Below are 57671 nucleotides of genomic sequence, written 5' to 3' on the forward strand. Positions count from 1 at the left end.
GGCCGTCGAGCTTGCAATCGCCGAAGGGATCGACGGCGGGAGTAGGAATGCCCGCGTAGACCACGACCGGCGTGGCGTAGGCTCCGCAATTGATGACTTCCTGTCCGGCGGACGGGCCGTCATCGGTGTGTTTCATGCCGGCGATCTTCAGCTCGGCGTTGAGGGGGCTGCCTTCCGGATTCCACGCGAGGCTGACGCGACCGAGGAAATTCTTGTCGCCGGGCCGATCTGTCTCTGGCGCCTGCGGCAGATTGTTGGGACCGGCAAACGGTGAGCTGTTCAGTTGCCCCGCCGTGTTTCTCAACCAGCCATCCATCTCGCTGTAGCGCAGAGCGACGCGTCCTGACAGCGTGTCCGTGATTGGACCGGAGACCACGCCCTCGGTGATGTATTCGTCGGCTTCGAACTCATAGCCCGCGCGAACGTAGCCCTCGAAGCTGCTGGTGGGCGATGCCGAGGTCATGTTGATCACGCCCGCCGGACTGTTCTTACCGAAGAACAATGCCTGCGGGCCTTTCATCACTTCGACCTGTTTCAGATCCAGCATGCCGAAATCGATGATGCGGGCACGACCGGTCTGCACGCCGTCGACGTTGACCGCAACGGCCTGGTCGAAGCCGGCGTTCGACGGCGAGGAACCGATACCACGCAGCACGATGACGCCACCGCCGCCGCTCGAGGAGCGATCGATTGCCAATGACGGCACCTGCCGCGCTAGATCACGCGCATCTCTCGAACCGAACGTCGTCAGCTGTTCGGCAGTGATCGCCGATACCGCGACGGGTGCTTCGAGCAGACTTTCCTCCCGCTGACGCGCGGTCACGATGACCTCTTCCAGCGGCGCGTCGGCCGATGCGCCTTCGGCCGCCAGCGGTGCAGAGACCGGCGCCAATCCCAGCGCGCACGCCACGGCCGATGTGAGCAACGCCCCGGCCCGTTTGGATCTGAATTTGTTCTTGATGTTCACGATTACCCCCCAATTCCAGCTGACTTATGTATTGCCTAGAGCAGTCATCAGTCCGGTACACGCGCGATCGATGATTCCCTGCGACGATGGAATCGCGCGCCTGAGCATCGCGATGCCGTGGATGTGACCGGGAGCCTCGATGAAATGCACATCGACGCCCGCCTTCGCGCAGCTCGCGGCGTAGCTGCGACCTTCGTCCCTGAGCGGATCCAAGCCGCAAGTGAGCAGCACCAGTGGTGGCAGGCGCTCGAACGATTCGGCGCGCAATGGCGAACAGCGCCAGTCGCGCCTCTGCGCTCGATCGGGCACGTAGCTGTCGATGAAACATTCCATATCGGCCGCTTCTAGCAGATAGCCGGCGGCGCACTCCGAATACGATCCGCCACGCCCGGCGACATCGACCACTGGGTACAGCAACAACTGAGCACGCACGCCGCCATCGCTTCGAAGCTCATGCGCGACGGCGGCAGCAAGCCCGCCTCCTGCGCTGTCGCCGGCGACGATGACGCCGCGTGTGCCAGCAGCCGCGAGCACGAGCTGCGTCGCAGCCAGCGCATCTTCGTAAGCAGCTGGGAATGTGGCTTCGGGCGCGAGTCGATAGTCGACGCTGACCAGTCGCAGCTTCGTGCCCGCGGCAATGGATCGACACAGGCTGTCGTAGCTATCGAGGTCGCCCGTAGTCCAGCCACCGCCATGAAAGTAAACGATGGTCGGACCCGACTTGGCGATCCCCGGAGGAACATAGACGCGAGCCGACAACTGGCGAGTGCCACCGATGTCGAGGACGATGTCCTCGCTCTCGACTGAAGGATCGGCAGGCAAGTCGACCGCCGCAGCCAATGCGCGTACGGCGGCGCGCGCGTCGACGACAGACAGCGAACGAAACGGCGGCTGCCCCGCGATATTGTCGAGGAACACACGCACATCCGCCGCGGGTACTTTCGAGTGAGTCACGGCAGCCTCAAGGATTGCCGAGGGCGACGTAAACGGCTTTCGACTCCAGAAAAGCCTTGAAACCTTCGTCGCCCATCTCGCGACCGATGCCAGATTCCTTGTAGCCGCCGAATGGCATGGACGGATGCGTCACGCCGTAGCAATTGATCCAGACATTGCCGGCGCGCAACCGGTTCGCGAGTGTGTGCGCTTTGTCGAGACTGCTGGTGAAGATGCCGGCGCCGAGGCCGTAGTTCGTGTCGTTCGCCAGTGCGACCACTTCGTCGAAATCGTCGAACGGTGTCGCGACGACCACCGGCCCGAAAATCTCCTCTCGCGCCATGCGCGCGCCGGCGGTGAGATTCGTGAAGACCGTCGGCTCGATGAAGAAACCATCGCCGCCGACGCTTTTGCCGCCCGCGACGACCTTGCCGCCCTCGTGTTCACCCAGCGCGATGTAGTCAGCGACGCGCTTCAGCTGCTTGCCGGAAATCAGCGGCCCGATCTGATTCTCCGCGTCCAGCCCCGAGCCCACCTTCAGCGACTTCGCAAAGTTCGCGACGCCTTCGACGACGCGATCGAAGGAACGACGCTGTACGTACAGACGCGAACCCGCGAAACATACCTGGCCGGAGTTCGCGAAGATCGCCATCGCGGCTCCCGGAATCGCGCGATCCATGTCCGCATCGTCGAAGACGACGCACGGCGATTTGCCGCCGAGCTCCAGCGTCACGCGCTTGATGCTATCGGCCGCGGACTTCAGGACATGTTTGCCAGTCGCTGTAGATCCCGTGAATGAAATCTTGTCGACACCAGGATGAGCCACCAGTGCGGCACCGGCATCGCCGTGGCCAGGAACGACGTTGAGCACGCCCGGTGGGAACCCTGCTTGCAACGCAAGCTCGCCCAGCCGTAGAGCAGTGAGTGGCGTATCTTCGGCCGGCTTGACGATACAAGCACAACCGGCCGCGAGTGCCGGTGCCACTTTGATCATGAAGGTGGCGATCGGGCCGTTCCAGGGAATGATCAGGCCGACCACACCTACGGGTTCGAGCGCCGAATAGGAATGAAATCGTGCGCCGTCTCCCGAAGTTACCGCCGATGTGTTCTGACCGATGACACGGCCGGTCATCCCGGCAAAGTGCCGAAGCCACGCCGCGGAAGCACCGACGCCCCACTGCGCGAAGCCTTTCGGCATGCCGTTGTCGAGCACCTCCAGCTCAACCAGCTCTTCGATGTTCTGTTCGAGCAGATCGGCATATCGCAACATGAGCCGCGCCCGCGCGGCCGCCGACATGCCACGCCATTCAGCGCTCTCGAATGCATGCCGGGCAACGCCGACGGCGCGATCGATATCTTCGCTGCCCGCCTTGGCTACGCTGGCGATGACCTGACCGGTCGCGGGATTGCGTGTTTCGAAACGATTACCGGCAGTGGCTCGGGAAGGTGCGTCGCCAATGAGCAAGCCATGCTCGCGCTCCAGGAAGCGGCGTGCCGCCGACGACTGCAGCAATGAATCGACTGCTCGCGTGCTCATCATTCCCCCTGCCTCGATCATCGTCTTGCCGATGGCAAATCAACGACTCTGCATTCCCTGTCCCGTCTCGTCCGATCTGCGCGGACGATGACGTGCTCCATTCGTCATCTTTTCGACGAGTCAATTTCTAACTCATCTGCATCCGCCGGGTCAAGAAAAGTATAACGCGATGCAATTTTTAACGACGTCGCCATCGATGCGACGGAACGGGGATTTCGCGGTGAAACCGGAATGTTTCGAGAAACGCGGGCAGCTGTCGTGCCGGCGTGGCTGCCGGCTATCTTTCGATAGGTGCGTCGGGTCGGGAGAAGTGCCTTCGGTCATCGACGAACTTGTCTGTCGTCGCCAGGGAAACCGGCTGAACGATAGTCCGTCCATTCATGAGATATTCCTCGCCACAGCTCCTTGTCACCGCAGGCCACTGACCTTGCGGTGACTTCGTAACGCCCGGGCCAGAAGAGTTTACTGATCGCAACTTTGGTCGGCGGCTCCTCATCTGAGCTTCCGAGAACAGCGAATCGGGCTAGCGTCGCTCGAAACGCAGCCCCCGCAGACCGATCATTTGCAGCTCCACCCAGTTCGCGGGTCCAGTCACGGGGACTGCGATCGCGCCCCGGCCGGCGGTGAATTCTCCTTCCCGGCCCGGCAGCAGCGGTAACTTCATGCCCATCAACTCCGTCGAAAGCTTGCCGTTCTCGAAGCCGACTCGCAGCTGCGCACCGTTCTCGTCATTGCGGTAGTCGCCCGCGTAGCGCGCCAGATCGGTCGGTTGCCATTGGGTCGTCAGTTCGTAATGATCCAGGTCGCCCGCATACTCCATCGATGCCCGTCCAGGACCGAACGAGAGATAGATCGGCCACGACTGCAACGGCTCGGTGCGATAGACCTTCGGTGCGAACGGCTCCGGCGTCAGAAGACTGCCGCGATATCGCAGCCGCAAGGCGCCGGCGCCGTCACGTTCGAGCTGCAGATACTCGCCATACGCAACGTTTCGATACAGGCCGGGCTGAGCCGCCGCAATCTCGACTCGCGACGGTGCGGATTGCAATGTCACGATCTCCGCCGCCGCCGCCCGTGGCAGCATCGACGCTCCCAGATATGCATCGGCCACTGCTTCAGCGCGCACTCCCGCGCCAGCATCGCTGCGATTACAAAGCACAGTGACCGCGAAGCGCTGCTTGGGAAATACCAGGAACGCGTGCCGGAAGCCGTTCATCGAACCGCCATGCCGTAGCACTGGAAGGCCGCGATACGTCGAGTTGGTCAGGCCGGCACCATACGAGGTCGGTGTTCCGTTGGCGAGTACTCCGACCTCGCTCATGCGTTCGATGAGCGCCTTGCCGCCCACCTTGCCGGACCAGAAGTTTCCAGCCCACTTCGACAGGTCAGTGAGCGTGGTTCTGATGTCACCCGCGCCGATGAAGGAAACGAACGCCATCTGGCCCGCCACCGTGACCTTGCCGCCGGCAACCATGTAGCTGTTTGCGAGCCGCTCACGAGGCACCTCTGGACGCTCGCCGACGCTGGTGTCCTTCATGCCCAGCGGACGAAACACCCGCGCGGCGACGAATTCGCCGAATCGTTGCCCGCTCGCCTTCTCCACCGCCCGCGACAGCAAAAAATACCCCGTATTGCTGTACATGTACTCGGTGCCAGGCGCGGTCTCCGCCGCCTGCTGACGCGCCAGTAATTCGATCGTGCGAGCTTCATCCAACTTGGTGGTCACGGGCGGATTCTGGATCCGCGACAGCGCGACGTAATCGCGCAACCCGCCGGTGTGATGTAACAAGTGACGAATCGTGACGGGCTGAGCGTACTCACCCAAGTCGGGCACGAACTTTCGGATCGAGTCATCGAGTGACAGGCGTCGTTCGCGCTCCAATAGCAGAACTGCGAACGCTGTGAACTGCTTGGAGAGAGACGCGGCGTCGAAGACTGTGTCCGCACCGATGCGCCGGCCGCTCTCGACATCGGCCAGACCGAAGCCGTCGATGAAAGATTGTTTGCCGTCCTGCCAGGTTCCCACCGCGCAGCCCGGTGCCGATGCGCCATCCAGATCCGCGAACGGCGCGGCGGCGTCGAGGGCAGCCGGCGTCGCACCGTGCAGGATGCGATCATCCGGAAGAGCGACCGACTGATAACCCGCGTCGGCGCGAATCTGCTCCGCAGTGAACGGAAAGCGATACAGCTGACCGCGGGAGAACAACTCGACCTGCGGCGAATAAAACGGCGACGCTGGATCCACGGATTGGTCGTAAGCAAGGACGCCATCCACCAGCGGCCCGTGTTCGTCGAAGGTCACGATCTGCAGATAGCTGGTGCCATGAACGATGTCATAGCCGTCCTTGTTGAGCGGCGCGGTGCGAATGGCGTTCAGCACGCCGAGCCCGCCATCGCCGCCGGGTATGGGAATCTTGCGTCCGTTGCGAGTCACGGTCTGCAATTGACTCAGCGACGCATCCAGCGCGATGCCTTTGTCCGTAAGCGACGCCACCGCGCCTCCCAGCGCCGTCAGCAGTTGTTTCGCGACTTCCGCATTCCCAATGTTCAGCTGACGCGGCGTGTTCACCGGATCGGCGGCATCGAATGGCACGGCATACAAGCCAGGAATCTTCTCCGCCTTGGACCAGAACTCACGGAACAGCGCGACGCCGCGGCTCTCCGGATCGTCCTTGCGATTCCACGCCGAAAGCACGCCACACGCCGGCGCGAGATCGACGGCCTGGTCAGCCACGGTCGCAGTGGACGTTTGTTTGCACAGTTTGAGCAGATCATCCAGCGCCAGCAGGGCCGCATAATTGCGGTTGGAGAACAGCATCGCCTTGACGGCGTCGCGCGAGAGCTTGCTACCCGCCAGACCATCAGTTCCAGCAAGGCGGCGCTCGATGTCGAACAATTGCATGCGATTGCGGAAGCCCTGCTCGATCGCGCCCGGCCCGTTCATCGGCGACCGCCCTTGCAAGCGCGTCTTCGCGTTCACCAGCCAATAACTGTCGTTGGCATTGGCGAGGTAATCGACGCGAGTGGTTGTCGGCAGCTGCGAGGCCGCGATGATGCCTCGTCCCGGCACTTTGGGTTGCCGCGTCCAGTTGCATCGCTCGCGAGCGCCATCGAGCACGAATATTCCTTCCGAATCAGCCAGCGCTGCCGCGGCTGCCGAAGGCTTGCAGTCCGCGAGCATCGCGGCCGACACGTTGGGCTGACGCGAGTAGTCCGCATACAACGCGTCGCCGTTGCGATCGACGGCCAGCGTATTGACCCAGGGCAACGCGGCCTTCGCACCGGCAGCCGCTTTGAGCTCCGGGACATTGCGCGCCTTGGCCATGTTGAGCCAGGTGTCGAGCGCGTCGGTGTTCTGGCGATTGACGTCGCCCAGCGCGTACGCGGTCGCCGCCGTCCACTTCAAACCGTTCGACGGCACGATCAACACCGGACCGAACACAGTTTCGTAGAACGTATGCTGGCGCGAACCCGTCTTGCCGTCCTCGCCCTGCACTTCTGCAGAGACGGTGACCGGCGTCATCGCAACCCAATTGCCGTCGACGCGATAGCGCAGCGGATCGCTGGGATCCAGCGTGAGCTCGAACAACGTGAAGCGCTTGGCGTAGGAAACCGTGTGCGTCCAGGCCACATCCTTGTTGAAGCCCATGCCCACGACCGGCAGCGGCGGAATGGTCGAGCCCATGATGTCGACCTCGCCGGGAATGGTCAGGTGAATCTGGTAGAAGCGGTTCTCACCCTTCCAGGGAAAGTGCGGGTTGCCCAACAGCAGACCGCGGCCGTTGTCGGTGACCTCGCGGCCGAAGGCCCAACCGTTGCTGCCGAGTTGCGGCACCTCCATCTCGGCAAGCGAGGGCACGATGAACTGCCCAACGATTGCGGGCTTGTTCGGAGGCGCGGCGGCGACCAGCGCATCGGCCAGGCCGTAAGCGCTGGTGAGCACGACCTTCTCTGAAATGACCCGATACATATCATCGAGCGTCATCGGTCGCACCCAGGCGGCGTCACGGCAATCAGCCGGCCGCTGCGCCGGCGGCGTGACGGCAAGATAGCGGTTGTAGCCAGCCACGTATCCGCGCAACAGGTCCTTTACCGAAGGAGACATCCTGTCGAACTGCGCCCGGGCGGCATCGTCGATGCGATAGTAATAACGTGAGTAGAAGTCTTTCCGCAGGTTCCCTCCGCCCTGCCCCGCGCCGAAATACTTCGCCTGCTCGCCATTGACGGTGACCAGGTACCTCGCGAGCAAACATACGTTGTCAGTCGCGTGCGCGAATCCGAATCCATAGCCGAGCCCCGCATAGTCGGGGGACTTCACATGCACGACGCCGTACTGAGTGCGCGACAGCTCGACGCTCGGCGCGGCTGCCAAGCCCGAGCCGCAATACAGGACCGTGGCGAGCAAGGCCCGCGCTTTCCAGCAATTCCCCAACATCCACCGACTCCCCTTGAACCTACTGCATGACGGCGCGGCCGCGATGGCGCACGAAGCGACCTGGCCTGGCGCCGGTGTGCTCGCCGTCCGCAAGCACCTGCACCCCATTGACGAAGACGTGGCGCATGCCGATTGCGTATCGATGCGGATCCGCGAACGTCGAACGATCGGCGATGGCCGCTGGCTCGAAGATCACCACGTCGGCGTAGCGCCCGACTTCGATCCGGCCACGATCTTCGATACCCAGCGTCTGCGCCGGCAGCGACGACAGGCGTCGCACGGCTTCTTCGAGCGACACGACCTTGTCCTCGCGAACGTACTTTCCCAGCACACGAGCGAAGGTTCCGTAAGCGCGGGGATGCTCAGGCCCTTGCGACACCGCCGTTTCGACGGTCGGCGAACCCGCGTCCGAACCGAAACTCATCCAAGGCAACGAGATCGCGCGCCGGATGTTCTCTTCCGACATCAGGAAATACGCGACCTGCAGGCGACTGCCATCCTCGATCACCAGATCGATCACCGTATCTTCCACAGACGTGCCGCGCTCGCGAGCCACCGCACCCAGCGTCTTGCCGACGATGGACTGCAGGCCGGGAGACTTCACACCGAGGATCAGCACATTCTCCGGCGAGCCCACATTGCGCAGTCGATTCGACCAGGTGGGTGTCGACGGCGCCTTCATCTCCTCCAGCAGTCGTGCGCGAACCGCCGGATCTTTCAATCGAGCGACCCAGGCATCGAGCCCACCGTCCTGCACCCAGGGCGGCATGGTCACATCGAGACCCGTGGCTGAGGCCGTGTACGGATACATGTCCGCAGTGATGCGCACTCCGGCCTTACGTGCGGCCTCGATCCTGTCGATGACGATGTCGAGCTTGTTCCAGTTCGGCGCGCCGAGTGCTTTCAGATGATAGATCTCGGCGGGAACTCTTGCCGAGCGAGCGATCTCGATGACCTCCTCGACCGACTCCACCAAGCGGTCGCCCTCATCGCGAATGTGAGAAATGTAGATGCCACCGAACTCCGCCGCGGCCTTGGACAGCGCGATCAGCTCATCGGTATTGGCGAACGTCGCGGGTGCATACGCAAGCGCAGAACTGACGCCGAACGCGCCCTCTTGCATGGCATCTCTCACCAACTGCTGCATGGCCTGCAGTTCTGTGGGAACAGCCGCGCGATTCGCAGCGCCAATGACATGCAGGCGCACCGTGGTTGCCCCGACGAAGGACGCGACGTTCGGTGACACGCCGCGCTTCTCCAGCAATTCCAGATATTGACCGAGTGTCGTCCAGCTCAGGTCGACGCCAAGCTTGCGCATGCGCGGACCGAACTGCTGCTTCATCGCGTCGTTCAGCGGTCCCATGGTCATGCCTTCGCCGAGCAGTTCCAGCGTCACGCCCTGACGGATGTCGCTTTGACTGTTGCCGTCGACCAGCAGCGAGTCGGTCGCCCAGCTGAGCATGTTGATGAAGCCCGGCGCGACCGCCAGCCCGGCCGCGTTCACCGTTTGCTTCGCCGTCTTGTCGCGCAACTTTCCGATAGCAACGATCCGGTCGCCGCGCAGCCCGACATCGATCTTGCGACCGGGAGCACCGCTGCCGTCGTAGACGGTGCCGCCGCGAATGAGCACATCGAAATCTTCAGCTGCGGCGATCGATGCGGCGAGCATCAGCCACGCCGCCGCCAACGTCCGGAGCATCGATCTCATCATCGCGAGCCGTTCAGCGAACGAACGGCGCCACGCGTTCGAACACGGTTCCCCGCATCCCACCGCCGACGATGCGGAAGCCGGTCGGCTTGCCCGAAGGCTCGCGCACGAATTCGATGGAGCCCATCGGAATGTCGTCGGTGTCGTACCGATCGGCGGTCACGGGGCTGAGGCGGATCGGTTTGGTCGACCAGATGGAGCGCGCGGTGAGCTGTCCGTCCTGAACGGTAAAGGTGTAAGTGATATCGACCTCACCGGTGCGATAGTCGCCCGTCAGCAATTGCAGATCCGCAAGCGTCGGCGAGACCGGAGGGATGCGTTCGTATCGATCGCCGGTATCCTCGCCCAGCGCGCCGACCAGACGGAAGCCGGTCACGGCACCGCGCTTGTCGCGATCGATCTTGAAATAGCGCAGTTCAGTGCCGAGGGTGCGTGAGAACACATCGTCCTTGCGCAGCTGAACGTCCGAGCTCGGCCAGCCAGTCGACAGCCACTGCAACTTGCCGTCCTTCTCGACGATGTCGGCGGCCCACAGATAGGGATTGAGATAGTGACCGACCAGTGCCTGCCGCTGCTTGGCCGTGGATTGAATGACCGGCGCGCCGCCGTCAACGATGGAGCGCGGTCCGGGCGCCGCACCGAGATAAAGCTCGACGATCTTGCGGGCAATGTCACCCAGATTGCGCTGTGAGTTGGCCAGCAACACCACGCCGAATCGTTCCTTCGGCAGGTATACCAGCGTGCTGCGGTAGGTGTAGTCGGAGCCATCGTGCGTGATGGCGGGATGGCCGGCGAAATCCTGGTTGAACAGACCGAACGCATAATTGATCGGCTTGCCGTCGCGGAGCTTGCCCGGCGTGAACACTCGTTCGATGAAAGCGGCATCGCCGACGCGAGGCTGATCGAAGTTGGCGAGCCACTTCATCATGTCAGTGACGCTCGAATGCAAACCCGTCGGACCGACCAGTTCCGAGCCCAGCACCGCGCGTCCCCAACCTTTGCCGCGTGGAGTGAAACCATCCGCCAGCTCCGGAATGATCTCGCTCGCATCGTCACGAAACAGCGTCTGCTTCATCCCCAGCGGCTCGAAGATGCGAGCGTCCGTGAACTGCCGCAGCGTCTGACCGCTCGCCGCCTGCACGATGGCCGCGAGCAACGTGTAGCCAGTGTTGTTGTAGCTGAAACGTGTCCCAGGCGGAGAAACCAATCCGCGCTGCCTCGCGATCAACGACAACGCCTGCTGCTGTTTGAGATTGTCGTTACGGTAGCGCTGGGCCATCCAGAACATCATGTTCTGTTCCTTCAGCCCGCTCAGGTGATGAACCAGATCGCCGACAGTGATCGGCGCGCCGAAATCCGGCATCTGCGGCAGGTAGGTACGGATGTCGTCGTCCAGTTTCACCTTGCCATCGCGCACCAGCAGCGCGATGGCGAATGCCGTGAACTCTTTCGACACGCTCGCCACATGAAACACGGTATGTTCCGTGATGGGAGCGTCGCGCCCGGGTATCGCGTTACCGTACCCATGGGCGTAGATCGTTTTTCCTTCGTGATAGATGCCGACGGCGATGCCCGGCCCATCGGCCGTGACCTCGCCGAACAACGCATCGACCGCGCGCTGCTTGCTCTCGTCCTGAGCGGACGCGGATACGGCGAACGACAACCAGCACACCGCCAACAGCAGCGCACGCATCGACAACTTTCTCATGAACTGCTGCTCCGACCGTTACCAGCGATACCGCAACGTCGCGAGCACTGTGCGTCCATAACCGTAGAACACCGTGCCGTTGTAGAAGCCGGGCGTGAAATATTCCTTGTCGAGCAGGTTCGACACGTTCACCGACAGCGCATACCCCCTCCAGGTATAATGCCCGGCCAGATCCACCAGCGTGTAGCCGTCGACACGAACGGAGTTGTCGGTGTTGTAGGTATCGGTCAAGTAACGCGCGCCAGCGCCGAGGTCCAGCGTGTGATCGGCACCGAGCGCGAAGGTGTAATCAGCCCACAGAGAAATGTTGTGCTCGGGAATGCCGAGCTGCTTCAAACCCACCGTGGAAATGCCATTGGCGGCCGGATTCGCCTTGGTGGTCTCGGCGTCGGTGTATGCATAGGCGGCGATCAGGTTGAGGGCTTCGGTCACTTTGGTACGTCCCTCGAGCTCGACGCCGCGGGAACGAACCTCACCCTGCTGCACGAAAAAGCCGGCATGAGCGGGATCGGGCGTCGAAACATTCGTCTGGGTCAGCTCGTACACCGCGAGTGTCAGCAGCGAGCCGGGATCGATCTGGTACTTCACACCGACTTCGATCTGTTTGCCTTCGGTGGGCTCGAACGGCCGGCCGCCGAAGCTGGTGCCGGGCAGCGGCTGAAAGGAGGTCGAATAGCTCGCATAAGGCGCCAAGCCAAGGGCGGTTTCATAGATGGCACCGACGCGGCCAGTGATCTTGTCGTCCTCCACGACCTGACGCACGTTCAGATTGCGAACCAGATTCTCGGTCCGAACTTCGTCGCGGCGCAGGCCGCCGGTGATCGACAGGCCCTGCCATTTCACCTGGTCCTGCAGATAGATGCCGGTCTGGTCCAGGCTGGAGGTTTGATTGATCGCGAGCGTCGGCGCCCAAACGATGGGCATGTCGTACACGGGAGCGAACACATCGATGGCAGCGATGGTGCCGTTGCGCTGGACATTGTTACGACGATGCCACGCGTAGTCGATGCCGACCAGCACGGTGTTCTCGATCGCATCGCCATGCAACGACCAGGCGAGATTCGCGTCCGTGGTGAGTTGCTTCGAGTCGGCCACTCGATCCACGCCGAGCCGCGATTGCAACCGGTTGTTGGTGAGATTGCCGCTGGCAGTGGGTGACACGGCCTTCAGCCGGGTATCCGATTCGGAATAGCGCAACACCTGGTTGAAGCGCAGGCTGTCGGTGAAGCGGTGCTTGAATTCATAGGCCGCGGCCTCGCCTTCCACTTCGAACAGATTCCAGCTCGGATCGCCCAGAAAACGATTCGCTGGAATCTGGCCGTTGGGATTGGGTCGCACCGTGCCAACGACCGGAAAGCTCTGCTCGCCACCGCTGCCTTCGGTTTTCAAATATTGCGTGAGCAGCGTGAGCTCGGTGCGCTCCGACGGCGCCCAGGTCAGCGCCGGCGCGGCGTAGATGCGATTGTCTTCGACGTAGTCGAACTGCGTGTCGGACTCGCGGCCGAGCGCGGTCATGCGATAGCGCCACTCGGCATCAGCATCGATGGGCCCGCTGAAATCCGCGGCGCCCTGCAGACGATCGTGCGAGCCGCCCTGCACGACTAGCTCGCGCAGCGTCGTCTTGGTCGGACGCTTGGTGATCGCGTTGACCAGACCGCCGGGCGCGCCCTGTCCATACAGCACCGACGACGGTCCCTTCAGCAGCTCGATGCGTTCCAGGCCGTAGGTTTCCAGATCGCCGTCCAGGCCGTTGAACTGCTGTCGCAACCCGTCGCGAAACACGCTGCCCGCGGTGTTGTTGGAACGAAAGCCGCGCAGGTAGAAATCCTGCATGCCTTGTCCGCCGGGATAGTCACGAAACTTGATGCCGGAGCTATAGCTCAACGCCCCGTTCAAATCCTGCACGCCGCGCAGTTCCATTTCTTCCCGCGTCACCACCGACAGCGACTGTGACGTTTCCGTCACGCTCGCTTCAGTCTTGGTGGCGGTCACCACGATGAACTCGAGCATCTCTTCGGTATTCGCCGCGGCCGTCGGAGTGTTGACTGCCTCGGGCCGTCGCAGGCTGACGGTGTTCGGGCCGGCGGGATGAACGTTCAATCGCGTTCCCTGCAACAGCGCATCGAGCGCCGCGGCCACCGACATCTGACCTTGCACGCCCTGGGTCTGCAGCCCACGGACCAGCCCTGCCGACGCCATCACCTGAACGCCAGACTGCTGTGAGAACTCGATCAGTGCTGTCGCGAGCGACTGCGCACCGATGCGCAGCTCGACGATCCGCCCCAGAGCATCGGTCTCAGTCGCCGCCGCCGCGGCGGAAACAGTCCCAGGGGTCCCCGAAAAAACACAGGCCAGAACGGCCATGCCTTGCCACGCCCGAACCATCGCGCTCTCTCCCCGTTTGTTGTCTGCCAGGACCGGGCAATGCCCGGTCTTTGACAGTGAAACGAGTGAGCCGCGCCAGGTGGCACTACGATTTTTTTATCGTTTACGGATCAACCTGAATTCGCTCTCGCCGTTGGGCTGCAACTGAACGGGAAACTCGCCGGGCAGCGCCCGCAGCCATTCGTCTACCGACACCGCGAACACCGTGCCGGTGAACGCCAGCCCATCGGCCGCTCCTTGCTCCACGACCACGCGCCGGTGCGAATATCGATTGATGTCGGCCAGCACTGCGGCGAGCGGTTCATCGATGTATTCCAACCGGCCTTCCCGCCACGCCAGTGCGCGTGCCGGGTTGGTCGCGCGCACCGATGCCGCCGTGTTTTCGTCCGTCCAGCGGGCTTCGTTACCTGCGCTCACGCGCATCGAATCGGCGGCGATTTTCGGCAGCGGCTCGGCGGCGCGATAAATCTCGACCGTGCCTTCGTCGACCGTGACGATGACGCGATCGCCGGCACTGCGCACGTTGAACGCGGTACCCACGGCACGCACGCGACGATCGCCGACGCTGACGATGAACGGCCGCTGCGGATTCGGTTGCACGTCAAAGTACGCTTCGCCGCCGGGGCGCAGCTCGAGCAAACGTTGCTGCTCGGTGTAGCGCACGTCGACCGCCGACTTCGCGGCCAACTCGACCGTCGAACCATCGGGCAACGTCTTGCGCGAGACCGACACTGCGGCATCCGCGACGAGCCGTTCCGGCTGACGCGCCAGATACAACGACACGGCGATGCCGACCGCCGCCAGCGATGCCGCCAGTGCCATCATCCAGTGACGCCGAACCGGAGGCGATGCAACTTCGGGTTTACGTAGCGCCTGCAGTCGTGATGGCGCATCCGGCGCCTCCGCCAGCGCACCCACTCCCTGCCAGAAACTCTGTGCATCCTCGAACGCCTGGCGATGGCGCTCATCGCTTTCGCACCACGCCAGCCAGGCCGCGAGATCCTGTTCGCTGAGCGAGTCTTCTTTCAACCGCACTACCCAGCGCGCTGCTTCATCCATGATGCGTGCGTCTACGGACACGCTGCTCATGGCATCACCTGCATTCTGGCCGCGAGCGGCGACAGGCCTTTCAAGCGCAACTGGCAATACACCGCCGTCCGGCTGAGATAGCTGCGGACCATGCGTTTGTTCACGCCCAGCTCGGCGGCGATCTGTTCGGTGGACCAATCGTCGAAACGATGCAGGACGAACGCCCGTCGGTATTTCGGTGGCAACTCGTGCAGGGTCTTTTCGATGAAGGCCAGTTCCTCGGCCGCCATGAGCCGGCGCTCCGGACTCAATCCGTCCACCAGATCGGGGGCCGGCTCGCGATTGTCCAGCCGTGCGCGGGCGCCACGCTGGCGGGCGCGATCCACGGCGATATTCAACGCGGTCTTGAAGAGATAGGCGCGCAGGAACTCGACCGCAGCGGGGCGCTGCAACTGGAGCAGTCGAACGTAGGCCTCCTGCGCGACCTCGCGTGCCTCCTGCTCGTTGCCCAGCCGTGACATCAGGAATGCATGCAGCGACCGGTTATGTTCGGCGAACAGCCGTGACAACACCTCGAAGCGAGGCGGCTCGCTGCTCTGTGGCAGCGGCGCGTCGGCGGGCAACAAAGGATAGAGCGAAGGCATCAGGCGGTTCATCGGCACCCAGGACCTGTCGACGCCAGAAGTATAGGCCTGCTGAGTAACAGAATGCCCGGGCGCGCCGCTTAGCGCCCGGGTGCCGAGCCTTTGCAGGGAGGGCTGTCAGCCCGCGGCCGGCATCAACGCGCCCGCCCGCGCCACTGCTCGTACAACGACGGCCCGGTCACTGCCTGGAACTTCATGGGCGCCAGCGACGCCTGCTTCGGCATGGACGCGAAGAACTGTTGCGCCGGCGTGGTCGTGAAGTCGGCATCGATGAACGAGTACACCTTCTGCATCAGCTCGGGCTGCTGCGCCATCACTTCGTTCATCTCGGTGCAATGAGTACCGCCGGCGATCTCGAGCAGATGACCTTGTTTCAGGAAGCCGCGCAGATGCCGGGAATTCTCGATCGGCGTCGACCAGTCCAGATCGCCATTGAGCAACATCACTGGCACGTCGATGGACCAGTCGGCGCGAAAGTCGTCCCCGACCCGACGCGTCGGCGTCAGGTCCCGCGTGTTGTGATAATGATCGTTGATATCGCCGAGCCACTTCTCTTCCGACGCCTTGCGCAGGTACGCGTCGCGAGCCGCGGTGATATCGAGACTGTTATCGATCAGCAGCAGGATCAGCGGGCTGCGCTCGGTGCTGGTGCGGGATTCCCAGGTCTTCGCGGCCAGATAGCGATAGTCACCGGCGTCCAGCTCGGCAAGAAATCGCGGCCAGTTCGCCAGACTGTCCAGCCGGGTGCCAGTGCCGAAACCATTTGCATTGCGCACCAGCTCGCGCAGATCGTCGGCACCGACAGTGACCTGCACCCGCCGCCCGGTCTTCGGCTCCTCGATCTCGACCTTCGCGGGCTGCGCTTCCAGGCGCTGCAAGACATTCTGCAACGACTTGATCAAGCCGCCCTTCGGCACGTACTTCGCGAATGACGGATCGGCTTCCGCGAGCTGCGCGAGATGGACCATCGAAGTCCACAGGCCTCGCGGATCGTCATAAGTGTGATCGAGCGGTTCGACGCCGCTCAGCAACGCACGGTCCACCGTCTGCGGCCAACGCTTGAGATACGACAGGCTCCACTGCGATCCAAAGCTGCAGCCGCGCAGAACGATCTTGTCGTAGCCCAGCGCGGCGCGAACATCATGCAGATCGTCGACGATGTTCAGAATGTCATAGCCTCGCAGGTCGACGCCCCGACGCGTCCACTCCTGCAACGCCGCTTCGAGCGTGGACCGCTGACTTTGACGGGTCTGCTCCGCCGAGCCCGGCAGATCCAGCGGCAAGGGAGCCGGCGGCAGCGTCATCGCCGGCACGAGCCCGGGCGCGCGAGGATTACCGCGTTGGCTGACGTAAATCACGTCGCGCGTGGCGCGCAAGAAGCGCAGTTGCTCGCGCTCCCATCGACTCGTAAACGTGAAGTCGCTGCCCGGGCCGCCCGCCACCAGGAAAACCGGTGCGCGTTTCGCCTCGCTCGCACCGGCGGGCGCCGCGAGCGCCCGGAAGCGCAGGAAGTGAACGGCGATCTTGCGACTGGCCGGATCGGCTCGATTCTCCGGAACGAAGATCAGGCCGCGCTCGGCCTCGAGCGCCGGCTCGCCGTCCATGCGCAGCTGGTCCGGGGTCAAGATCAGGTCGTGACTCAGGCCTGGCACCGAATACAGCGCCGCACAGAGCGCGGTCGATAAAGCCAACCGCTTCAGCCAGACACATTTCATCATCGGGAACCTCGAACAACGATCCGCATGATCAGCTTGATACGCGCCGTCATCCGACAGCTTAGCCGCCGGCTTCGACAACTTGGCATTCCGGCGCTGCTGGTACGATCCAGCGGGCGAAACTGGCGGCGTCGGCGTTGCCGCCACTCAACACGATCACGACCCGCTTGCCCCGGCAATCGATCCGATTCGCCAGCACCGCTGCCAACGCAACGGCACCGCCCGGCTCCACGACCAGTTTCAACTCACGCCAGGCGAAGCGGATCGCCTCGATGGTCATTTCGTCGGTTACCGTCAGCCCGCCCGCCAGGCGCGGGCCGGTGATGGCGAACGTCAGCACGCCGGGGCTCGGCGCCATCAAGGCGTCGCAGAGGGTGGCGGGACCGGGTGGATTGGTCTCGCGCCGGCCCGAACGCAGCGACCGGGCGGTGTCGTCGTAGCCTGCCGGCTCGGCACTGTAGAGATTGACGCCAGGATTCTCCGATTTGATGGCGAGACAGGTGCCAGCAAGCAATCCGCCGCCGCCGGTTGGAACGATGCATGCGTCCGGCTCCATGCCGAGCGCCCGGGCCTGCCACACGATCTCCAATCCCACCGTGCCCTGCCCGGCGATGATGTAAGGATCGTCGAAGGACGGCACCACGATGGCGCCTCGCTCGCGCGCGAGCCGGTCGGCGATCTCTTCTCGCACGTCGGTGATGCGATCGTAGAAGACGATCTCGGCTCCGTAGCCTCGCGCATTCTCGACCTTGATACCCGGCGCATCGCGCGGCATGACCACCGTCGCTGGAATTCCCAGCCGCTGGGCCGCCGCCGCTATGCCTTGCGCATGATTCCCGGAGGAGAACGCGACCACGCCGGCACGCCGCTGTTCGGCGTCCAGTTGCATGAGCCGGTTGAGCGCGCCACGAAACTTGAAGGACCCCGTGACCTGCAGGCATTCGGCCTTGACCAGAATCCGCCCACCGGTGCGTCGATCGAGCGCTGCGTTCTGGATCAGCGGTGTTTCCAGCACCTGGCCGGTCAGCCGCCGGGCCGCAAACTTCACATCATCCGCGCTCACACGCTGCATTTTGATTCCGACTGGACTTCGAGCCGACGAAGGATGCGGCAGCTCCGCGCCGGGCTCATCGGAAAATCTACTGAAGACGCGCGCCCGGCGCCGATTCGGCGCAAACTGGCGGCCCGAAGGCATCGGAGGGCGGGCATGAAGCACTTTCTGCTGTTCTATGAAGTGGGCGCGGACTATGTGGAAAAGCGGGCCCAGTTCCGGGACGCCCATCTGCGCAAGGCCTGGGACTCCATTGCCCGCAACGAGATGATCCTCGGCGGCGCATTGGCCGACCCCACCGACGGCGCGGTCATCCTGTTTCGCGGCGAATCGCGGCAAGTCGCCGAGGCCTTCGCCAAGTCGGATCCTTATGTCCAGAACGGGCTGGTCGCCCACTGGTACGTGCGCGAGTGGACCACTGTCGTGGGCGAGCTGGCCATCCATCCGGTACCGCCGCCGAAGTGAGGTTCGACCCTCGATTACGGATTTCGCCCCCTCCCCGGTCTTCTTACTAGAGGGGGACCCTGATGGCGCACGACAAGCGACCCGGCCGAACGTTGGCATCGACGACAGCAGTCTCGGCAAATCCGCCGCTGTGACCTTCGAGATCTACGGCGACGGCCGGCTGCTGGCCCAATCGAAGCCCAGGTCGAAGGTGGGCGATCAGCTTGTCGAACGTGCGGACGTGGCTACGCATGGCGAAATCCAATAAAAACCCCAGAAAAGCAAAAAACCCGGCGGTCGGGCCGAATCACACCGCCAGAGGAAATATCCCGAACAGCAACGAGCTGACCAGCATGACCGCGCAGGCGGCCAATGCCCAGGACAGCGAGAACCGCTGATGTTCCCCAAACTCGATCCGCGCCATGCCGACCAGCAGATAGGTCGAGGGCACCAGCGGGCTGAGCAAATGAATCTGCTGTCCGACCAGTGACGCCCGGGCCAGCACGGCCGGGTCGATGCCATAGGCGGCCGCGGCCTGCGCCAGGATGGGCAGCATGCCGAAATAAAAAGCGTCGTTGGAAATGAAAAAAGTAAAAGGGATGCTGAGCAAGGCCGTGATCGGCGCAAGATAAGGCCCCAGCTCCGGCGGCAACATTCCCAGGACCGACTGGGCCATTGCATCGACCATGCGGGTGCCCGAGAGGATGCCCATGAAAATGCCGGCCGCGAAAATCAACGCAACGACGGCGAGCGCGTTTCCGGCATGGGCGGTCAGCCGTTGTTTCTGCTCGGCGAGCGACGGGTAGTTCAGCGTCAACGCCACCGCGAATGCCAGCATGAACAACACCGCGAGCGGCAGCACGCCGAGAATCAACATCACCATGAGCGTCGCGGTCAGCGCCAGGTTCACCACGAACAACTTCGGACGCAGCGCGGCCTGATTCCGTTCGGGCTCTTCGGAGATGAGATCGCTTTGGACGAGCGCCTCCGCGATGGGCGTACTCTGAGAGGCCAAACGCATTCGCTCTCGCCGCCCGAACCACCATGCAACGACGATCACCCACGCCGCCCCCACCAACATGACGGGCACCATTGGCAGAAACACGGTGGCCGGATCGAGTTTCAATGCACTGGCGGCGCGCGCCGTCGGCCCGCCCCAAGGCAGCAGATTGGTGACAGCCGCGGCCATGATGATGACGCAGGCCATGCAGCGCACGTCCAGTTTGAGATGCCGATATAGCGGCAGCATCGCGGACACCGTGATCATATAAGTGGTGGTGCCATCGCCATCCAGCGACACCACCAGCGCCAGCACTGCGGTCCCGACCAGGATCTTCACTGGATCGCTACCGACGAACTTAACGATTCTCACGATCAGCGGATCGAACAATCCGGCATCGATCATGATGCCGAAGTACAGAATCGCGAACAGCAACATGACGCCCGTCGGCGCCAGCTGCTTCACGCCGTCGATCATCATCGCGCCGAGGTTCGGCGCGAATCCACCGAGCACGCCGAACACGGTCGGCACGATGATCAGTGCCACCAGCGCGGACAGCTTGCGCGTCATGATCAGCGTCATGAACGTCGCAACCATGGCGAACGCCAGCAGCGACAGCATCGATTCGCTCAAGTGCGTGCGCTCGACACGGCTCCGTGCAACGTCGGACGCGACGTTGCGGCGGAATTCACATTGACGCTGCGATCGAGAGTCAGCGCGCCGCCGTCGAAGCGGCAGACCACGGTATCTCGAAATGCGGTCTCGACGAACTGCCAGGTCATCTCAAACGTGCGCTCATCGAGCCAGCGCCCACCCGCGACGACCCGCAGAGTGTCTGGCTCATACTGATGGTGGAGCTTGCCGCCTGTCATGGTGGTTTCGGATTCGATCCAGTCCCGCAGGCCGACTGTGACATGGTGAATGCCGCGCGCATCCTGAAGCGAAAACAGGCAGCGCTCTGGGCTGAAGTCGAACTGAACGCTGACGACCTGATCGTCGTTCGGCTGCATATCGAATCGTCGTCCAGATATTTCCTGCGACGTGGGCGAACGAGTCGAGGCCAGCGGCTCGAGCAATCGGAGCTTTCGGCAGCGATGGGCAAGCGCGTCACTCCCGCCCCGGTCGCCAGTAAAGGCCGCCGGAAAATAGCGCCAGACCGCATCGCGCAGTTTCTCATCGGTGGTGCCGGCCGTGCAGGCCAGCACCGCGTCGTGCTCGGGAAACACGAAGCAGAACTGTCCGAACAAACCCGCGGCGTAATAGATTCCGTGGCCCGGCCCTAGCCACCAATGATATCCATATCGACCGTTGTGAGCCTGCGCGCGAGTGGCCTCGCCCACCCAGGAGGCGGGCAGAATCTGCTGCCCCTGCCATTGCCCCTTCTGCAGATGCAGACGCCCCAGCTTCAGCGTATCGAGCGTGGTCCAACTCAAGCCGTTGCCGCCGGGATTGATACCGCCGGGCCCCAGATCCCACAGCATGTTTCGCATGCCCAGCGGTTCAAACAATCGCGGCTCGAGATAGTCGCGCAGAGACATGCCGGTCGTTCGCGTAATCAACGCCGAGAGCATGAAGCTGGCGGCGCTGTTGTAAACAAACGTGGTGCCCGGCTCATGTATCAGCGGCAGCTTGAAGAACTCCGCAACCCAGCTGGTCGTGATCTGCCGCCACACCGAGCCGGACACGCCTTCCCCGTGCCCGGTCTGCATGGTCAGCAGATCGCGCACCGTCATCTGTGACAATGACGGCGCGGCGTTCGCCGGCAACTCGCTCTCGAAGAAGGTAGCCACCGTATCCTCGAGACCAAAGCGGCCCTCGGCGATCGCCAGTCCCACGCCACATGCCGTCACACTCTTGGTAAGTGAGTGCTGCATGTGAAGACGTTCGCTACGATAAGGCTGCCACCATCCTTCAGCCGCCACGGCACCGTGCCGATAGAGAATGAAGCTGTGCAGTTCGATGTCTCGCGCCGCCGCCTCGTCGAGAAACGCCAGCACCGCACGCGAATCGATGCCCTGCTCGCGCGCCGGGATCACCGACGCGCAACCCGAGGCACTCGCCGCCACACTCCCGAGCAGCAGCGAGTTGAAGCTTCGCCTCGTGATCTTCATCAATAAGTCACGGTGTACGTCATACGCATCGTTGCGCCCTGCCCCTGACTGAAGTACGCGCTGTTTGCGTAACGCCAACTGTCCGGCGTGAAGTAATCCTCGTTGAGCGCGTTGTTGACGGCGATGGCAAGAACGCCCGGGCCCGCCTGGCCGCTGACCGAAAGATCCAGCAGCGAGTACGCTTCGACATCGGCCTGGCCGAATACGGCCGGATTGTTCGGGAAGCGGCTCTGTCGCGCGGAATGCATGAACTGCCCACGCACTTTCCAGGTTTCGCCGAGAGCACGGTCGATATAGACCGTCGACTTCACCGGTCCGATACGAGTCGTGTCGAGTTTCGACCACCGGCCGGTGGTCACATTCTGGGTCTTGCCATCCACCCAACTGACCGATGCCCCGAGCTGCCAGTCGTCCGATACCTCGGCGTCTACCGAGAACTCCGCGCCCCACAACTTTTCAGGCGCGCGCGACAGCTCGAACGTCAAGGCGTTGTAGGTCGAGCCGTAGTCGGACGTGCTGTAGAACACGGCAAATTGCGTTTTCACTCCGCCCCGATCCGTGCGCATGCCGAGCTCCCAGCTGTTCACGGTGTCGGCCTTGAAATTGAACACCTCGACGCTCGGCGCCGACGTCGAACGCAAGGCGCGGCCGAAATCCCCGATCGAATAGCCTTGCGAGAAACCCGCGTAGTAACTGAATCCTTCGAACGCGCCCGAGCTGATCGGCGTGGTCACGACGCCGATGTTGCCCACCAGACCATCGAAGCCCACTTCACCGCCCTGCACTGTCACGCCACCGAGCAACGTCGGCGAGCTGGCGATGGTCGTGAATGTATCCACGGAGATCTTTGTATCGTCGTAACGCACGCCGCCGCGGACATTCAGCCAGTCGCTCACCGGCATTTCGAGTTGCACGAACGGCGCAATCGACTTCGCGACCAGCTCGGGCACATAGACGCGGCCGTCGAGGAGCACCTGCACCGAGTTGTCGTGCGTATAGTCGACGCCCCAGAGCAAGCTGCCGGTCCGGCCGCTGAATGTCAGCGGCGTATAGACGTCGGAGCGCAAGCCCCAACGTTCGGATTCGATCTGGGTCTGTCCGCCGTTGGGCGGAAAATTCGCCGGCGGCAGCGCGAATCCGTAGCGCGCGTCGTACTCGTTGTAGTAGCCGGACAGGTTCAACTCACTGTCGTGGAACAAGCCGCGCTGTACGTAACGCAGGATGGTGGTCTGACTCTTGGTGAGCTTGTCTTCGCCAGGCGGTTCGGCACGAATCGAGTTGGTCGCCACCGAACCGAAGACGCCGGCGGCGCCCGCGATGTACGCGGTGTCCTGGATGTTCTGGTAGGCGTTGGTCGAGAGATAGAGGCTGGCGTTGTCGTTGATGTTGAAACCGAACTTGCCGTAATAGTTGTAAGTGTTGGTATCGGCGATACCGCCCTGACGCTGCGGATCGGGAATGATGCGCTTGCCGTCGGCGGCGAACAGCGAATTGTAGGCTTCGTAATAGCCGCTGCCGACGAACGAGAATCGCTCGCCCGCCGCGACGGCGCTTTGTTCGACAGACCAGTTGAGACTGTCGCTCATGTGCGTGAGCGAGCCACCCACGCCTACACTGGTGCGCAACTCGCTCTCTCCCGGCTGGGCCTCGCGCGTCGCATAGTTGATGACGCCGCCAGCGGCGCCGAGACCGTAGATCGCGGTCGCGCCTCTGATCACGTCGACGCGACCGATGGCCGACGGGCTGATCAATCGCAGATCGCGGCCGCCATCTCGCAGCGGCACCGTTGCGGGCACGCCGTCGATGAACACGGCGGGCTTGCGGCCACGAAGGGTCTGAAACGCATTCGAGTAGCTGCCCCCCGACGACAACCCCATGCCAGGAACGGTTCGCTGCAAAACCTCGCCCAGGTCGTTGGAGAATTGGGTCTGCTCGCGAAGATCCGCGGCATCCAGCACCGTGACCGAACCCGGCACGGATTCGAGATTCGCGGGCAACCGTGAACGGGTGGCCGAGACGGTGATTTCTTCCACCGAGTCCGCACCGTTCGTGTTGGCCTTGTCCGCCGAGCTGGCGGTGCCGGCGGCCAGCATCCCCATCGCCGACAGCGCGGCGATTTCCATCGTTCTATTACGCACCATGTCGTTCTCCCCTTTGTTGAGTATATAGGCAGCCGTTCAGAGCATCGCGCCGTCGGGCTGCGACCATAAAAACTGACCCGTCCTTGATTCGCGGACGCGGTCGCGTCCGCGTCGCTTCAACGCGCCTTGCCGGCCCGTTCGAGAATCTTTCCGAAGAAGTCCTGCACCTGTGCATCGAGCTTCTCGGACTCGTGCCCGGCTCCGGGAACAATGTCGTGACGGACCTTGATCCCCGCAGCCTCAAAGCTGCGTTTCAGGTTCACCATGCGCGCCACTCGCGAATTGCCGGCGGCGTTGAAGTCAGCCCCCTGCACGCCTTCGCCCATCCAGTAGGCGGAGGACTTGTCGATGGTTCCCGGGTGGGGCTTGTTGTCTTCAGCGCCGATCACCATTTGCACCGGCACCTTGCGCATCGCCGGCAAATTCATCTTCACCCCGAAGCGGGGTAACACGTCGCGCACGCCGATCCACCAATCGCTCTGGTCATCCAGCAATGTCACGACGCCCGGCGCGCCGATCGACACGCCAAGCAAGCGATGCGGATGCAGGTAATAGAAGCGATGCGCGAAGTGACCGCCGCCGGAGAAGCCGAACAGCAGGAAGCGCTCATCGCGCAGCCGGTACTTCGCCGCGATCTCGTCGACCATGCTGAGCAACACCAGGTCGTAGCGCGTGTTCTGGAAATCGATCAGCTTGTAGTTCTCGAGATCGTTCGAGGCCTGCGTGTTCGCGGCGAACAACGGTGCCAGCACGATTGCGTCGTGCTCTTCGGCAAACCTGGCGTAGCGTGAGCGATAACCGGCAGCATCACGCTCCGTCCCATGCACGACGACGATCAACCAATACTCTTTGGTGCCGTACTCGTCGTAGTTTCTTGGCACGAACAGCGTGTAGAGCATGCGTGGATCGAGGCGTGCCGCCCGATACGGCGTGTTGCCGACGTCGGACCACTCGAATTCCTTCTTGGGACCGTCATCGGCGCCCCAGCCCGGACTCGCCAGCGCCAGCCCCAGCATCGCCACGATCGCCTGCAACACTTTCATGCTGTCTCCACTCATCGCACGGCCTGGACCACGGCGTTGAAGAAGTCGTTGTCGAGCATGCCTCCCTCGGCGAAACGCGGCTTGGAGCGCGCGCTCAACGTGACGACGATCAACTGGTGGAGCGGATTGATATAGATGTACTGACCGAAGATGCCGCGAGCACTGAACGCCCCGTCGACGAACGTGCCATCCGGCGCCGCCACCGGCCACCACATGTAACCATAGTGGACCTGTTTGTCCCCCATCTTTCTGGACAGCGTCGCCTCGGGCACCCAGCCATCGGGCAGCACCTGACGTCCGCCGGCATGACCCCCGTTGAGGAAGAACAGGCCGAAACGCCCGAAATCGCGCAGGGTCGCATCCAGTCCGGTGCCCGCGATCTCCAGGCCGCCCGGCGTCTCCAGCCACCATTGCGCCGGCTGCTCCATCGAGAACTTCGACCAGATCTTGTCGCTGAGGTAATCGCACAGCCACTGGCCGGTGGTGGCGCGCAACAGTGCCCCGACGATGTGAACCTCACCCGTGCTGTATTCCCACCGGTCTCCGGACGGGGCGATGCGCTCGCGGCTGGCGAGATAGCGAGTGATCGCGCCGGGCTTCTGATCCAGCTGCAACTCCAGCATCGAGCGCCGATGCGAGCGCGCGTCGGTCTGGTCTTCATCCCAGCTCAACCCGGTCGCCATCTGCAACAGATGCTTGATCGTGACCTGCGCGTAAGGCGTACCGTCCAGCTCGGGCAGATAGCGCGTCAATAGATCGTCGACGCTGCGAATCGCGCCATCGTGGATGGCCGCGCCGACCAGAGTCGTGCTGATCGACTTCGCCACCGACATCGACGGCCAACGCGTCTGCTGATCGATCCCCAGATCGTAATGTTCTCGCAGCACCTTGCCATCCTTGATGACCAGCAGACCGGCGACCCGATTGCGCGAGACATAGTCGGCGAGATCGAATTGCTTGCCGTACGACTGAATGGTCACATCTTCCAGCGTGGTACTCGCACGAGGCAGCGGATACGGATTGGAGCCGCATGCAATGGCTCGTTGCGCAAAGGTCCACTGATGCGTCTTGAACAGATCGACCAGATCCGTCGGTAGCAACTTGCCCGCATAGGCATTGCGGACTCGTACCTGGGCCGCACTCCGGACCTCGTTGAAGTGAGTCGCTGCTGCCTGGTCAACCGTACGCATGGATTCCTCGTTACTCGAAAAGCGTCGTTGAATATTTATATTCCCTGCTCACATCGCGACGGGTGCCTACCGCGCTCTTCGCGGTGTATCTGCTACACCGCGTGTTGCCCCGATTGCGCGCACAGCTCGCGCAGCTTCAACACGGCGCTTTCAGGCGTCGTGAGCACAGGGCGTCCGGTCATCTGTTCGATCGGCGCCGCCGCCCGCGCCAGAGAGAATTGCCCCAGGACCAGGCTGTTCGTCACCGGCATCTGCGCGGCTGCTTCTGTTACCAGATAGTCATGCGTATGCCCGTCGCCTCGCTTCAGAGCGTCGAGCGCACCTTTCACTACACGCGCATCCACTTCCACACTGACGCCGCGTTGCCGAGCCATCGCATCGAGATCTGCGCGCAATGCCGCTAGCGATGGCGGAAAGCTCACGAGCAGACCGACGCGCCCTCCCAGCGTCACGGCATCCTCGAACGTCGCCTCGTTCGGCCGCACGACCGGAATCTTCACCGCTCGTTTCACCGCATCGATCGCTGGCCCGAGCGCAGCGCAGGTAACGAGGACAGCTGCAGTAGTGCCGCCCTGGCCCGAACACGACTCGGCGTAGCGCGCGAGGGCGACGACGCGATCGACAATGGCCGGCGTCATTTCTCCCGCGCGCGTCAGGTCAGCGGACAGCGAGCTGTCCAGCAGATCGAACGTGATCGCACGCGGCCACAGAGCGGCGAACGCGGCATGAATCGGCTCGATCGACTCCGGAAACGCGTGCAACAGCGCGATGCGCGGGCCATCAATCCGCGGCATGCGTAAAAATCTTTTTTGTAATGAGCCAGCGTTCACCGTCGTGGACCAGCGATAGATAATCGTGATGGTAGAAGCCGAGCATCGGGCAGCGCGCCTTGACGTACGCCACCTGATTCATGACCTCGATTCCGAGCGCCTCCATCTGAAACTCCTCGCCGCGTTGATGCGGCGATTCCCGGCTGGAGACCGCGTCGAGAAAGCCTTGCAACGAGTTCTGATAAGGCGCGCCGTGGACATCTCCGATCAACTGCACCTGCGGATGAAACACCGACTTCAACAGCGTCGCATCGCCATAGTAGAGGCCGTCGAAGTAGCGTCGGAGCAGAGCCTCGATTTCCTCTTGTGCTTGCACAGGCCCTCCTCAGGCCAACGCGAATAGTTTCGCGGTGGCATCCAGGCTGCGTTTCACTTTATCCGCCAGCTCGTCGATCTCGCTGCGAGAGATGACCAGCGGCGGGCTCAGCACGACCGTCGACTGCCCGAGCGGTCGCATGATCAGATTGTTTTGAGTGGCGAACTCGCGGCAACGAATGCCGACCTCCTGTTCCGGCGCAAATACGGTGCGCCGGGCCTGATCTTTCACCAGCTGGAAGCCGGCCAGCAGCCCCACTCCGCGCAACTCGCCGACGATGGGATGCCCAGTCGTCACTTGCTCCATGGCCTTGCGGAAGTACGGCGCGGTGTCATGACGCACCCGCTCGATAATTTCTTCCTTCTTGATCAGCTCGATGTTGGCGAGCGCCACCGCGCAGGCGGCCGGATGGCCCGAGTAGGTGTAACCGTGATGAACCATGCCGGCCTTGTCATTGATGACTTCGAAGATGCGCTCGTGAATCGCCGCGGCGGCAATCGGCAGGTAGCCTGAAGACAGGCCTTTCGCCATGGGCATGAAGTCCGGCTTGATGCCGTACATCTCCGAGCCGAACCAGTGACCGAGACGACCGAAGCCGCAGATCACTTCGTCCGCCACCAGCAGCACGTCGTACTTGCGACAGATACGCTGAATCTCGGGCCAATAGGTCAGCGGCGGATCGATGACTCCGCCCGCGCCTTGCACCGGCTCGCCGATGAAGGCGGCGACATTCTCGGGACCGAGCTCGAGAATCTTCGTTTCCAACTCGCGAGCGGCCTGGATGCCGAACTCGTCACGGGACAGATCGCCGCCGCGCAGATACCAATGCGGATGTGAAATATGAGCGAACTCAGGCAGGTTCTTGCCATCCTGGGTATGCATCGCCGGCATGCCGCCGAGACTCGACGCCGCAACCGTGCTGCCGTGGTAACCCCAGGTGCGACCGATGAACGTACGCTTGTTCGGCTTGCCCATCAGCGCCCAGTACAGACGCGCCAGCCGAATGATGGTGTCGTTGGCTTCGGAGCCGGAGTTGGCGAAGAAGAAATGTTTCAGGCCCGGCGGTGTCAACTCGGACAGCTGCTGCGCCAGCTCGATCTGCGTCGGTGTCGAGGTCTGGAAGAAGCTGTTGTAGTAAGGCAGCTCGAGCAACTGGCGCGTCGCCGCGTCAACCAGCTCACGCCGACCGTAGCCAACCGCCACACACCACAGCCCGGCCATGCCGTCCAGGATCTTGTTGCCTTCGTTGTCCCAAACGTAAACGCCTTCCGCGCGCGTGATCACTCGCGTGCCACGGGCAGCCAGGGTCTTGGAATCGGTGAACGGATGCATGTGATGCGCCCGATCCATCGCCTGCCATTCGCCCGTCGATCTTTTCTCAGCCATCGTTCCAACCCTCAACGACAAATTTGATTTGTGACCATCACGCCGTCACGCGCAACACTCGCAGCAACGGCCCGCGCAATATCGGGATCAACACGGCGCCGCAGCCCACGATGACCCCGTGCATCGACCAGAACTGAGTGGTCGACAATGTTTCGTAGAAGCGGCCCAGCCAGCCGCTGAACAGGCCGCCGAGAAACATCGCGAGATAGGTGGCGCCAACCATCATCGCGTTCACCGCCACCGGCGCGGCTCGCGATATGAAGGTGAGAGCGATCGGCCAGGTGTACAGATAGCCGATGGCGCAAACGAAATGAAATGCCAGCGGCCAGACGATCGAGATCCTGCCGCCGCCCGACAACGTCGCGCCGACGCCGAGCAATGCACAGCCCATCGCGAAGGCGGCGCAGCCGGCTGCGATCTTGGTGAGATCCTTCGGCTCGGCGCCCCGCCTCGCTTGACGACGCCAGTACCAGATCACCGCCGGTGCCAGCGCCAGCACCGCCATGGTGTCGAACGATTGGAACCAGGTCACCGGAACATTGAAGCCGAACAGCGTCCGGTCGACGTGATCGCGCAACCAGAGCGGATAGGTATTCCAGACCTGGGTCTGGCCGATCCAGTACAAGGCCACGACGCCGATGACACCGGCCAGCGCAAGGATGGCCGCCCCGTCGCCGGGCTGAAGCTGAACGCGGGCCGATGCATCCGACGTAACCCGGTCGGGCGGCAGGTGGCCGCGCCCACTCATATATATGGCGATGCCGACCAGCATCCCGACGCCGGCGACCCCGAAGCCGTAGTGCCAGCCGTACAGCTCGCCCAGCGTCCCGCACACCAGAGGTGCGACGAACGCGCCGACATTGATCGCCAGGCAATACATCGAGAACGCCGAGTCGCGACGGCTGTCCGACTTTTCGTAGAGATTGCCCACCTGCGCGGCGAGATTTCCCTTGAGCAGGCCCGAGCCGAGAATCAGCGCCGCCAGCGCCATCAGAAATGCGGACTCGAAGATCATCAGGAAATGACCGATGGCCATCAGCAACGCGCCGGCAATGACCGCCCGCGTCCGGCCGGTGAGCCGATCGCCGATCAAACCGCCGAGGATCGGGAAGAAATACACCAGCGCGATGTAGAGCCCGAAGATCTGCGACGCCAACGCCTGCGTCGACAGCGGTCCGAGCACCGACTCGAGCAGTGAACGAAACGCGGCGAAGCCGGCGATGTTTTCGACGTTCCCCGCCTGCAGCAACTGCCCCGTCATGTACAGGACCAGGAGTGCCTGCATTCCGTAGAAGGAGAATCGCTCCCAACCCTCAGCGAAAACGATGTACGCGAGGCCGCGCGGATGGCCGAAGAACGTCCGTTGCAGAGGCGGGCTTTGATAATTGCCCACCGCTGCAATCGCAGCGTTCATCGGCTCAACTCTGCTGGCGCCTGCCATCGGTGCTGCTCGCGTGTCGCATTCGATGGTTTTTTATACTAGCGAGGTCCCGCCCCACGGTTGCATAGGGCGGTAGCGCCGGTGTACGTGGTACACCGGGCGGTGACTCCGATCAGCCCGCGTCGGGGACCTTGAGCTCCGGATGATCCTTGGCGATGGTAGTCGTCAACCAGTCGCGGAAGCTGCGAATGGGCAGCGCGTCCCACCGCTCCGAGCGAGCGACGAACTGAAGTATCCCCATGGCGGGCGGCTCAAAGCTGTCGAGCCCCGCGCCGATATCCACCAGCTGGCGCTGCTTCAGCTCTTCGGCTACCACCAGATAATTGATCAGCGCGACACCGCGTCCATGACGTGCCGCCTCGAGCGCGAGCTGAGCCTGCCACAGCCGTGGACCGGACAACTCCTCGTCGGGGTGCACGCCATGGCTGGCCAGCCAGTTGCGCCAACGGATCAGATTGTCTTCATGGAGCAGTTGGTGGCCCAGAATGTCCTTGGGTTCGCGAATCCTGGCATTCCGCGCCAGATACTCACGACTCGCCACCGCGATCACCGGCGCCCGCGCGATCTCGACGCTACGACACTCGGCTGGAATCTCGTAGGCACCGGCATACATGGCCACGATGCGCAGATCGACGTCGGCGTGGTGGGTCAGGAAGTCCGGACTGCGGTCCATGGGCCGCACTTCGATATCGAAACCGGGATGGGCCAGCTCGAAATCCCCCAGCCTTCCGGAGATCCAATGCAAGGCAAAGGCCGGCATGCAATGAATGTGCAGCCGCCGGCTGTCGCCCCGCTTCATCAGGTCGATAGTGGCGTTGGAAATGGAATCGATCGCCGCGCTGATCTGCTTGTGATAACGCACCCCATCCTCGGTCAGGACCGTGCCATTGGCGGTGCGGGCGATCAGCTTGGTGCCCGTCCACTCCTCGATGGTGCGCAGGTGGCGGCTGATCACCCCGTGATCGCGACACAAGTATTGAGCCGCCCGCCTCACCCCGCCGAGCCGGGCAATGGCGTCGAATGCGCGCAAGGCGTCGAATGGCGGCAGCCCCTTCCGCGACGGCAGCGCGGGCGCTGGCGGATCGATCCGGCGTCGGTCTTCAGCAGACATCATGATCTCTGGCTCGCAGTAGCGTGCTTGGATCCAGCAACCGCTGCCTGTGAGCGGCCGCACCTTGGAACGAGTATGCCTACAGCAAGGCCCCCGGCCAATCCATCCTTACAGAATGGTCCGGGGGCGGCGCTGCATACGATGGTGGCGGCGGTGTACGAGTGGCACCACAGCCTGGAGGGGCTACGAACCGGGAGAAGTGCAGGTGCCGATCGCCTGGCCGAAGCGGGTCGGGAACGAGCTCTCGATGGAGGCTTCGTCACTGTGCCCGTTGCGCAAATCCGTCGCCACTTTGCGATCCTGCTCGCTGAGACTCGACCAGACACAATCGCAGACGGCGGCCTCGTTCGAGAGATGATCGGAACGCAGAGTGAATTCGGGCAGCGGGTGCGCGCTACAAACGATCGTCGCAGAGGTGGTTTCAGAAGTGGGAGGTGCGGCTCTCGGGGTACTGCAGCCGGTGCCTGCGAGAGCCAGAATCAGCAGGGAATATTTCATGGCTTGGCTCCGAAGTGGAGGCCCTTGCGGGCCTCCACCAGCGTGCGCTTACACGCGGACGAAATGATCCCAGTAGCTGTACTCGGTCTGGGTGCGCGTGCGCTTCCAGCCTTCATAGGTCTGACGGGTCAGATAACCGTCGTGGAACGTCTGGCCGACATAGGAGCTGAACATCTGGGTGTAGCCGCTCCACGAGCCGGTGCTCACGAAGGAGCTGCGCAGGTGCCAGTCGGCGCCGCCGGACAGTTCGGTCATCGACTTGCGATCCAGCGCCTGGGAGAGGTTGAGATCAGCGAGGTTCAACGTGGTCATGTCAGTATCTCCGAGTGGTTGAGGTTGCTATCGAAGCGCCGTTACGTTTGCGCTTGATCGAGGAATAGCAGGCGCCGTGCCAGCCGTGCCAACAGGCCGAAACTTTCTGGTAAGTGACTGACGGCAGATGAGAAATAGTTGATGGATCAAAAATCGGCGCCACTGCTTGCCGGTTCGAGGACCTGAGTTCGTTGGAGCAAAGCCAACGAAAATTCAGTGTCGTGTTGGATCGAAACCGACTCAGACCGGGGCTGCGGGAGCTCCGCCAGCGGCGTGCGATTTCGCCGACTGACGCGCGCTGATGCCGTGCTTCTTGAGCAGCGTCTGCACGTGACTGCGATTCATGCCAATGTTCCTGGCGAGATCCGTCACGCGATAGTTCGCTTTGGCCAGGCACTCCAGCAGATAGCTGCGCTCCGCTTCGTCACTGGCCTTGCGCTTGGCGTCGACCAGCGATGTCGCTGGCTCTACTTCGAGCTGTGCGGTCCGCTCCGGCACTTTCGCACGCACGTTCTCCGGCAGATGCTCCAGATCCGCCGTCTCGGTCGCCAGGCACGAAATCCGAAAGATGATATTTCTCAGCTCGCGAATGTTTCCTGGATAGTCGTACGAGCTCAGGAAGCTGGTGAGCCGTCGCGACAGCTTCACGGGCTGGCGATTCAATCTCGACGAGGCTTCGTTCGAGAGATACTCGATCAGCACCGGAATTTCATCGCGCCGGTCACGCAGCGCCGGCAACGTCACTTGAATGATGCTGAGCCTGTAATAAAGATCCTCTCGGAATGTGCCGGCCTTGCACATCTCGAGCAGATTCTTGTTGGTCGCCGCGACGATGCGCGCGTCGACACTGATGACCTGATCCGATCCGACCCGCTGGATCTCGTTGGACTGCAGGACCCGTAGCAGCTTCACCTGCCCGATCAGCGGCAGCTCGCCGATCTCATCCAGAAAAATCGTCCCCCCGTTCGCCGCCTCGAACTTGCCGGCGCGATCCGTGCTCGCGCCGGTGAATGCGCCCCGCTTGTGTCCGAACAGCTCGGACTCGAGCAGGTTCTCTGGAATCGCGCCGCAGTTCACGGTGATGTACGGCCGATCGGCGCGATTGCCGTTCGCGTGGATGACTTTCGCCATCAACTCCTTACCCGTACCACTTTCGCCATCGACCAGCACTGGCAGGTCCGTGCGTGCAGCCTTCTCCGCGATCTCCAGCGCCTCGATGAGCCTCGGACTGTCGCCGAACACGCCGTCGAACTGAAAGTCACGTTCCAACAGCGCATGCCGTCGTTGGGCGACGCTCTGATTACGCGGCGCCGAGGTGCTGGCCTTGACGAAGCGCTCGGTGTGCGACAGGCGCAGCACCTCGTCGCGCATCGTCGTGCACTGATTCAGCAGCTTCTGGATCTGGGCCCGATCGAGAGTCTGCGCCCAACGCAAGGTCGAGCGCAGAATCTCGATCTTCTCCAGCAAGGCCGCGTACGAGATCGTCGCTTCGAGATTCGAGTCGACGGTTTTCATCGTGGCGGCGTTACATCACTTCGAGCCGATGTTCGCTGGCCTGGGCCGCCAGCCATTGCTCTTTCAGCACGCGCCGGATCTCGGCCTTGGTCTCCTCATCCAGCACCGCGGGCCGTTTCTCGTTGACCATGAAGATCTCGAAGCACGTGCCGTCCGGCGAGGCAAAGGGGCCGATGATCTCGCCCTTCTGCGCATGGAACACCTTGGCTTCCACGTCACCACGCAACGCTCCTCGCAGCACACTGCCGATATGTCCGCCGTGGCCGCGCGTATCGGCGATGGAGTGCTCGTTCGCGAGCTCGGCGAACCGCTCCGGCTCATCGATCAGAATGGCCATGATCTCCTTGGCCTTGCCCGCCGAGTCCAGCACGATGTGACTCACGTCGATAGTGTCGAACTGGGGTGAATTCAGGCGGAAGAACTGCTCGACCTTGTCGTCGGTCACCACGTGCTCCATCATTTTCTCGAAGCACAGGGTTTCGGTCACGTAGATCTCGTACTCCTCGGGCGTGACTCTCATGCTTTCCAGATAGCGCTTCATTTCCACGGCCCGATGCAATCCATTCACGCGGCGCAGCTGATCCGAACGCTGCTGCACCGATTCCGGCGTGATCCGGACGCCGTGTTTCCTCGCCGAATGCACGGCCAGCTTCTCCTGGACGATATCATCGATCAGCCCGTCGAACCGGCCGCTCAACTTCAGCAGTTTGACGAAGCTGTCGGAGCTGATGATCTCGTCATTGATACGAATCAGATTGGTCATGACGAAGACTCCTCTCGAAACAAAAGAAACCTCTTTGCTCAGGGAACATCGTTACTGTGATCCGTTCGTCCGCATTCGTCCAGGCTGCCGAAAGGGCATGAGAACTTTCATTCGCCCGATTTCCAACGCTTGCCGTCCCGATTGATTCGACGTTGCAACGATTCGATCGGCAACGGACGAAGGTGCGCGGACCAGCGACCTGTTGCGGCGCGCAGACCGGTCGCACTCTTCGCTTGATTCATCAGAAAGAAGGCAGTCGATTGTCTCGGCCACAGGGGACGCGTGCCGAGCCCGACGATGGCGCGCATCGCTTCCCGGTCGAGCTCGATGCTGTCTTCAAGATCCGCGATGACCAGTTTGCTCATCGGTCTCTCCAGTAATGGGTTCGATCCAACATCGCGGCCTTTAATTGTTGGCCGTGACCCAACGAGCTCAGGCTGCCGAGCTCCTGGCGCGTCGCACCGATTTTTCATGACTCAACTATTTCCCAACTGACTTCAGCCACTTACCAGAAAGTTTCGGCCTGTTGGCACGGCTGGCACGGCGCCTGCTATTCCTCGATCAAGCGCCAACGCAACGGCGCTTCGATAGCAACCTCAACCACTCGGAGATACTGACATGACCACGTTGAACCTCGCCGATCTCAACCTCTCCCAGGCGCTGGATCGCAAGTCGATGACCGAACTGTCCGGCGGCGCCGACTGGCACCTGCGCAGCTCCTTCGTGAGCACCGGCTCGTGGAGCGGCTACACCCAGATGTTCAGCTCCTATGTCGGCCAGACGTTCCACGACGGTTATCTGACCCGTCAGACCTACGAAGGCTGGAAGCGCACGCGCACCCAGACCGAGTACAGCTACTGGGATCATTTCGTCCGCGTGTAATCGCACGTTCTTCCCCCCGCAAGAGGAGGCCCGCAAAGGCCTCCTCTTCTTTACGTCTCTAAGCAGCGCTGCTCATCATCTGCTTCTGCACCAGCTGGTGATACATTCCTTTGCGCTCGATCAGCTCACGATGCGCGCCCTCTTCGACGATGCTGCCGTTGTAGAGCACCAGGATCTTGTCCGCATTCATGATCGTGCTGAGCCGATGCGCGATCACGATCGACGTGCGCCCCCTCAGCACGTCCTGCATGTTCCGGAGAATGTTGCTCTCTGACTGGCTGTCGAGCGCCGACGTCGCCTCGTCCAGGATCAGGACGCGAGGATCGTGATAGAGCGCCCGGGCAATGCACAGACGCTGCATCTGTCCACCCGACAGGCCCATGCCTCGCTCACCGACGATCTGCTCGTAACCCAGCGGCATGGCGCTGATGAAGTTGTGAGCATCCGCCATCTTCGCGACCTCAACGACACGCCGTCGGTCCGGATTCTCTTCACCGGCGGCGATATTCTCAGCGACGGTGCCCGAGAACAGCAGATTGTTCTGCATCACGTAGCCGAGCTGAGCGCGGTAGTACTCCTTCTCGACCAGATTCATGTCGTAGCCGTCGACGTAAATGGAACCCTCGGTCGGCGCGTAGAACCCGGCGACGAGCTTGGCCAGCGTGGTCTTGCCGGAGCCGCTTTGACCGACGATCGCGACCATCTGGCCCGACTCGATGGAGCAACGGATGTTCTCCAGCACGAAGCGGTTTTCCTTGCCGCCGTAACGGAAGAACACATTGTCGAAGCGAATATCGCCCTTCAGGCTGGGCAGCATGATGCGCGACTCGATGTCCTGAGGCTTCTGCTCCGGATCCAGATCCAGCACGTCGCCCAGCCGCTCCATCGCAACGCCCGTCTCCTGCAGCTGATCCCACAAGCCGATCAGCCCCATGACCGGCGCCAGGGCGCTGCCCATCAACATGGTGAATGCGATCAGCTGACCGATGGTGAGCTGCTCATCCAGCACCAGGCTCGCGCCAATCCACAGAATCACGACTGAACTGGCGGCACTGAGCATCTGACCGGTGAACCCCACCAGCAGATCGAAACGCTGCGCCCGATACTGCACATCCAGCGCCTTCGCGTAACGGCTTTCCCAGCGCATGCGCATCGGGCGTTCGATACCCATCGCCTTCACCGTCTCGGCACCGCTCAACGTCTCCATCAGCACCGACTCGGCATCCGTCGACGTCTCGAAAGAGCGCCGCGCGTACTGCTTGATTCTCGGCGTCGCCATCACTGTCAGCAGACCTATGGGAATGATGAAGGCTATCAGCAGCAACGACAGCTTGACGCTATAGAGGAACATGACGATGAAGTAGATGAACGCCATCAACGTATTCAGCAGCGTGCTCACGGTCGACTCGGTGAGGAAGTTGCGCACTTTCATGTTTTCCTGGAAGCGCGCGAAGATGTCGCCGGTCCGGCGTCGGTTGAAGAAATCGAGCGGCAACGACAGGGTGTGCCGGAAGAACTGCGAGATCATCTCGAAATCGAGATTGCGCCGGATGAAGTTCGCGAGGAAGCCCCGCATCAACGTGGTGAGACGCGTGAACACGTGCACGATGATCAAGCCGACGATCAGCACGTGCAGCAGTTGCAGATTCTGGTGAACCACGACCCGATCGAGGATGTTTTGAACGATGATCGGAGGTGCCACCCCCAACAGCTCGATCACCAGCGTCGCCATGGCGACATAGCCGATGACGTGCTTGAACGGCGCGAGATAGTTGACGAATCGCATCCACGGCGATTGACCGGCACGCGACTGCGACAGATCGGCGCTGGGCGAGAACAACAGACATGTGCCGGTCCAGCCCTTCTCGAAATCCGCCACCGTCATCCTGGCAAAACCTCGCGCCGGATCGGCAACCCACACATGCCGCCTGGATACGCCGTAGACCACGATGTAGTGGTATCCCTCCCAGTGGGCGATGAAGGGGAGCTCGAAGCCGAGCATCGATTCGAAAGTGCACTTCATGCCGCGAGCCGCAAAGCCCAGCGATTCACCCACACGCGCGAGGCTATCGAGCGTCGCCCCCTCCGTAGTGACGTTCGCCATCTCGCGCAACTTGCCGAGCGTGATCGCGATCCCGTAATGCTTGCTGATCATCGCGAGGCAGGCGGCGCCGCAGTCGGCCTCCTCCGCCTGTTCGACCAGCTCGAAGCGCGGGATGACTTTCTCTCCAGCACCAGTACGACCGGCGATATCGAGCAACAGGCGTCGACCTCTGCGTTCGGCCAACTGCTTCTGCCGCTCCAGCTCGCGCTCCGCCGCCTTGACTCTGCTTTCCAGAAATTCCTTCATCTGTGGCTTGCGTTCGAGCAACAACCGCAAGGTGTCCGTGGGAATGACCAGCAACAACGCATCCGTTTCCGCAACCACCGAGGCCGGTTGCTCACCAGGATTGAGTGCGGCGGACTCACCGAAGAACTCACCCTGGCGCGCGAGGCCAATCGGATACTGCGTGCCCTCTTCCTCGCGGGTGATCTTTACTTTGCCCTGACGCACGACATAGAGACGCCGGTCGTCCGAAGACCCCTGGGTGAGAATCGTGGCGCCCGCCTCGACACGCTTGACGCCCAGGCTGCGCACGAGCTGGGCCAGCTCGGCTTGATCTACTTTGCCCTTGAGCTCGAACAGGCGACTCACCACGCCGCCCGCCATCCGAATCGCGGTGTAACTGGAGAGGAAGGCCGCAGCCTCCTTGTTGCTGGCAAGCACCGGCGCGATGGCCTCGCGTGACAGGAACAGAATTTCCGTCTTCGTCGACGCGCGCGCCGATGCATCGTGGACATGCTCACGCAGGGCGCCGATCTCAGCGAGAACGTCACCCGCCTTGCGCACGCCCTGACTGACCTCCTTGCCGCTCTCTTCGCTGAACAGCCGGACCGTTCCGGATCGAATCACATACAAGCCGGCATTCTTCTGGCCGGCTTCGAACACCGCTTCGCCGAATTCGTACCAGCGCGAGTCCACAAAGGTCGCGAGCTGCTGCAGGTCGGCGGCACTGAATGCGGAGAACATCTCGACCGTGGCGAGAAATTCAACCACCGCATCGTCGGCCAGTGAGCGAAGTTCTTTCATGAGGGTCATCCGACGGAGTTTCTGAAAGGATCGATGGCGAGATCGATCAGGCGCCGGCTGTCGACGACGATCTCGACCTTGGCGGCCATGCCGTAGCGAATCGGCGTCGCCACGTTATTGATGGTGAAGTGGTCGCTCTGCAGCCCGACCCGCGCCTTGTAGACGATCTGCTTGGTGTCGCGGTTGGGGCTCGAGGCCGGCGAGATATGTTCCAGTTCGCCCGTCAGCACACCGTAGCGCTGATACGGAAACGCATTCACTTTGACTCGAACCGGCATGCCGGGCTTCAGGAAGGCCCGGTCGCGTTCGTTGATCTCGATCTCCAGGACCTTGCGAGCGCCTTTGGGTGCGATCAGGACCACCGGTGTTTTCTCGTCGACCTGCGCGCCAACGTCGGTGAAGGTCACGGTGGTAACGACACCGTCCATGGGAGCGCGGATCCGCAGGAAATTATCCTCGTCGATATCCTCGTAGCTGATGCGCGAGGCTGCCTTGGACTTGGCGCGCGCCAGACGCACATCCGTCTCGGCCTGCTCCTCTTCCTGCGTCACACGCAGCACCATGTTGTCGTACTGGGCCTGAGTCGCGAGCAGGTCTTGGGATTTCTTTTGCAACTCCTGTTTCTTCTTGTCGTAGTCCTGCATCAACGACACTTCGAACTCGCCCAGCTCGCTTTCCGCCAGCTTGTAGTCGAGGGTCTTTTCGCGCAGGAAGCCGCGCTTCTCTTCCACTTGATCCCTGGACAGGCCGCCGTTGCCCGACGAATTGAACAAGCGCTCGTGCTGCTCCAACACGCGCTGCGCCTGATCGCGCTCGGCGCCGGCCTTGGCGAGCTTGGCGCGAGCCTTCTCCAATTTCAGCTGCTGCTCTTCCGCGAGCTTCTTGACGCTCTCGGCGACGCGCCAGTCGTTGTCGCGCTCGTCGGCGGCAATCTTCTCCTTGAGTGCCGCGATCTCTTTCTCCATCGCTTTTTTCTTGGTCGGAAACATTTCGTAGCCGCGTTCGGCGGCCGCGAGATGCACCGATGCCTGCGTCGCTTGCCCCGCCAGCTCGATGGCACTGGGAGAATCGATCCGCGCCACCACGTCGCCCTTCTGGATGGGCATGCCTTCGGTCACATAGACATTGACCAGCTCGCCCTTGATGGGCAGATACACGCCCTGCTGCTCGAGCTCGGGCTTCACCATGCCCGTGCTTTCCACGACCACGTCGGACTTGCCGATGAAAGACCACAGCACGGCCGCGATCAGCAGCCCGAAGAACACCAGGATGGTGCCGCGAATCAGTCGTGACGGCTGATCCGTCACGATGGCGACGCCTTCCGGACCGTGCTCCTCGAAGAACCGATTCAGTCCTTTTTTGGATCGGTAGTAGACTGTACCCATAATGATTGCTCCGAGATTTCGGGCAGCAGCTCCAGTTTGGCGTGCAGGAGCACCGGCTCCAGCACGATGTTCAGATCCTGCAGCCAGCGTCGCTGACGCTGGACTTCATCGACGACATCCTGCTGCAGCGATTGCCATTCGGGCGGCGGCGTCACTTGCAGGAGTTGATAAGTTCGAGCACCGCTGCTGATCTCGCGATACGCGCTGGAAAGACGTTTCGCCTGGCCCGAGAACCGCGGCGACACGCGCTCCTCCACTCGAATCACGCCCGGAATGCCGCCGGCACTTTGATATTCGCTCCAGTAAGCGCGCACGCGGGCAAGCGATTGATCCATTCGCGGCAACACCTTCTCCTTGTGAGCGACGAAGTCCGGCTCGAGCGTCTTGATCAAATGCCCGTCTTCGTCCGGACGCAGCGACGACCACACCACCAGCAGACGATCCCAGTACTCATCCTTGCCCTTGGTCATCAGCAAGGCGTCGTAGTCGGCACCGACCTTCTCGTAGCGCGCGATCTGGCGGGTCGCCACTTCACCCCAAGGGGCGTCTGTCACGGACTGCAGGATCGCGATCGCCTCGTCGTGATTGCCCGTACGCCAGGCTTCGGCCGCCTTCGCATGTTTGGCGATGACGTCGGGCGGAGGCAGCGCGCTCGCCAGCCAGGTACCGATGTAGTCGGTGAAGATGGGGGTCTGGAACTTCGACGTTTCCTTCAACTCAGCCAGCTGCAACAGCTCCTTGCGCTGAACCAGCTGCTTGAGCGTGTCATAGCGCGCCAGATCGTCACGCAGGGCATCGATGCCGGAGACGCGGGGATAGTTGGACGTGAATTCGCTGAGCAGCTTGTCGATGCTCTGTCGTTCATCGCGCTTCAGCGCCGACTGAATCGACGTCTTCAATTCATCGATGGCCTTCACGTAGAGTGAGTTGTCACCGCGCAAGGTGGTGAGACTGCTGAAGATCCGCGCGTGGATGGGCTCGAACTGCGGGATCTGAGTGACGATCTGGTCCATGATCTGCTGGCGGCGGAAACTATCGCTGCTCCATTCATCCACCAGGGCGCGGATCGGCGCTTCATCCCGGAACAGAACGATCGGGCCGGATGTGCCGCCGCGCTCCGCCATGTGCGCTTCCAGTTTTCCCGCCCACGCGAGGGTGTCGATCATCTGCAGCCCGCGGGGAATGAAGGGATGTGCCTCGCGCTGAGTCTCCAGATATCGAGCGGCCTCGGGATAGCGGTCGTGATCGATGTGATCCATCCAGGTGGGCACGATGGCCCGGGTCAGGGCCTCTTCGCCCCAGGTGCTTGCTTCGGCGTCGTTCGGATGGTGTTCGAGATAGCGATTGGCGGCGATCGCACTCTCGCTGTATTGCCCCTCGTCGAGCAGCTCTTTGATCTGATGACGATCCTGGCCCACCAGGTACGTGATCGCAATAGCCATCACGATCACACCGAGCAACGCGGCCGCGCCCCACATGAAGCGTCGATCGACGGTGCCGCCACCTAGTGCACGCCACACCTGCCCGACAGTCGCTCCGAGCTTGCGCAGCCCCTTGGGCGGCTCTTTGAGTTGCAGCGTCTCCATCGTCGCGGCGTGGGCGCCGGCGTTGGAGCCTTGCACCACTTCGTCGTCCGAGCAGAACACATTGATGAATGAGTCCGCCGAGCTGACGAAGCGCGTGCGATTCGCGCCACCGCGCGACTCGACTGCAGCGGGTTGCTCCACTATCTCGGGCTGCGTTGCGGGTCTCGATTGCGGTTCCACCTTCGGCTGCTGTGTGGCGCGAGACGGCGGCGCCTGATCCGACCGACCGAACACCGTCGCGGCAAACTGCGTTGGCTCATGCAGGCTCTCGATGCGCACCCGGTACGAGAACGTCGGGTCGCCGAAAGCAACGACGTCTCCATCGGCCAACGGCCTCGATCGTTCGTCCAACCTCGCGCCCGAAACAAACGTCCCGTTGGAACTCTCCAGGTCTTCAACATTGACCCGGCCCCCCTTGAGCGCGATCACCGCGTGGCGACGCGACAGCTTGCGCCATGCACTCGACAGCCGCTCCCGGTATTGATCGAAGCCCGCCTCGTTGCGCGAGATCAGAAACGGAAAGTTCTGGATCGCGATGGTCTCCAGACCATTCGTCGGATCTTCCGGCACCAAGGTGACGCGCATCGCCGGGCTCTTGTTCGCAGTCGGCTCGTTGGCTTGCCGGATCTCTACTCGAAATTCGACAGCGCCACCCAGAGTGATGTGATCGTTGTTGTTCAGCAGAGCGATGTTGTTCTTCAGCTCGCGCTCATTGATGCGAGTGCCGTTGAGGCTACCCAGATCGGCGATGAAGAACTTGCCGTCCTCCTGAAACACGCGGGCATGACGCCGCGACAGGCTGGAAGCCTCGACGCCGAGTCTGGATGCGAACGGCTCCTCGTTGCGGCCGATGGCCAACAGATCGTCGACGATGCTGATATCGCCAAGGTCCGGATGAGAGACGGGCTTCAGAATGGCTTTCATAGAAAAAACAGCGCTCACTTCACCGTCTTGGAGTCGGCGACTTCCCGCATGCCCGGCCGCTCGGCCTCCCAACCTCCGCCCAGCGCCTTGTAGAGCGTCACGGTGTCGGTGAGCAGTTGCTCATAGGTCGAGAGAATCTGCTGCTGAGCGCCGAGCAGACTGCGCTCGGTGTCGAACACTTCCAGCTGCGACACCAGCCCTTCCCGCAAACGGGCATCCTGGACATTGCGAACGACCTGCAGATCGGCGACCTGCGCTTCGAGCTGCTTGATCTGCTCGCGCCGGGAATTCAGATTGACCATCGCAATCTCCACTTCCTCGTACGCGCCCAGGACCGTCTTTCGATATTCCTCGCGCGAGATCGCCAGATCCGCCTCGTTGAGCTTCACATCCATCTTCAGATCGCGATCGAACAATCCGGCCCATGATGCCGCCAATCCAAAGGTCCAGGTATTGATCACTGTCGCGGTGAAGCTCTGCCCCGTCTTCGCCGCGCCGGTCAGAGAGAACGTCGGCAGCCGCGCCAACCTCGCCTTGCCGACCAGATGATGGGCTGCCAGCACGTCGTACTCGGCCTTCAGCACATCGGGACGCCGCGACAGGACGTCGGCGGGCAATACCTCCGGCACTTCGAGGATGCGCACGCTGTCTCTCAAGTTGCCGACAGGCACGGACAGCTCACCCGCCGGCACACCGACCAGCGTCGCGAGCTTCAGCTCAGCTTCGGCGCGCCCCCGTTGCAAGTCGAGCAACTGGGTCTGCAGGTTCGCGACCTCCGCCTTCTGCGACCGGATCTTGGTTTCCGGCACCATGCCTTCCTTGTGCTGGGCGTAATAGATATCCAGCAACTCTTCGGCCTGCTTCTTCGAATCCAGTTGCTGAACGACCTGTTCGTCGAACTGACGGATCTGGAAGTAACGTTCCGCGACGCTCGCGATGAGTGTGAGCTGCGCCGCCCGCCAGTCCATTTCGGTGGCCTGATAGCGCGCATCGGCCACCTGCATCTCCTTGCGAATCTTGCCCCAGAGGTCCAGCTCCCAGGTCAGCGCGGCACCGAGCGATTCGGTCTCGCGCGTGGTCTTGACCGCTGCGTTGTTACTTTTGCCACGAGCGATCGCATCCGCCGGCGCCAGCGCCACTTTCGGAGTGGCGCTGAGCCTGTCCTTACCGAGCTGTACGCCCGCCTTGTCCAGGCGCAGCGCCGCGATCCGCATGTCGAGGCCTTGATCGATGGCCCGCTGAATGAGCTGGATCAGATAAGGATCGCCGAAGCCGTGCCACCAATCGGGCAGAATGACTTCGGAAGCGGTGAGCTCGCGGCCTTCGAGCTGCGACCATTGTGGTTTGTCGGGAACCTCGGGGCGCTTGTAGTCGGGACCCTGGAGGGTGCTGCAACCCGCGACCAGTATCGTGATCGCTGCAAGCGTCAGCGCTCGAATCCTTTCGACGCGATTGAGCGGCCCTGGATGGTTCACTGGGTTCTCCCACGACCGAATCCATTCGGTTCGTCGTCGATGTGAGATGCAATGAGCAGGGAGCATAGCAGCCTCGCCGCCCGCCACCACTGTTCGTTCGATCTATTTGGCTCGGCCAGAAGTGTGTCAGTGAGACACGCACGAATGTTTCATCGCGTCGCACGATTTATCTGAGCTACACTGGCCCCATGCACGAGCTGAGCAATGAACTCGGACGCTTCATCAGCGGCGCAATCGATCTGGATCAGTTGCGCGCCGTGTTTCGTGGCTATCTCAATCAGCATCCGCAAGAGCGGGAATCGATCTCACGCTGGTTGCGAAACACCGTCGAGGAAGGCCGGCTGTCGGCGACCGTCTGGCTCACCTTGAGAGATCTGTTCGATCCGCCGGCGGCGACGCTGGAATCACCGCGCAGTGCAATGCAATCGAAGGCGACCGTGCTCGCCCGCGGCCAGGCGCAGCCGCCGCTGTTCGAACCCGATCCGGAAGTGGCGTGCGAAACGCTGGTTCCGAACATGGTCGTGAAAGAACGATTCCTGCTGGTGGAGCGCCTGGGTCGCGGCGGCATGGGACAAGTGTTCAAGGCACTCGACCGGCGCCGCCAGGAAGCGCACGACCGGCAGCCCTACATCGCGCTGAAAGTATTGAATCGGGAAGTCAGCGCACATCCCGAGTCGTTTATGGCGTTGCAGCGCGAGGCTCGTCGCGCCAGCACCCTTGCCCATCCGAATGTGGTCACGGTTTATGACTTCGACCGCGACGGCTCACGTATCTATATGACGATGGAATATCTGGAGGGCCAGGGCCTCGATGAGTTCATCGACGCGCGCTGTAGCGACGGGCTGCCGCTCGCCGAGGTCTTGCCGATCATTCGCGGGGTGGCGATGGCGCTGGAGTACGGCCATCAGAAACGCATCGTCCATTGCGATCTCAAGCCCGGCAACATCTTCGTCTGCAACGACGGCACGGTGAAGGTGCTCGACTTCGGCATCGCCCGATTGATCCAATCCACCGATACCCGTAGCGATCAGACCCTTTTCGATCCGGCGTTGGTGCTGCATGGACTGACTCCAGCTTATGCGTCGTTGGAGATGTGGAAACAGGCCGCGCCCGATCCGCGCGACGACATTTACGCGCTGGCGTGCGTCACCTACGAATTGCTGAGCGGACGCCACCCTTTCGACCGGCAATCCGCCAAGATCGTCAATGAGCGCAAGCTGACGCCGAAGCGCATCCCATCGCTCACGCGCGATCAATGGGAGGGCTTGAAACAGGGGCTGGCGCTGAACCGCGAAGATCGAACCCCCAGTGTCGGTGCTTTTCTCGGGGCATTCACGCCGCAGAGTCGCTTGAAGAAATATGCCCTGCCCGGAGCAGTCGCTGGATTGCTGGTCGCCGTGGGCGCGGTGGCAGTGGGCGCGCGTTACTATCGAGTGGCAGTGGAAGATTCAACGATGGAAGTCCTGCAATGTGCGCAGATTCCCAAGCCTGCGATCACGAATGCTCAGCAGCCGAGGCCAGCACTGACCGCCGAGCAGCAGCAGGAGATCGATGACCATATCGCGCTGGCCCGGGATTATATGCTCGACGCGACGCCGGCCACGCGCGTCGAGGATCTCAAATACATTCTCAGTGACGGGCCGAACAGCGTGACGGACATTCTGACCGCGGTCCTCAAGATGGATCCGTCACAGCGGGACGCCCTGCAATTGCAAACGGATGTGGCAAACGTCTACGCAGAACGGGCACGCTCTCTGGCAAACGAGCGCCGCGTGACCGAGGCGCTCGACTTGATCCGCTATGGCCGGCAGGTACTGCCGTCGAGCCAGGAGTTGCTCCGGCTCGAACAGAGCTTCTGCCGGATGGATGCGCTAGCCCATAACTAGAACTGTCCGCGCAGACCGGCGGCAATCGAATTGCCGCTGACGTTCGACGTTCCCAGCAACGCCTCATACACCAGGTAAGCCTGCAGACGCCGCGGGAACACCGCTGACAGTCCGATGCTGGCAACGCCGAAATCCGCGTCGACCTGGTCGGTCAGCATGCTGAAGCACGAGATGCTGCAGGAAAAGTTCTTCGGGTCCGACGCACCCAGTGCCAACGAATCCTCGAGTACGTACTTGGCTCGAATCGTACGCGCACTGTCCTCGAACTCGTGGTGCCACTCGGCCCGCAGGCTCGGCACCAGGACACCGAAGTCGCGACTGATGGGCCGGGACAGAGCAAGGCCGACGATGGACCGCGTCGACTTGATGGTCTGGTCGTCGTAGCGCAAAGCCAGGCCGCCGCCGGCTTGATCCGTTTCGCTATAGCCATCGACGTCGACATCGCGATAGCTGCCGCTCAGCGAAGGCGTGAGATCCCAACCGCCGAGGTGAAAGTCATAACCGACCGTGAGGCCCAGCGCGATGTAGCTACCGTCGGGGCTGCCGGTCATCGTCCGCACGGCGCCACAACTCGGGTTACAAGCCGCATTGGCCGAATCGTAGACGACGCGTCGAGAAACATCCGACGACAGCGAGCCATAGGTACCAATGCCGCTCACCGTCCATCGTTCGCCGAAGTAGCCGCCGAACACCGAGCCGCTGACTCCCTTGACTTCCACGTCGCCGCCACTGACGAACACCGCATGATCGAAGTCGGCCTTATAGTTGTCGTAGCCGAGGGAGAAGCCGAGAACGCCGGAGCCGAAGTTGTAGTCGGCACCCGTCGTCACACTCACCGAATCGTAGTCAAAGGCGTCGACGGCGACCGTCTGGTCCTGATCGCCGAAGCCATAACTGCTCTCGACGAACCAGCCCCATTTCTTGCTCTCGGCCGACAGCGCTTGCTCATCGGACGAGGCGCCTCCGCCGAAGCGCTGCCTGGCGGTGCCCATTCGCAACGCGGTCAATCGACCGCCGATGTTCGAGAACTGCCCCGACGATACTTGAGTGGACATGGTGCCTTGTGCGGCAAGCTCCTCGCCGGACACCTGTTGAACGGCCGCCAGCAGCTGACTGCGGTCGCTGTATCCCAGGTTACGACCGGTACCGGCCGGAATGCCTTGAAAAACGCGAGCCGTCTCCACCATTTCGTTACAACGGGCGAACAGATCCTGCTTGGCGCCTGTCAGTCGCAATCCCCCCTCCGCCGCCAACGATGTGCACATGCCTTGCACGGCATAGCCCGCCTGCTGCTGCAAGCCGGTCGCGGCACTGCGCGGGTCATTGACGAATAACGAGAGCGCACCGGTTTGACTCGCTGTCTGTGCCTGCGTGACGGTCGCGCAAGCGCCGGCGGCAGCGATCGCACAGCACGCCATCGTTCTCGTTGCCAGTTTTGTATTCATCGTCGGCGTCTCCCTGGTCTTGTAGGATGGTCAATAATTCAGTGCGGCGACTTTCACCGGCTCGGCCACCGGCACAAAAAAGAAATCGCCGATATCGTGATTGGCGTCTTGCAAGGTCGAATACGTCGGCCGCTGTCGCTGGCCGTTCTGTCCGACCTGGACGGGTTGCGCGAGCATCCGACCGCTGAGCTCATGCGACAGCATCTCGCCGCTCATGACGTTGTCGTTCTGGCGCAGCACCTGGATGAAATAACGGGCGAACACGGAATGATTGCCATCGCCCGAGCTGTCCGCGACCGGTGTGACTTCGCCTGAAGTCAGCACCATGCGCGCCCGACGATTCCATTGAACGCGCAGCCGGGTTTCGTTCAGGCCACGGCCGATCGTCGTGGTCTTCGGATGAGTGATGGCGCCGGAGAAGCACGAGTCCGCCACCAGCAGCACGTGCTTGGCGTTCATTTCCTTGATCTTGGCGCGAATGTGATCCGCTTCGAGCCAGCCCGCATGCGTGTCGCGGTCGGCTTCGACCCCCAGCCAGAACGCCCGACCCGACGTGGCGTCTACATCGCCATGGCCGGCGTAATAGATAAGTAGGTTGTCCTGGGGCGTCAGCGTACGTTTGGCGTCATGTAACGCCACCATGATCTGTTCGCGCGTGGCATCGAGCAGCAATTGCACCTGGAAGCCATAGCGCTCCTTCAACAGCTGCGCGATCTCCTTCGCGTCATTTGCCGGCGTGTCCAGCGACTCCATGTAGTGATAGAGGCTGTTGCCAATGACGATGGCGTGATAGTTCCCACTACTGCTATTGCGCAGCTCGCCCAGCGACAACTGCACCGATGCCGGCCGACTGTCGACCGAGCGCATCTTGCCCATGGCCTGCGTCGGTGGAACCTGAGCGCTCGCCAGGACCGTGCCTTTATCGGCGGGTTTGCCGGTCGACAGCGTCTGGGCCACCAGCGCATCGAAGCGCTTCGACTGTTCCTGCAAGCGCTCATTGAGGCTGGCGATCTGGCCGTCCTTCGCCCTCAAATCCTGTTGACGCGCTTCCAGGTCCTTTCTCAGGAAGGCGATCTGCATCTCGCTGGCCTGGCGGTTGGTCGACAGCTGACGCTGCAGCTCATCGCGTGCCTGGGCCAGCTGTGCCATGTCGGTGGCTTTCTCCGTCTGCAGCTGGTCGAGCCGTTCGCGCTGCTCGTTGAGCTTCTGCTGTGCCATTCGTAACGACGCGCGTGCTCGCGCCGCTTCATCGGCCGCGCCGCCCAGATCCTTGTCGCGCTGTTGACTCAGCCGTTGCACTTCCGAGCGCAACGAATCAGTTTCGGAGCTCAACGCGGTCAACCGCCGCTGCTTCTCCTGGAGCTCACCGTTACGGGCCGCCATTTGCCCTTCGAACTCGCGCATGAGCGCGGCTTTATCCTGCTTCGCCAGCGTGCGCAGCGATGCAATTTCCTGCTCCCGCTGTTTGATCTGCTTCTGCTGATCGTCCAGCTGCGAACGTAAGGAATTCACGCTCGCCTGCTTGTCCGTGTCCGCCGACTTCGCGGCGGCCTTGGCGGCATCGACCTGCGCCCGGCTCGCTTCCGCCAGCGCCTTTTCGAGCGAGGCCGCGCGTAGTTTTTGACGATCCAAGTCTCGCTCGCGAGCCGCGAGCATCGCAGTCGCCTGATCCTTCGATTTCTCGGCGGCGCGCTCGACCTCCTCCCGCTCGGTCACCAACTGGTCCACCTCGGCGCGGTACTGAGTGCGCAAGTCGGCGAGCTCTTGCTCCGACCTGAACAGCCGCTGGTCAGCTTGCGACAGACGAGCCGTCAGTTCCTGGTTCTTCGCGCGCTCGCCGGTCAGCAGCTCATTGAGCTCCATACTGGACGCCTGTGACTGCGCCATGCGATTCGACAGTTGCGTCTGCTGCTGCGTGAGCTGAGTGTTGAGCGCATTCATCTTGTCACGCGCCGCGCTCAACTCACTTTCCTTGGCGGTCAATGCGTTGCGCAACTCCGCAACCTTCGATCCATCCCCTTGACCTTGCCTGGCCGCGGCCAACTGCTCACGCAGATCGAGCGCAGCGGATTCGGATTTCGCGAGTTGGGCTCGCGCCTGAAAGGCGGCATTCGTCGTGTCCGACAGCTGTGCTCGTAATGTCTGCAGCTCGGCATTGGAGGCGTCGAGTTGCTCACTCAAAGCGGCCACTTGTCTGGCGCCTTCCTCTTCCGCTTCAGAGATCTTCCAGGCGTAGTCGAGCTCGTCGCCCAGGCCCGCGGCCTTGCGCTGCAGGTTGAGTGCGAGCATGGGATCTCTCTTGACGCCCAGACCCTGCTCGTACAGATAGCCAAGCTCCTGGATCGCCGGTGAATAATTCTGATCGGCCGCGCGCTGATACCAAGTCGCCGCGACGGCGGGATCGCTCTCTACGCCGCCCATGCCGTTCGCATAGATTCGGGCGACATAGTATTGAGCTTCCGGTTCGCCCGCCTTCGCGAGCGGCATCCAGCGCTCGATGGACAGTGTGCCGCTCGAGAGATCGCCGATGGTGTACTCGCCACCGCGGGCGCGACAGTCGACTGCCGACAATCTCACCAGGCGACCGGGCGTTAGATAAGAGCGCATGCCGCCGAGCTTCTGCAGCTTTCCAGGCAGCTGACAGTCGACGACGATCGCATCTTCCAGATTGGCCGCGGCAATGCGGCTGCGTTCTTCTGTTTCCGAATTTTTTTCGGCCGCGAGTGGTGCCCCACTTGCTACCACGAGAGTACCGACACCGAGTGCGAGGAACGCGCGCCGAACGCGCACAGCGAATGTTGTCATCGCGGCACTCCCCAAGAAACGTCACAGCCATCGCTCGCGCGGGCGGGCGGCAACGTCGAGGCTGCTACCGCAGCACGAGAAATAAGAAACAAACCACTGCGAGTGAGCGCGACCCGTTCGCAGTCGGATCGCTGCAGGATATACCCCTCGATACAGCAACATTCAAGACGATCAACCACTGCTCGACTCCGATTGCCGAGGCGCATTTATTCGCCGCAGCGCGTGAGCGTGCAATGGAACTCAAGTTCATCAGTGGATTGATCGCAATCGCAAGGCAACACGCCGCGACATCGCGTCGCAGCGTGCACTAGGGCCTGTGAACACTCATTGGATGGACTGCGTTGCGCCTCCAATCGCCTGCAGCAAGGCGCAAAGCGCAGCCCTCGCGTAGCGAGGGCAAGCTTTGTAACGCAGCGGCAGGCCCATGTTTCATGAGAATCGGGAGGCGCAACCCGTCTAATGAATAAATATCCTTGGATGGGACGAGCTATTGGGGTTCAGGACGTCGTTGCTCCTCCCTTATGTGCAGAGAGCACACGGCGCTCGTCCCGCCTAGCCCTGAACCGCAATAGCTCGTCGCAGCCCATCCAATGAGTGTTAACAGGCCCTAGGACTATCGAACGATCTTGATCAGCTCGCGAACGGAACGACTGACTCCTTTGTCTCCCTCGGCGGAGAGTTGTCCGAGCTTGTCGTCCCATTTCATTCGGGTCGTGCGCCCGATTCCTTTTTCATAGTCGTACGACACGCCGTCGTCGTCATAGAGCGTGAACTCGGCGTTCCTTCCTGGATAGACGCGAATCTCCTCGAGCGGCTGAGGTGTCGCGGTGCTGGAGATATCCGCGCCCATCGGCACGATGGAACCCGCCCGAACGAACAGCGGAATCACATCGATCGGGGCTGCGACCGTGACCGTTTGCCCACCGGCCAACTTCTGGTTCGTCCAGTAGTTGTACCAATCGCTGCCCGCCGGCAAATAAACCTCGCGACTCTCTCTGCCCTGCTCGGTGACCGGCGCAACCAGGAACGCGGGGCCGAACATGTATTGATCGCCGATGCTCAAAGCCTTGGGATCGTTCGGGAAATCCATGAACAATGCGCGCATGAACGGCGCGCCCGTGTCGTAGGTACGTTTTCCCAGCGAATACAAATACGGCATCAACGTGTAACGCAGTTTCAGATATCGACTGATGATGGCTTCCGCTTCCTTGCCGTACGACCACACCTCCGTTTCCTTGCGCAGGCCATGCGCGCGCATGGTCGGCAGGAACGTTCCGTACTGATACCAACGAACAGCCAGCTCCGGATAGTCGTCGTAGTTTCCAACGACACTGCGTGCGTCGGATGGATCGACCAGCGGTTTGCGCTCCGGCCCATGAGGCGGCACATGCCACTGCCAACCACCGATGTCGTTACCCCAATAGGCAAGCCCCGACGCGGTGAAGTTCAAACCGGTCGTGACTTGCTGCTTCAGTGCTTCCCAGGTCGGATGAATGTCGGAGGACCAGAACAGATTGCCGTAACGCTGCGAGCCAAGGTACGCCGCGCGCGCCAGGATCAAGTTACGTTTATTTGGCCGATCTCGTCGCGCCCCTTCGGCGACACCCTGCGTATGGACCAGCGGATACAGATTTCGATAACGGTCGCCGCTGCCCACGCTATAGAAGTAACCCTCGGGCACCAGATCCGGCTCGGTCTCGTCCAGCCAGAACCAATCGAAGCCTTGCGAAGCGATGTTGTCCCGGATCTTGCCCCAGAACCATTCGCGCGCTTCGGGATTGGTGCTATCGAGCAAAGCTCCCGCCCGATCGCTGCGGATCGGCAGACCATCGACAGGCCGGCCGTCGGCGTGCTTCAACAACCACCCTTTCGATGCGAGCAGATCGAAGTAGCGCGACTCGAGCTCGAAGCGCGGCCATACGCTGATCATGGACCGCACGCCCTGATCATTGAGTGTTTTGTTCATCGCCGCCGGCGACGGGAAGTCCACCGGATTGATGTCGAGCTGCCCCATGCGCGTCCAGTAGAACCAGTCGACGACCATGATGTCGAGCGGATAGCCGCGCTGACGATAGCCCGCCGCGACATCGAGCACCTGCTGCTGGTTCTCGTAACGTGCCTTGCTCTGGATGTAACCGAACGCAGCCTTTGGCGGCAACGGTGTAACACCTGTGAGCTTGCGATAACCCGCGTACAGATCGTCAGCGGTATCGCCCACGATTACGAAGTACGAGACCCGCTCGCCGACTCTGGATTGCCAAGAGGTGCGACCTTGCAGCCCGGCCGAGATCGTCGTGCTGGACGGATTGTCCCAAAGGATGCCGTAGCCTTTGTTCGTTACCAGGAACGGCACGCACACCGTTTCACCGGCGGGCGCATCGTAGTTGTGCTTGCAGTCGATGGTTCGGCCGCGATGATCGAGGATGCCTTCCTGATTCTGACCCAGCCCGTAGTAATGCTCCTCAGGTGGTGCGACGAAGCTCGCCCCGACCCGGAATGTTTTCTCGCCGTTCACCGTGTGCGGCGCCAGCTCCCAGCCGCTCATCTCAACGACAGTTTCGCCGTTCGGCTTGCGTACCCTCAGTGACACGGGCGGCAGCGACGGCGCGAAGTAGCGCTGCATCTGATTCGGTGGCCCTGGGTTCGGTTGAGCCTTCACTTCGACAGACAGCGCCGGCGAGGAAAAAGTATCACCCGCCGCGGCGACCTCATGCTTCCATCCCTTGGCATCGGGATTGGCCACGAAGCCGTAGCCCGCGGACGCAACCACCCGCTCCTTCTCCAAGCTCAACGTAACGCGCACGATGTTGGGCGCGTACGGCTCGATCGCGACAAAGCTGCCGTTGCGATCGAGCAAGCCCAACGGCTCAGCCATAACGGCGCCGCTGCAACACAGCGCCAACGCAACCATCGCCGAGCGATTCATCGGAGTCATGCATTTATTCCCTGGAGGTTCGGATCACGCCGCTTTGCAGTTGTTCTCGATGAACTGCCGATGGCTGGGCATATGCGCGACAGCGGCATGTAGGTTGTTTCGCAGTCCTTCGGCCTTCTGCTCCAACTCAGCGAGCGACATGATATCGGCCAGCGGATCCCAGCGCTGCGGCTCGATCCCCTGGCCCAACATGACCGCGACCCAGCTTGCGTCGGCGAACAGCTGCCCGTCATGCCGGGCGACTTTGGCTCGCGAGCGAAACAGCTCCAGCCGATGCGCGAGCGTGTCGGGCATGGCCATGTGCCGACAGTCACGCCAGAACGGCTCGTCGCGCCGATTGGCGACGTAGTGCAGGATGATGAAGTCGCGAATCTGCTCGTACTCCGCGATGCTGAGCCGGTTGAACTCATCCTCTGCGGCCGGATCGATCGACCCGGACGGCAACAAGGACAGGAAACGAAACACCGCCGCTTGCACCAGATGCAGGCTGGTCGATTCGAGCGGTTCCATGAAACCGCCGGCCAATCCCAACGCCACGCAGTTGCCATTCCAGAATTTCTTCCGCCGCCCGGTCGTGAAACGCAACAGCCGCGGCTCGGCGAGAGGCCTGGCGTCCAGGTTCGCGAGCAAAACACGCGCTGCTTCGTCATCGGTGATGTAGTTCGAACAGTAGACATGTCCGTTGCCAGTTCGATGCTGGAGCGGGATGCGCCACTGCCAGCCCGCCTGATGTGCCGTCGAACGCGTGTACGGCACCAGGCCCTCTTCGTTTCTTTCGCAGGGAACGGCCAGTGCGCGATTGCATGGCAGCCAGTGTGACCAGTCTTCAAAGCCGGTCTCGAGCGTACGCTCGATCAGCAGGCCCTGAAACCCGGAGCAGTCCATAAAGAAGTCGCCGGAGAGCGTTCGACCATCGTGAAGCCGCAGCCCTGCAATCAAACCGCTCTCGCCATGGCGATCGACCTGAACGATGCGGCCCTCGTGACGCACGACGCCCCGCTGTTCGGCGTAGCCTCGAAGGAATCGAGCGTAGAGCCCGGCATCGAAGTGATAGGCATAGGCCAGTTGCGGCATGTCTTTGGGCATCGTCGGAAACGGCGGCAGGAATCGCCCTTGCTGAGCGGCGATCGCGGCCGGCGAGTAATCGCTCAGCGGATGAGGATGGCCGTTCGCTTTCAGACGCAGCCAGAACTGATGAAACGAAATGCCGTCGATGTTGGCGCCGAACTCGCCAAACTGATGAAAGTAGCGCTGCCCGGTACGGCCCCAGTGACGAAACTCGATGCCCAGTTTGAAGCTGGCCTGCGTCGCCCGAACAAACTCCCGCTCGTTGATCCCGAGAACCTTGTTGAAGAATTGCAGCGGCGGAATCGTCGCCTCGCCAACACCGACCGTGCCGATCTCCTCGGACTCGATCAGACTGATCCGATGAACGCCCTTGAGCGCATGAGCCAGCGCGGCGGCAGCCATCCAACCTGCGGAGCCGCCGCCGACGATCACGAAATTCATGTCAGAAGGTGCACCTTACAAATACGCTGTAACGCCGGTCCGCGCTCACCCAGTTGTGATAAGTCAGACCGGTGTGGTCGACGAAGTTGTCGACCAGAATACGATACGGCGCGTCCGTGAGGTTGACCGCTTGCAGGCCGACCTTGAGCTTCTGGGTCGCATTCCACACCACGGAACCGTCGAGCTGGCCGTAGTCGTCGGCCCAGGCAGGAATGTTCAGATTGGCGGCCGCCATCGTCAGCACATATTTCTCACGCCAGTTGTAGGCCAGCCGCGCTTCGAACCGTTGCGCGCTGTAATACAGCTCGGCGTTGTAGCTGGTCTTACTCAAGCCCTCCAAGGGATAGTTGTCGAGCGCTGAGTTGTCCCGCTGGTTCTGATCATATGGGTTTGCCGCGACGTTGCGCGTGCCGCCACTCTCCACATAAGTGAACGCCGCTCGCGCGCCGAAGTTCTTCCAGAACCCCGGCAGGAAATCGAAGAAGCTGTTGTACGCAACCTCGAAGCCCTGCACATATCCGTTGCCTTGATTCTCCGGCCGCAACACCCGAACCGTGCGCGTCTGACCGTTGTTGGTGTACTCCACGGAGGAGTTCAACGATGTTTCCATGAAGCCTTCGAGCTGCTTGTAGAAGATCGCGCCGGTCAGGGAGTTGGTGGGATTGATATACCACTCCGCCGCCACATCGTATTGCCACGAGCGCATCGGCTCCAGGTCGGGATTGCCGGAGAAGCCGTTGTACTGGGACACGCAGTTGCCCACGCCCGCCCCGTCAGGCAGCTCGCTGCAAGTACCATTGACCATCAATCCAAGCTTGGCCTGAATGTTGATCGCAGGTAACAACAATGGGAAATCCGGCCTCGCCAGCGAACGCGCCACCGCCAGGCGCAGGAACACGTTGTCCTGCACCTTGAAACGCAGGTTCAAACTGGGCAGCACATCGGTATAGCTGTTCTCGTCGGTCCCTTCGATCGACGCGCCATTGGCGAACGCCGATTCGTCCGGCGCACCGACCAGATTGGCACCGCTGAAGGTGAGCAATCCCGTGCCGGAGTTTTCGGTCCGCACCACGCGCACGCCCAGATTGCCGTCGAGCTTGCCCTTGCCGAAATGCGCGTTCACGTAACCGGCCAACGTCTTCTGATTCTGGGTGTTGATGCCGAGACCGTCGTTGCCGGGCGTCGTATCGGCGAAATCGCCGTTCCACGGCGTCCAATCACAACAGTTCGTGCCCAGCGTTTCGACACTGTGGATCGTGCTCTCGAAGGCAGCGCGACTGTTGAACGCTGAAGATCGCGGGAACAGATACACACTCGGCGCCCGCCCGCCGTGGAACCAATCCGAGAAGCCCTGCTGGATATAGGGCACGCCGCCGTCACCGAACGTCGTGGCACCGCCGCCCCATGACTGAGCGACCGTTCCCCAGCGATAACCCGTTTCCCGCGTCGTCGAGCTGTAGTCTTCGTGACGAATGCCAAAGCGGATACGATCGAGCCAGTCGCTATTGTCGAACGTGTACTCGCCATCGGCACGATACGCCCAGGCGTCGGCATCGTTCTTTTCGTAATGATCCATGGCCCAGCCGTAGTAATACTGCTCGGCATCGGTCATCACGCTGTTCGGCCTGACTCTGATGCTGGGTTCGTTGCTGCCATTCAGGCGCAGCTCGACCGCCAGCGCATTGGGATCGCTCTGTGCGAAGGTCGGCGATCCGATCGTCAGGTCGGCTGCATCCGTATCCGCGAGCGCCCGTTGCACGTCCATGTCGAAGCGCCATCGATCGCCCGGATGCCAGGTCAGATGCAGAGCCGCGTCGTGGTTCTTGCTTTCGCGCTCGTTGTAGCGCGCCGAGCCGTTGAAATAGTTGTTGGTGATGTCGCCACTCACCAGATAGCCATTCGACACTTGCAGATTGCTGCCGGTCAGGGCGTTGCCCTGTTCGGTCCACAGAGCATTCTCATTCTGCTCGAACGTGGCGTCCGCGATGAAATATTGCAGCGACACGTCGACGGTATCGCCGGGCCGCCATTGCAGAGCCAGCGAACCGCCGAGACGATCGCGATCCACAGTGAGCTCTCGCCAGCCGACACCGCCAGGTGCAAACACCGTCTGGCCTTCGTAGCCAGGCAAGTTGCTGCGGGCGTAGTACTTGTCGATGTGCAGCGTGTGCGTCTGACTGGTGAGCCGAGACGCGCTGCCCGAGATCAGGAAGCCGAGCTCGCCGATGCCGGTATTCCAGCGATCGCTGAACAGGAACGAGCCCGAAGGACGCTCCTTGTTGGCGAGATCGCCCATCGCATATTCCGCCGACACGCCCACCGTTCGATCGGGGCTGTCGAACGGCAACCGGGTACGCAGGTCCACGACACCCGACAGACCGCCTTCGATCATGGCCGCCGATGGGTTTTTATAAACGTCGACGGCGGCCATCAGCTCGGGCGGAATATCCTCGAAGCCGAGCGTGCGACTCTTTTTCGCGGAGAATGCCGATCGACCGTTCAACTCGCTTCGCACCCAGGTCAAGCCACGGACCGTGGCCCCCGCGCCTTCCACGGCAATGCGATCAGCATCGCGCGCTTCGGGCACTCGGCCGATCGCCACGCCGGGAATGCGTTGAAGCACTTCAGTGACGCTGCGATCGGGCAAGGCGCCGATGTCGGCCGCGGTGATCGAATCGAGGATTTCTTCCGCCTCGGCTTTGCGAGCCTGCGATGTTTTCAATTGCTCGCGAATGCCGGTGACCACAACCTCTTCCACTTCGGAGGATGCCCCGGAAGCATTCTGCGCGTACGCTTGTGTTGTCGATAACGCCAGCAGAATCGCGAGTGCCGGTACTGTCGGTGCCGCGTTACGAAGATGCAGCGCGCGGCGCACGGCGATAGTCACGGCCGTTCCGTGCTCCGCCCGATTAGAACTCACCTCAGCCATAACAACGTATCCCCCATTGCTTGACCTGTCGTGCCAATCGTTGAGGGAGACCCAAGCGCGACGCCGCGCTTGTTTCACGCGATCGTCACCGTCCCCCACTCGTCATCGTCGCCGGCCCGGGGCAACCGGATCGGCAATGAAATATTATTCACTAATGATCATACGCCTTAGCTCGGACAAATGTCCATCGCTGGACAGAATTTCTGCGGCAGCCATTGAAATTCGTTTTCCAGTCCGCGGCATTTGTAGAACTTCGCTACACACGAACCGGTGTCGTCCGCTCGACATTCATGTCACGGTTACCAGGCGTAAAGACTCGCCCACGAATACGTGCCACCAGTGACGGAGAAGTAGTAATAGCCGTCCGCCGATCGGGTGAGCGGCAGCTGGCCGCAGGTTCGAGCCTGGCCGCCTACCGTCAAGGTGCGGCCGTCGAAGTTCGAACAGCCCCAGCCGTTGATGGTCTGGCTGGTTCGATAGCAAACCGCGCCCGTGGTGTTGAAGTTGCCGGTGTTGTTGGTGAACGAGATCGGATTGGAACAAGTGCCGCCCGTTCCGCTCGTGTTG

39 protein-coding genes (2 of these 39 cut by a window edge) are annotated in these 57671 nt (G+C 62.0%); 3 read left to right on the forward strand and 36 right to left on the reverse strand.

Features of this window, described 5'->3' with window-relative positions; translation table 11 throughout:
• From EKO19_RS01555 to EKO19_RS01605, 11 genes are all read right to left on the reverse strand, one after another.
• Positions 1-967: the 5' portion of a TonB-dependent receptor gene (locus EKO19_RS01555; RefSeq protein ID WP_157995061.1), read on the reverse strand. The gene continues 1466 nt to the left of window position 1, outside the view; the window shows 967 of its 2433 coding nt (coding positions 1-967); its start codon is at positions 965-967; its stop codon lies off the left edge, out of view.
• A gap of 24 nt (positions 968-991) precedes the next feature.
• On the reverse strand, positions 992-1921 hold the full coding sequence (locus EKO19_RS01560; RefSeq protein ID WP_157995062.1) for an alpha/beta hydrolase: 930 nt from the start codon (positions 1919-1921) through the stop codon (positions 992-994).
• A gap of 7 nt (positions 1922-1928) precedes the next feature.
• Positions 1929-3437 carry an aldehyde dehydrogenase family protein gene (locus EKO19_RS01565; RefSeq protein ID WP_217705071.1) on the reverse strand — a complete coding sequence of 503 codons (1509 nt, stop codon included), beginning with the start codon at positions 3435-3437 and terminating at the stop codon, positions 1929-1931.
• Between the two features lie 523 nt (positions 3438-3960).
• The gene (locus EKO19_RS01570; protein ID WP_175596923.1) at positions 3961-7872 is read right to left on the reverse strand and encodes a penicillin acylase family protein; all 3912 of its coding nucleotides are present in this window, start codon (positions 7870-7872) and stop codon (positions 3961-3963) included.
• 19 nt (positions 7873-7891) lie between these two features.
• The gene (locus EKO19_RS01575) at positions 7892-9571 is read right to left on the reverse strand and encodes an N-acyl-D-amino-acid deacylase family protein (protein ID WP_217705072.1); all 1680 of its coding nucleotides are present in this window, start codon (positions 9569-9571) and stop codon (positions 7892-7894) included.
• A gap of 22 nt (positions 9572-9593) precedes the next feature.
• Positions 9594-11288, reverse strand: coding sequence for a serine hydrolase domain-containing protein (locus tag EKO19_RS01580; RefSeq protein WP_129774660.1), 1695 nt, complete (start codon positions 11286-11288; stop codon positions 9594-9596).
• Between the two features lie 18 nt (positions 11289-11306).
• Positions 11307-13673 (reverse strand): TonB-dependent siderophore receptor, encoded by a 2367-nt coding sequence (locus tag EKO19_RS01585; RefSeq protein ID WP_129774661.1) that lies wholly within the window; start codon positions 13671-13673, stop codon positions 11307-11309.
• Positions 13674-13769: 96 nt separating this feature from the next.
• The gene (locus EKO19_RS01590; protein WP_129774662.1) at positions 13770-14762 is read right to left on the reverse strand and encodes a FecR family protein; all 993 of its coding nucleotides are present in this window, start codon (positions 14760-14762) and stop codon (positions 13770-13772) included.
• Entirely contained in the window at positions 14759-15346 is a 588-nt protein-coding gene (locus EKO19_RS01595; RefSeq protein WP_246038807.1) for an RNA polymerase sigma factor, read from the reverse strand. The genes EKO19_RS01590 and EKO19_RS01595 overlap by 4 nt, the downstream gene beginning before the upstream one ends.
• Positions 15347-15480: 134 nt before the next feature.
• Positions 15481-17064, reverse strand: coding sequence for an alpha/beta fold hydrolase (locus EKO19_RS01600; protein WP_129774663.1), 1584 nt, complete (start codon positions 17062-17064; stop codon positions 15481-15483).
• 58 nt (positions 17065-17122) lie between these two features.
• Complete coding sequence (locus tag EKO19_RS01605; RefSeq protein WP_129774664.1) at positions 17123-18133, reverse strand: threonine ammonia-lyase; 1011 nt, start codon at positions 18131-18133, stop codon at positions 17123-17125.
• Positions 18134-18268: 135 nt separating this feature from the next.
• Between EKO19_RS01605 and EKO19_RS01610 the strand changes: the two genes are divergently transcribed.
• A complete protein-coding gene (locus EKO19_RS01610; protein ID WP_129774665.1) occupies positions 18269-18577 on the forward strand; it encodes a YciI-like protein in 309 nt (102 codons plus the stop codon).
• A 286-nt stretch (positions 18578-18863) separates the two neighbouring features.
• Here EKO19_RS01610 and EKO19_RS01620 read toward each other — a convergent pair whose 3' ends face one another.
• The 15 genes from EKO19_RS01620 to EKO19_RS01690 form a co-directional block, all read right to left on the reverse strand.
• Entirely contained in the window at positions 18864-20177 is a 1314-nt protein-coding gene (locus EKO19_RS01620; protein ID WP_129775950.1) for a CitMHS family transporter, read from the reverse strand.
• An 8-nt stretch (positions 20178-20185) separates the two neighbouring features.
• The gene (locus tag EKO19_RS01625) at positions 20186-21667 is read right to left on the reverse strand and encodes a serine hydrolase domain-containing protein (RefSeq protein WP_129774667.1); all 1482 of its coding nucleotides are present in this window, start codon (positions 21665-21667) and stop codon (positions 20186-20188) included.
• Positions 21667-23808, reverse strand: coding sequence for a TonB-dependent receptor (locus EKO19_RS01630; RefSeq protein ID WP_129774668.1), 2142 nt, complete (start codon positions 23806-23808; stop codon positions 21667-21669). Before EKO19_RS01630 ends, EKO19_RS01625 begins: the two co-directional genes overlap by 1 nt.
• 116 nt (positions 23809-23924) lie before the next feature.
• On the reverse strand, positions 23925-24851 hold the full coding sequence (locus EKO19_RS01635; protein ID WP_217705073.1) for a PHB depolymerase family esterase: 927 nt from the start codon (positions 24849-24851) through the stop codon (positions 23925-23927).
• Positions 24852-24862: 11 nt separating this feature from the next.
• Positions 24863-26041, reverse strand: coding sequence for a serine hydrolase domain-containing protein (locus EKO19_RS01640; protein ID WP_129774669.1), 1179 nt, complete (start codon positions 26039-26041; stop codon positions 24863-24865).
• Positions 26042-26133: 92 nt separating this feature from the next.
• Positions 26134-26835, reverse strand: coding sequence for an aspartate/glutamate racemase family protein (locus tag EKO19_RS01645; protein WP_129774670.1), 702 nt, complete (start codon positions 26833-26835; stop codon positions 26134-26136).
• Positions 26822-27187 (reverse strand): nuclear transport factor 2 family protein, encoded by a 366-nt coding sequence (locus EKO19_RS01650; protein WP_129774671.1) that lies wholly within the window; start codon positions 27185-27187, stop codon positions 26822-26824. Before EKO19_RS01650 ends, EKO19_RS01645 begins: the two co-directional genes overlap by 14 nt.
• Positions 27188-27196: 9 nt before the next feature.
• On the reverse strand, positions 27197-28573 hold the full coding sequence (locus EKO19_RS01655) for an aspartate aminotransferase family protein (protein ID WP_129774672.1): 1377 nt from the start codon (positions 28571-28573) through the stop codon (positions 27197-27199).
• Positions 28574-28610: 37 nt separating this feature from the next.
• Positions 28611-29987: a peptide MFS transporter gene (locus EKO19_RS01660; protein WP_129774673.1), complete on the reverse strand. Its 1377-nt coding sequence runs from the start codon at positions 29985-29987 to the stop codon at positions 28611-28613.
• A 139-nt stretch (positions 29988-30126) separates the two neighbouring features.
• The gene (locus tag EKO19_RS01665; RefSeq protein WP_217705074.1) at positions 30127-31128 is read right to left on the reverse strand and encodes a LysR substrate-binding domain-containing protein; all 1002 of its coding nucleotides are present in this window, start codon (positions 31126-31128) and stop codon (positions 30127-30129) included.
• A gap of 180 nt (positions 31129-31308) precedes the next feature.
• Positions 31309-31623 carry a hypothetical protein gene (locus EKO19_RS01670; protein WP_129774674.1) on the reverse strand — a complete coding sequence of 105 codons (315 nt, stop codon included), beginning with the start codon at positions 31621-31623 and terminating at the stop codon, positions 31309-31311.
• Between the two features lie 48 nt (positions 31624-31671).
• The gene (locus EKO19_RS01675; RefSeq protein ID WP_129774675.1) at positions 31672-31935 is read right to left on the reverse strand and encodes a hypothetical protein; all 264 of its coding nucleotides are present in this window, start codon (positions 31933-31935) and stop codon (positions 31672-31674) included.
• 240 nt (positions 31936-32175) lie between these two features.
• Positions 32176-33450 (reverse strand): sigma-54 interaction domain-containing protein, encoded by a 1275-nt coding sequence (locus EKO19_RS01680; RefSeq protein ID WP_129774676.1) that lies wholly within the window; start codon positions 33448-33450, stop codon positions 32176-32178.
• 10 nt (positions 33451-33460) lie between these two features.
• Positions 33461-34213, reverse strand: a complete 753-nt coding sequence (locus EKO19_RS01685) for a peptidylprolyl isomerase (protein ID WP_129774677.1) — start codon at positions 34211-34213, stop codon at positions 33461-33463.
• A gap of 107 nt (positions 34214-34320) precedes the next feature.
• Positions 34321-34578, reverse strand: coding sequence for a hypothetical protein (locus EKO19_RS01690; protein ID WP_129774678.1), 258 nt, complete (start codon positions 34576-34578; stop codon positions 34321-34323).
• A gap of 253 nt (positions 34579-34831) precedes the next feature.
• Between EKO19_RS01690 and EKO19_RS01695 the strand changes: the two genes are divergently transcribed.
• Positions 34832-35095 (forward strand): hypothetical protein, encoded by a 264-nt coding sequence (locus EKO19_RS01695; protein WP_129774675.1) that lies wholly within the window; start codon positions 34832-34834, stop codon positions 35093-35095.
• A 58-nt stretch (positions 35096-35153) separates the two neighbouring features.
• On the opposite strand, the gene EKO19_RS01700 is transcribed toward EKO19_RS01695, so the two are convergent.
• Genes EKO19_RS01700 through EKO19_RS01715 form a run of 4 tightly spaced genes read right to left on the reverse strand, consistent with a single transcriptional unit; the run spans position 35154 to position 43595 of the window.
• Positions 35154-38234 (reverse strand): ABC transporter transmembrane domain-containing protein, encoded by a 3081-nt coding sequence (locus EKO19_RS01700; RefSeq protein WP_129774679.1) that lies wholly within the window; start codon positions 38232-38234, stop codon positions 35154-35156.
• Positions 38231-39610, reverse strand: coding sequence for an HlyD family efflux transporter periplasmic adaptor subunit (locus EKO19_RS01705; RefSeq protein WP_129774680.1), 1380 nt, complete (start codon positions 39608-39610; stop codon positions 38231-38233). Before EKO19_RS01705 ends, EKO19_RS01700 begins: the two co-directional genes overlap by 4 nt.
• Positions 39574-42120: an FHA domain-containing protein gene (locus EKO19_RS01710; protein ID WP_129774681.1), complete on the reverse strand. Its 2547-nt coding sequence runs from the start codon at positions 42118-42120 to the stop codon at positions 39574-39576. Before EKO19_RS01710 ends, EKO19_RS01705 begins: the two co-directional genes overlap by 37 nt.
• Before the next feature lie 14 nt (positions 42121-42134).
• Positions 42135-43595, reverse strand: a complete 1461-nt coding sequence (locus EKO19_RS01715; protein WP_157995063.1) for an efflux transporter outer membrane subunit — start codon at positions 43593-43595, stop codon at positions 42135-42137.
• 188 nt (positions 43596-43783) lie between these two features.
• Between EKO19_RS01715 and EKO19_RS01720 the strand changes: the two genes are divergently transcribed.
• Positions 43784-45481: a serine/threonine-protein kinase gene (locus EKO19_RS01720; RefSeq protein ID WP_129774683.1), complete on the forward strand. Its 1698-nt coding sequence runs from the start codon at positions 43784-43786 to the stop codon at positions 45479-45481.
• Here the strand turns inward: EKO19_RS01720 and EKO19_RS01725 are convergent.
• The 6 genes from EKO19_RS01725 to EKO19_RS38105 all read right to left on the reverse strand — a co-directional run.
• Positions 45478-46926, reverse strand: a complete 1449-nt coding sequence (locus EKO19_RS01725) for an autotransporter outer membrane beta-barrel domain-containing protein (RefSeq protein ID WP_129774684.1) — start codon at positions 46924-46926, stop codon at positions 45478-45480. The genes EKO19_RS01720 and EKO19_RS01725 overlap by 4 nt on opposite strands.
• A 30-nt stretch (positions 46927-46956) precedes the next feature.
• Positions 46957-49731 (reverse strand): caspase family protein, encoded by a 2775-nt coding sequence (locus EKO19_RS01730; protein WP_129774685.1) that lies wholly within the window; start codon positions 49729-49731, stop codon positions 46957-46959.
• 613 nt (positions 49732-50344) lie between these two features.
• Positions 50345-52666 carry a glycoside hydrolase family 31 protein gene (locus EKO19_RS01735; protein ID WP_129774686.1) on the reverse strand — a complete coding sequence of 774 codons (2322 nt, stop codon included), beginning with the start codon at positions 52664-52666 and terminating at the stop codon, positions 50345-50347.
• A gap of 24 nt (positions 52667-52690) precedes the next feature.
• Positions 52691-54175, reverse strand: coding sequence for a tryptophan halogenase family protein (locus tag EKO19_RS01740; RefSeq protein WP_129774687.1), 1485 nt, complete (start codon positions 54173-54175; stop codon positions 52691-52693).
• A 1-nt stretch (position 54176) separates the two neighbouring features.
• Positions 54177-57062, reverse strand: coding sequence for a TonB-dependent receptor (locus tag EKO19_RS01745; protein ID WP_157995064.1), 2886 nt, complete (start codon positions 57060-57062; stop codon positions 54177-54179).
• 341 nt (positions 57063-57403) lie between these two features.
• A protein-coding gene (locus EKO19_RS38105) for a cellulase family glycosylhydrolase (protein WP_157995065.1) crosses the window boundary here: on the reverse strand, positions 57404-57671 show its end. Its footprint extends 1607 nt past the window's final position; 268 of the gene's 1875 nt are visible here — the last part of the coding sequence; its start codon lies off the right edge, out of view; the stop codon is at positions 57404-57406.

This window comes from Peristeroidobacter soli, assembly GCF_004138485.1.
Taxonomy (GTDB): Bacteria; Pseudomonadota; Gammaproteobacteria; order Steroidobacterales; family Steroidobacteraceae; genus Steroidobacter; species Steroidobacter soli.

Bases quoted from the DNA above. Each gene is read 5' to 3' on its own strand.
- EKO19_RS01565 (WP_217705071.1), bottom strand. From the start codon at position 3,437: ATGAGCACGCGAGCAGTCGATTCATTGCTGCAGTCGTCGGCGGCACGC.
- EKO19_RS01570 (WP_175596923.1), bottom strand. From the start codon at position 7,872: ATGTTGGGGAATTGCTGGAAAGCGCGGGCCTTGCTCGCCACGGTCCTG.
- EKO19_RS01575 (WP_217705072.1), bottom strand. From the start codon at position 9,571: ATGCTCCGGACGTTGGCGGCGGCGTGGCTGATGCTCGCCGCATCGATC.
- EKO19_RS01580 (WP_129774660.1), bottom strand. From the start codon at position 11,288: ATGAGAAAGTTGTCGATGCGTGCGCTGCTGTTGGCGGTGTGCTGGTTG.
- EKO19_RS01585 (WP_129774661.1), bottom strand. From the start codon at position 13,673: ATGGTTCGGGCGTGGCAAGGCATGGCCGTTCTGGCCTGTGTTTTTTCG.
- EKO19_RS01590 (WP_129774662.1), bottom strand. From the start codon at position 14,762: ATGAGCAGCGTGTCCGTAGACGCACGCATCATGGATGAAGCAGCGCGC.
- EKO19_RS01595 (WP_246038807.1), bottom strand. From the start codon at position 15,346: ATGCCTTCGCTCTATCCTTTGTTGCCCGCCGACGCGCCGCTGCCACAG.
- EKO19_RS01600 (WP_129774663.1), bottom strand. From the start codon at position 17,064: ATGATGAAATGTGTCTGGCTGAAGCGGTTGGCTTTATCGACCGCGCTC.
- EKO19_RS01605 (WP_129774664.1), bottom strand. From the start codon at position 18,133: ATGCAGCGTGTGAGCGCGGATGATGTGAAGTTTGCGGCCCGGCGGCTG.
- EKO19_RS01610 (WP_129774665.1), top strand. From the start codon at position 18,269: ATGAAGCACTTTCTGCTGTTCTATGAAGTGGGCGCGGACTATGTGGAA.
- EKO19_RS01620 (WP_129775950.1), bottom strand. From the start codon at position 20,177: ATGCTGTCGCTGCTGGCGTTCGCCATGGTTGCGACGTTCATGACGCTG.
- EKO19_RS01625 (WP_129774667.1), bottom strand. From the start codon at position 21,667: ATGAAGATCACGAGGCGAAGCTTCAACTCGCTGCTGCTCGGGAGTGTG.
- EKO19_RS01630 (WP_129774668.1), bottom strand. From the start codon at position 23,808: ATGGTGCGTAATAGAACGATGGAAATCGCCGCGCTGTCGGCGATGGGG.
- EKO19_RS01635 (WP_217705073.1), bottom strand. From the start codon at position 24,851: ATGAAAGTGTTGCAGGCGATCGTGGCGATGCTGGGGCTGGCGCTGGCG.
- EKO19_RS01640 (WP_129774669.1), bottom strand. From the start codon at position 26,041: ATGCGTACGGTTGACCAGGCAGCAGCGACTCACTTCAACGAGGTCCGG.
- EKO19_RS01645 (WP_129774670.1), bottom strand. From the start codon at position 26,835: ATGCCGCGGATTGATGGCCCGCGCATCGCGCTGTTGCACGCGTTTCCG.
- EKO19_RS01655 (WP_129774672.1), bottom strand. From the start codon at position 28,573: ATGGCTGAGAAAAGATCGACGGGCGAATGGCAGGCGATGGATCGGGCG.
- EKO19_RS01660 (WP_129774673.1), bottom strand. From the start codon at position 29,987: ATGAACGCTGCGATTGCAGCGGTGGGCAATTATCAAAGCCCGCCTCTG.
- EKO19_RS01665 (WP_217705074.1), bottom strand. From the start codon at position 31,128: ATGATGTCTGCTGAAGACCGACGCCGGATCGATCCGCCAGCGCCCGCG.
- EKO19_RS01670 (WP_129774674.1), bottom strand. From the start codon at position 31,623: ATGAAATATTCCCTGCTGATTCTGGCTCTCGCAGGCACCGGCTGCAGT.
- EKO19_RS01675 (WP_129774675.1), bottom strand. From the start codon at position 31,935: ATGACCACGTTGAACCTCGCTGATCTCAACCTCTCCCAGGCGCTGGAT.
- EKO19_RS01680 (WP_129774676.1), bottom strand. From the start codon at position 33,450: ATGAAAACCGTCGACTCGAATCTCGAAGCGACGATCTCGTACGCGGCC.
- EKO19_RS01685 (WP_129774677.1), bottom strand. From the start codon at position 34,213: ATGACCAATCTGATTCGTATCAATGACGAGATCATCAGCTCCGACAGC.
- EKO19_RS01690 (WP_129774678.1), bottom strand. From the start codon at position 34,578: ATGAGCAAACTGGTCATCGCGGATCTTGAAGACAGCATCGAGCTCGAC.
- EKO19_RS01695 (WP_129774675.1), top strand. From the start codon at position 34,832: ATGACCACGTTGAACCTCGCCGATCTCAACCTCTCCCAGGCGCTGGAT.
- EKO19_RS01700 (WP_129774679.1), bottom strand. From the start codon at position 38,234: ATGACCCTCATGAAAGAACTTCGCTCACTGGCCGACGATGCGGTGGTT.
- EKO19_RS01705 (WP_129774680.1), bottom strand. From the start codon at position 39,610: ATGGGTACAGTCTACTACCGATCCAAAAAAGGACTGAATCGGTTCTTC.
- EKO19_RS01710 (WP_129774681.1), bottom strand. From the start codon at position 42,120: ATGAAAGCCATTCTGAAGCCCGTCTCTCATCCGGACCTTGGCGATATC.
- EKO19_RS01720 (WP_129774683.1), top strand. From the start codon at position 43,784: ATGCACGAGCTGAGCAATGAACTCGGACGCTTCATCAGCGGCGCAATC.
- EKO19_RS01725 (WP_129774684.1), bottom strand. From the start codon at position 46,926: ATGAATACAAAACTGGCAACGAGAACGATGGCGTGCTGTGCGATCGCT.
- EKO19_RS01730 (WP_129774685.1), bottom strand. From the start codon at position 49,731: ATGACAACATTCGCTGTGCGCGTTCGGCGCGCGTTCCTCGCACTCGGT.
- EKO19_RS01735 (WP_129774686.1), bottom strand. From the start codon at position 52,666: ATGACTCCGATGAATCGCTCGGCGATGGTTGCGTTGGCGCTGTGTTGC.
- EKO19_RS01740 (WP_129774687.1), bottom strand. From the start codon at position 54,175: ATGAATTTCGTGATCGTCGGCGGCGGCTCCGCAGGTTGGATGGCTGCC.